The 57671-nt window shown below is 71.9% G+C and carries 46 protein-coding genes (1 of these 46 running past the window's edge); 28 read left to right on the plus strand and 18 right to left on the minus strand.

Annotated elements, in window-relative coordinates; all coding sequences use genetic code 11:
* Positions 1–128 precede the first annotated feature (128 nt).
* The 3 genes from AC5L38_RS37965 to AC5L38_RS37975 all read right to left on the minus strand — a co-directional run bounded on the left by AC5L38_RS37965 (position 129) and on the right by AC5L38_RS37975 (position 2506).
* Positions 129–548: a VOC family protein gene (locus AC5L38_RS37965; protein WP_495247643.1), complete on the minus strand. Its 420-nt coding sequence runs from the start codon at positions 546–548 to the stop codon at positions 129–131.
* The gene (locus AC5L38_RS37970; protein ID WP_495247644.1) at positions 545–1306 is read right to left on the minus strand and encodes an arsenate reductase/protein-tyrosine-phosphatase family protein; all 762 of its coding nucleotides are present in this window, start codon (positions 1304–1306) and stop codon (positions 545–547) included. Before AC5L38_RS37970 ends, AC5L38_RS37965 begins: the two co-directional genes overlap by 4 nt.
* A gap of 474 nt (positions 1307–1780) precedes the next feature.
* Positions 1781–2506: an alcohol dehydrogenase catalytic domain-containing protein gene (locus AC5L38_RS37975; protein WP_495247645.1), complete on the minus strand. Its 726-nt coding sequence runs from the start codon at positions 2504–2506 to the stop codon at positions 1781–1783.
* Between the two features lie 309 nt (positions 2507–2815).
* Here AC5L38_RS37975 and AC5L38_RS37980 point away from each other — a divergent pair, with 309 nt between their 5' ends.
* Both AC5L38_RS37980 and AC5L38_RS37985 read left to right on the plus strand, forming a co-directional pair.
* The gene (locus AC5L38_RS37980; RefSeq protein ID WP_495247646.1) at positions 2816–3352 is read left to right on the plus strand and encodes a flavodoxin family protein; all 537 of its coding nucleotides are present in this window, start codon (positions 2816–2818) and stop codon (positions 3350–3352) included.
* A 285-nt stretch (positions 3353–3637) separates the two neighbouring features.
* Positions 3638–4504: a universal stress protein gene (locus AC5L38_RS37985; protein WP_495247647.1), complete on the plus strand. Its 867-nt coding sequence runs from the start codon at positions 3638–3640 to the stop codon at positions 4502–4504.
* An 83-nt stretch (positions 4505–4587) separates the two neighbouring features.
* On the opposite strand, the gene AC5L38_RS37990 is transcribed toward AC5L38_RS37985, so the two are convergent.
* Positions 4588–5457, minus strand: coding sequence for a universal stress protein (locus AC5L38_RS37990; protein WP_495247648.1), 870 nt, complete (start codon positions 5455–5457; stop codon positions 4588–4590).
* Between the two features lie 350 nt (positions 5458–5807).
* Between AC5L38_RS37990 and AC5L38_RS37995 the strand changes: the two genes are divergently transcribed.
* The 3 genes from AC5L38_RS37995 (at position 5808) to AC5L38_RS38005 (ending at position 9461) form a co-directional block, all read left to right on the plus strand.
* Positions 5808–6725 (plus strand): universal stress protein, encoded by a 918-nt coding sequence (locus AC5L38_RS37995; protein ID WP_495247649.1) that lies wholly within the window; start codon positions 5808–5810, stop codon positions 6723–6725.
* Between the two features lie 13 nt (positions 6726–6738).
* Entirely contained in the window at positions 6739–7395 is a 657-nt protein-coding gene (locus AC5L38_RS38000; protein ID WP_495247650.1) for a CBS domain-containing protein, read from the plus strand.
* Positions 7396–7724: 329 nt separating this feature from the next.
* Positions 7725–9461 carry a sensor histidine kinase gene (locus tag AC5L38_RS38005; RefSeq protein ID WP_495247651.1) on the plus strand — a complete coding sequence of 579 codons (1737 nt, stop codon included), beginning with the start codon at positions 7725–7727 and terminating at the stop codon, positions 9459–9461.
* Between the two features lie 28 nt (positions 9462–9489).
* On the opposite strand, the gene AC5L38_RS38010 is transcribed toward AC5L38_RS38005, so the two are convergent.
* The 4 genes from AC5L38_RS38010 to AC5L38_RS38025 form a co-directional block, all read right to left on the minus strand.
* The gene (locus AC5L38_RS38010; RefSeq protein WP_495247652.1) at positions 9490–10170 is read right to left on the minus strand and encodes a CBS domain-containing protein; all 681 of its coding nucleotides are present in this window, start codon (positions 10168–10170) and stop codon (positions 9490–9492) included.
* A gap of 262 nt (positions 10171–10432) precedes the next feature.
* Positions 10433–11134: an HAD family hydrolase gene (locus AC5L38_RS38015; RefSeq protein ID WP_495247737.1), complete on the minus strand. Its 702-nt coding sequence runs from the start codon at positions 11132–11134 to the stop codon at positions 10433–10435.
* A 172-nt stretch (positions 11135–11306) separates the two neighbouring features.
* Positions 11307–11981 carry a helix-turn-helix domain-containing protein gene (locus tag AC5L38_RS38020; RefSeq protein ID WP_495247653.1) on the minus strand — a complete coding sequence of 225 codons (675 nt, stop codon included), beginning with the start codon at positions 11979–11981 and terminating at the stop codon, positions 11307–11309.
* A gap of 310 nt (positions 11982–12291) precedes the next feature.
* The gene (locus AC5L38_RS38025) at positions 12292–14940 is read right to left on the minus strand and encodes a bifunctional acetate--CoA ligase family protein/GNAT family N-acetyltransferase (RefSeq protein WP_495247654.1); all 2649 of its coding nucleotides are present in this window, start codon (positions 14938–14940) and stop codon (positions 12292–12294) included.
* A 431-nt stretch (positions 14941–15371) separates the two neighbouring features.
* On the opposite strand from AC5L38_RS38025, the gene AC5L38_RS38030 reads away from it, so the two are divergent.
* The 11 genes from AC5L38_RS38030 (at position 15372) to AC5L38_RS38080 (ending at position 31096) form a co-directional block, all read left to right on the plus strand.
* Entirely contained in the window at positions 15372–18128 is a 2757-nt protein-coding gene (locus AC5L38_RS38030) for a phosphoribosyltransferase family protein (RefSeq protein ID WP_495247655.1), read from the plus strand.
* Between the two features lie 19 nt (positions 18129–18147).
* Positions 18148–18864, plus strand: coding sequence for a universal stress protein (locus AC5L38_RS38035; protein ID WP_495247656.1), 717 nt, complete (start codon positions 18148–18150; stop codon positions 18862–18864).
* A gap of 296 nt (positions 18865–19160) precedes the next feature.
* On the plus strand, positions 19161–20837 hold the full coding sequence (locus AC5L38_RS38040) for an NAD(P)H-dependent oxidoreductase subunit E (protein ID WP_495247657.1): 1677 nt from the start codon (positions 19161–19163) through the stop codon (positions 20835–20837).
* Complete coding sequence (fdhF, locus tag AC5L38_RS38045; RefSeq protein WP_495247658.1) at positions 20834–23533, plus strand: formate dehydrogenase subunit alpha; 2700 nt, start codon at positions 20834–20836, stop codon at positions 23531–23533. The genes AC5L38_RS38040 and fdhF overlap by 4 nt, the downstream gene beginning before the upstream one ends.
* 159 nt (positions 23534–23692) lie before the next feature.
* On the plus strand, positions 23693–24589 hold the full coding sequence (locus AC5L38_RS38050) for a universal stress protein (protein ID WP_495247659.1): 897 nt from the start codon (positions 23693–23695) through the stop codon (positions 24587–24589).
* A 333-nt stretch (positions 24590–24922) separates the two neighbouring features.
* Entirely contained in the window at positions 24923–25789 is an 867-nt protein-coding gene (locus AC5L38_RS38055) for a universal stress protein (protein ID WP_495247660.1), read from the plus strand.
* Entirely contained in the window at positions 25789–26283 is a 495-nt protein-coding gene (locus tag AC5L38_RS38060) for a CBS domain-containing protein (protein WP_495247661.1), read from the plus strand. Before AC5L38_RS38055 ends, AC5L38_RS38060 begins: the two co-directional genes overlap by 1 nt.
* 54 nt (positions 26284–26337) lie before the next feature.
* Entirely contained in the window at positions 26338–26859 is a 522-nt protein-coding gene (locus tag AC5L38_RS38065; protein ID WP_495247662.1) for a universal stress protein, read from the plus strand.
* A 152-nt stretch (positions 26860–27011) separates the two neighbouring features.
* Positions 27012–29294 (plus strand): heavy metal translocating P-type ATPase, encoded by a 2283-nt coding sequence (locus AC5L38_RS38070; RefSeq protein WP_495247663.1) that lies wholly within the window; start codon positions 27012–27014, stop codon positions 29292–29294.
* A gap of 132 nt (positions 29295–29426) precedes the next feature.
* The gene (locus AC5L38_RS38075; protein WP_495247664.1) at positions 29427–30089 is read left to right on the plus strand and encodes a CBS domain-containing protein; all 663 of its coding nucleotides are present in this window, start codon (positions 29427–29429) and stop codon (positions 30087–30089) included.
* Between the two features lie 14 nt (positions 30090–30103).
* A complete protein-coding gene (locus AC5L38_RS38080; protein WP_495247665.1) occupies positions 30104–31096 on the plus strand; it encodes an Acg family FMN-binding oxidoreductase in 993 nt (330 codons plus the stop codon).
* Positions 31097–31513: 417 nt separating this feature from the next.
* On the opposite strand, the gene AC5L38_RS38085 is transcribed toward AC5L38_RS38080, so the two are convergent.
* Positions 31514–32476, minus strand: coding sequence for an Acg family FMN-binding oxidoreductase (locus tag AC5L38_RS38085; RefSeq protein ID WP_495247666.1), 963 nt, complete (start codon positions 32474–32476; stop codon positions 31514–31516).
* A 218-nt stretch (positions 32477–32694) separates the two neighbouring features.
* On the opposite strand from AC5L38_RS38085, the gene AC5L38_RS38090 reads away from it, so the two are divergent.
* The 7 genes from AC5L38_RS38090 to AC5L38_RS38120 all read left to right on the plus strand — a co-directional run bounded on the left by AC5L38_RS38090 (position 32695) and on the right by AC5L38_RS38120 (position 43063).
* Entirely contained in the window at positions 32695–33696 is a 1002-nt protein-coding gene (locus tag AC5L38_RS38090; RefSeq protein WP_495247667.1) for an ABC transporter ATP-binding protein, read from the plus strand.
* Positions 33693–35291, plus strand: a complete 1599-nt coding sequence (locus AC5L38_RS38095) for an ABC transporter permease (protein ID WP_495247668.1) — start codon at positions 33693–33695, stop codon at positions 35289–35291. Before AC5L38_RS38090 ends, AC5L38_RS38095 begins: the two co-directional genes overlap by 4 nt.
* Before the next feature lie 431 nt (positions 35292–35722).
* Positions 35723–37096, plus strand: a complete 1374-nt coding sequence (locus AC5L38_RS38100; RefSeq protein WP_495247669.1) for a cytochrome ubiquinol oxidase subunit I — start codon at positions 35723–35725, stop codon at positions 37094–37096.
* Positions 37097–37108: 12 nt separating this feature from the next.
* Positions 37109–38080 carry a cytochrome d ubiquinol oxidase subunit II gene (cydB, locus tag AC5L38_RS38105; protein WP_495247670.1) on the plus strand — a complete coding sequence of 324 codons (972 nt, stop codon included), beginning with the start codon at positions 37109–37111 and terminating at the stop codon, positions 38078–38080.
* Between the two features lie 483 nt (positions 38081–38563).
* Entirely contained in the window at positions 38564–39424 is an 861-nt protein-coding gene (locus AC5L38_RS38110) for a universal stress protein (RefSeq protein WP_495247671.1), read from the plus strand.
* A gap of 181 nt (positions 39425–39605) precedes the next feature.
* On the plus strand, positions 39606–42062 hold the full coding sequence (locus AC5L38_RS38115; RefSeq protein ID WP_495247672.1) for a cation-translocating P-type ATPase: 2457 nt from the start codon (positions 39606–39608) through the stop codon (positions 42060–42062).
* A 770-nt stretch (positions 42063–42832) separates the two neighbouring features.
* Complete coding sequence (locus tag AC5L38_RS38120; RefSeq protein ID WP_495247673.1) at positions 42833–43063, plus strand: hypothetical protein; 231 nt, start codon at positions 42833–42835, stop codon at positions 43061–43063.
* Here the strand turns inward: AC5L38_RS38120 and AC5L38_RS38125 are convergent.
* On the minus strand, positions 43027–44115 hold the full coding sequence (locus AC5L38_RS38125) for a zinc-dependent alcohol dehydrogenase family protein (protein ID WP_495247674.1): 1089 nt from the start codon (positions 44113–44115) through the stop codon (positions 43027–43029). The two genes, AC5L38_RS38120 and AC5L38_RS38125, sit on opposite strands and share 37 nt — an antisense overlap.
* An 820-nt stretch (positions 44116–44935) precedes the next feature.
* On the opposite strand from AC5L38_RS38125, the gene AC5L38_RS38130 reads away from it, so the two are divergent.
* The 3 genes from AC5L38_RS38130 to AC5L38_RS38140 all read left to right on the plus strand — a co-directional run bounded on the left by AC5L38_RS38130 (position 44936) and on the right by AC5L38_RS38140 (position 48049).
* The gene (locus AC5L38_RS38130) at positions 44936–45787 is read left to right on the plus strand and encodes a hypothetical protein (protein ID WP_495247675.1); all 852 of its coding nucleotides are present in this window, start codon (positions 44936–44938) and stop codon (positions 45785–45787) included.
* Between the two features lie 100 nt (positions 45788–45887).
* Positions 45888–46349, plus strand: a complete 462-nt coding sequence (locus tag AC5L38_RS38135; RefSeq protein WP_495247676.1) for a hypothetical protein — start codon at positions 45888–45890, stop codon at positions 46347–46349.
* 650 nt (positions 46350–46999) lie between these two features.
* Positions 47000–48049, plus strand: coding sequence for a tyrosine-type recombinase/integrase (locus AC5L38_RS38140; protein ID WP_495247677.1), 1050 nt, complete (start codon positions 47000–47002; stop codon positions 48047–48049).
* 55 nt (positions 48050–48104) lie between these two features.
* Here the strand turns inward: AC5L38_RS38140 and AC5L38_RS38145 are convergent, their stop codons facing one another.
* The 3 genes from AC5L38_RS38145 to AC5L38_RS38155 all read right to left on the minus strand — a co-directional run bounded on the left by AC5L38_RS38145 (position 48105) and on the right by AC5L38_RS38155 (position 49307).
* Positions 48105–48359, minus strand: coding sequence for a helix-turn-helix domain-containing protein (locus tag AC5L38_RS38145; RefSeq protein ID WP_495247678.1), 255 nt, complete (start codon positions 48357–48359; stop codon positions 48105–48107).
* A gap of 94 nt (positions 48360–48453) precedes the next feature.
* Entirely contained in the window at positions 48454–49008 is a 555-nt protein-coding gene (locus AC5L38_RS38150; protein ID WP_495247679.1) for a TetR/AcrR family transcriptional regulator, read from the minus strand.
* A 164-nt stretch (positions 49009–49172) separates the two neighbouring features.
* Positions 49173–49307 carry a hypothetical protein gene (locus AC5L38_RS38155; RefSeq protein ID WP_495247680.1) on the minus strand — a complete coding sequence of 45 codons (135 nt, stop codon included), beginning with the start codon at positions 49305–49307 and terminating at the stop codon, positions 49173–49175.
* Between the two features lie 171 nt (positions 49308–49478).
* Between AC5L38_RS38155 and AC5L38_RS38160 the strand changes: the two genes are divergently transcribed.
* Positions 49479–50303 (plus strand): MerR family transcriptional regulator, encoded by an 825-nt coding sequence (locus AC5L38_RS38160; RefSeq protein WP_495247681.1) that lies wholly within the window; start codon positions 49479–49481, stop codon positions 50301–50303.
* Between the two features lie 60 nt (positions 50304–50363).
* Here AC5L38_RS38160 and AC5L38_RS38165 read toward each other — a convergent pair whose 3' ends face one another.
* Complete coding sequence (locus AC5L38_RS38165) at positions 50364–52373, minus strand: ABC transporter ATP-binding protein (RefSeq protein ID WP_495247682.1); 2010 nt, start codon at positions 52371–52373, stop codon at positions 50364–50366.
* Between the two features lie 415 nt (positions 52374–52788).
* Between AC5L38_RS38165 and AC5L38_RS38170 the strand changes: the two genes are divergently transcribed.
* Positions 52789–53094 carry a DUF3817 domain-containing protein gene (locus AC5L38_RS38170; protein WP_495247683.1) on the plus strand — a complete coding sequence of 102 codons (306 nt, stop codon included), beginning with the start codon at positions 52789–52791 and terminating at the stop codon, positions 53092–53094.
* Between the two features lie 59 nt (positions 53095–53153).
* Here AC5L38_RS38170 and AC5L38_RS38175 read toward each other — a convergent pair whose 3' ends face one another.
* The 4 genes from AC5L38_RS38175 to AC5L38_RS38190 form a co-directional block, all read right to left on the minus strand.
* Complete coding sequence (locus AC5L38_RS38175; protein WP_495247684.1) at positions 53154–54176, minus strand: DUF4037 domain-containing protein; 1023 nt, start codon at positions 54174–54176, stop codon at positions 53154–53156.
* Positions 54177–54253: 77 nt separating this feature from the next.
* The gene (locus AC5L38_RS38180; RefSeq protein WP_495247685.1) at positions 54254–55039 is read right to left on the minus strand and encodes a GNAT family N-acetyltransferase; all 786 of its coding nucleotides are present in this window, start codon (positions 55037–55039) and stop codon (positions 54254–54256) included.
* 22 nt (positions 55040–55061) lie between these two features.
* Positions 55062–56492, minus strand: coding sequence for an adenylosuccinate lyase (gene purB, locus AC5L38_RS38185; RefSeq protein ID WP_495247686.1), 1431 nt, complete (start codon positions 56490–56492; stop codon positions 55062–55064).
* Between the two features lie 127 nt (positions 56493–56619).
* A protein-coding gene (locus AC5L38_RS38190; RefSeq protein ID WP_495247687.1) for an efflux RND transporter permease subunit crosses the window boundary here: on the minus strand, positions 56620–57671 show its 3' portion. Its footprint extends 2278 nt past the window's final position; only the last 1052 of its 3330 coding nucleotides appear in the window; its start codon lies off the right edge, out of view — the gene reads right to left on this strand; its stop codon occupies positions 56620–56622.

The raw sequence follows: 57671 nt of genomic DNA on the forward strand, positions 1-57671 counted from the left end.
TCGACTCCCGGCTGCGGGCCCGCGCCCACACCCGCGAGCACGGCGAGGACCCGGCCGAGATCCGCGACTGGACCTGGCCACAGTAAGGAGGTCAGGGGTGGGGAGCGGGTGGACACACTCGGCGTCGGTCAGGTTCGGGCCGGCGGGGTGGCGGCTGGAGCGTGGGCGGGCTCGAAGAGTTCGACGAGGTTGCCGGCGGGGTCGGTGAGCAGGATCTGGCGGCCGCCGGGGCCGGCGACCACGTCGCCGCGGAAGGACAGGCCGGCGTCGCGGAGCCGGTCGATCTCGGTGTCGAGGTCGTCGACGATGAGGTGAATGCGGTTGCGTCCGGCGGGGGTGCCGGGGGATGTGGCCCGAGCGCCGGAGCTGGCCGGTCCCGACAGCAGCAGCCGCAGCGGTCCGCGCACCACGTCGGCGAAGGCGGGCGACGCGTCGAGTCGCAGGGTGAAGCCGAGGTGGGTGGTGTAGAAGCCGACGGCCGCGGTCACGTCGTCGACGAGGTAGCGGACGGCGGCGAGCTGGTCAGAGGTGGTCTCAGAGGTGGTCATGGCTGGGCCTCTCGCGATGTGAGAACGGGGAGCAGGTGGCGGACGCGGGTGTCGATCTCCGCCACGGCATGGGCGAAGGCGGGGTATCCGGCCTGCTCGGCGGCGGGGTCGGGGATGCTCCAGTGGATGCGCCGGGACCGGTCGCCGAAGTCGGGGCAGACCTCGCGGACCTTGTCGCACAGGGTGACGACGTGGTCGAAGTGGCGGCCGGTCAGGGTCTCCAGGTGGCGTGGGCGCTGATCGGCGAGGTCGATGCCGTGCTCCTCGCGCAAGGCCCGGACGGCGTCGGGGTGCAGGCGCGGCCGGGGGTGGCTGCCCGCGCTGGTGACCTCGAGGTGGCCTCCGCCGCGGTGGCGCAGCAGGGCCTCGGCGATCGGCGAGCGGGCGCTGTTGCCGGTGCAGGTGAACAGCACGGCGGGCCGACGCGCCGATGCCGGGAGCGGCTGAGGTGCGGCCGGGGCGAGGCGGAGCGCGGGGTGCAGCACGAGGCCGGTGGCGGCCAGGGCCTCGGCGCAGCGGTCCAGGTCCAGGTGGTGGTAACTGTCGCGGGCGTCGGCGCTGCTACGCCTCATGGTGACCAGGCCCCCGTCGCGCAGCAGCCGCAGGTGGTAGGAGACCAGGTTCTGCGGGTGGCCCACCAGCTCCACCAGTTCGCGTACCCGGTAGTCGCCGGTGGCCAGCTCGGACAGCAGCCGCCATCGCAGCGGATGGCCGGCCAGCCGCATGAAGGCCGGGGCGGGTTGAGCCGGGGTCACCACGCCGCGATAATACATCAAACCAGTTTGATGTATTTGGTTGTAGCGGGATGGCCGTCCGCCTGGGCCCTCGCCGCCCTGGCCGCTTACCTGCCAACGCCTGGTACATCGCCGCCGGCGCCGCCGTCGGTCTGGCCCACACCCTGCTGACCTGAAGGACTCCCCGATGACCGGCACCACCTCCGGCTGCCCGTACTGCCCGCTGAGTACCGCTGCCGCCGAACCGCCCGGCGGCTGGGTCTACCGCGACGGCCTCTGGCTCGTGCACCACGGCCCCGCCGAATCCTCCAGGCCGGGAACCATGAAGATCGTCTCCGTGCGCCACTACACCGACTTCGCCGAGATGACGCTGGAGGAGGCGGCGTCCTTCGGCAGCCTGTTGCGCGCGCTCGATGCCGCCATGCGGGCCGGCACCGACGCCGAGCGCGTCCACCTGGTCTCCACCCGGGACCGGGTCCAGCACTTCCACGCCTGGCTCTACCCCCGCCCGGCCTCCCATGCTCTGCGCGGGACGGATTTCCTGAACGCGCCCCAGCGCAGCGAAGCCGCCGACGTCGACCTGGCAGCCGAGGCCGTGCGCCGGCACCTGTCTGGGCCGACACGGGTTTCGGGATAACCTTCGTCACTCGGTACGATCGCGATCCCGTACCGGTCGTGACCTGGGCGCAGGCCGGAAACCTTGACGGCCTTGTAGGTGGTCACGCCCGCGCAGGTCAGCGGGGCGGCCTCGGCGGGGGAGACGCCTTCGGGGACCGGGACGACGTGGGCGGCGTGGGCGACGGCGTACTCGGCGTACTCGGCGTACTCGGCGTACTCGGCGTACTCGGCGTACTCGGCGTGGCCGCCGTCGACGGTGCAGCCGGTGTTCTGCTGGGACGCGCGCAGGGTCTCGCGGCCGCTGACGCAGTACTCGCAGGTTCCGCAGGCGTAACCCAGCCACGGGACGGCCACGCGCTCGCCGACGGTCCGGCCGGTCACCGCCGAGCCGGTCTTCTCGATGACACCGACGCCCTCGTGCCCCGGGGTGAAGGGCGGTGCCGGTTTGACCGGCCAGTCGCCGCGGGCGGCGTGGATGTCGGTGTGGCACAGGCCGCTGGCCTCGATGCGGACCAGGACCTGGTGGGCCGCGGGCTCGGGAACGGGGATCTCTCGAATCTCCAGGGGCCTGTCGAACGCGGTGACGACGGCAGCGCGCATGTTCATGGTCTTGTCTCCCCTTCGCTTTCACCTCCGAGTCTTCCGCGGGGTGGCCGGGCGGGGCAGACCCGAAGGTCCCGGACGGTACGGTCGTCGGTCACGGCCGCGCGGAAGGCCACCGAGCCCAGGTCCTGCGGCGCGTCGACGTCCTCGCCGAGGGCTTTCCCGCCGGGTCTTTCGTCCTCGCCGCGCGAGCCGTCGGCCTCTTCACCCGCGAACCGGCGGGCGAAATCCTGAAGGCAACCGGCGGAAAGGTGGGGATCGACCTCCGATCCCCACCTTCCGCGGAGCGTAATGGAGAAGGGGACGATTCCGATGCGTGCGCTCGTGGTCTTCGAATCGATGTTCGGCAACACCCAGGCGATCGCCGAGGCCGTCGCCGACGGTCTGGCCACCCGGATGGAGGTGGACCTGGTCGAGGTCGGCGACGCCCCGGTGCCGGTTCCCGATGAGGTGGACCTCCTCGTCGTCGGCGGGCCCACCCACGCCTTCGGCATGAGCCGGCCCAGCACCAGGCAGTCGGCCGCCGAGCAGGCCGAGCAGGCCGCCACCGAGCTGGTGTCCAAGGGGCGGGGACTGCGCGAATGGCTCGCCACCCTCGGCGGCCACTCCCGGGACCTGGCGGCCGCGGCGTTCGACACGCGGATCAAGAACCCCTGGCTTCCGGGATCGGCCCGGCGCGGCGTCGAGAAAAACCTGCGCGGGCACGGCTTCGCGATCTTGTCCAGCTCGCAGAGCTTCTACGTCTCCGGCACCCCCGGTCCGCTCCTGGAGGGGGAGACCGGCCGAGCCCGCCAGTGGGGAACGACGCTGGCCGCGGCCCGGCAGGCCGGCACTCGCAGGATCACGTGACGGTCGGCCCGGCGTCACGCCCGCGAGAGGGGTGTGCAGGCCGGGACGACGAAACCCGCGCAGGCCGGGCCGGACGCCAGGACACCTGCGCGTGTGCGCCGCACCTGTACGGCATCTGCGGGGACCGGCTCCCGGACGGCCTCACTTCTCGCCGGCTCACCAAGCCCGCGTGGTTTTCGGGGAGACGTTGGTCCTTGTGGCCGGTGACGTTCGGCCGGTGCCGAACCTCTCTCGCGGGTGTGCGATGGAGGTGAAGGTACGGAGGCTCTCTAAGAGGAGGCGGCCATGACCGGACTGATCGTCGTCGGTACCGACGGATCCGCACCCGCGACGGCGGCGGTGCGGTGGGCGGCCGAGGACGCCGCGCGCGGCGGTGCGGCCTTGAAGATCGTGCATGTGCGCGAACCGTGGAGCGCCCTCGTTCTCCTTTCCGGCACAGGAGAGGAAAGCGACTCGGCCGAGCACGGTTACCGCGTGCTGGCCGCGGCCGCACAGCGGGCCCGGGATCACACGCCCGACATCAAGATCACCACTGCTCTGGCGACCGGAGCGGTGGTCGAACGGCTGAAGAGTGAATCCGAGCGGGCCGACGCGCTCGTGATCGGCGGCAGGGGCGTCGGCGGGTTCGCCGGGCTGGCACTCGGATCGGTCGGGCTCGCTCTGGCGGGCCACGCGGCCGGTCCCGTCGTCATCGTCCGCGCGCCGGTCCGGACCGCGCACGACGTGATCGTCGTGGGGTTCGACGGGTCGGAGCACTCGCAGGCCGCGCTGGAATACGCCTTCGCCCGGGCCCAGCAGCGCGGATCGCGGCTGCGGGCGGTCTACGCCTGGCAGATGCCGATGCTCTCGGCGTACGCCCTGGGCTACAGCCCGGTGCTGAAAGGTGTCTTCGCCGACGAGGCCGAGGCCGCCCGGCGGTTGCTGGCGCCCTACCGGGAGAAGTGTCCAGATGTCGCGGTGGAGGAATCGATCGTCTGTGATCATCCGGTCCGCGTACTGTCCGAGGCCTCGCGCCAGGCGGACCTGGTCGTGGTCGGCTCACGAGGGCTGGGCGGATTCGGCTCGGCCGTGCTGGGCTCGGTCAGCCACGGCGTGCTGCACCGGGCGCACTGCCCTGTCGCCGTCGTCCGCCCCCGCCTGAACGAACGATGACGCCGAATCCCTGACCGTGCCGTTGGAACCGTTGGTTCATCGGTATGGCGGGTGATGCCGCGACGGTTTCGTGCCGGGAGGGCTCAGCCGCGGCGGACGTGCGAGGCGCGGTGGACGGCGACGGGCGCCTGGGCGTGGTGGAGCAGGGAGCGTACGGTCGAGGTGAGGAACATCGTCCGGCCGGGGGCGCCCACGATGACCAGCTCGGCGCTCTCGGAGGCGTCGATGAGCGCTTTGGCCGGATGTTCGTGCACGACGTGCTCGATGAGGGTCACGTCGGGGAATCTCTCCCGCCAGCCGCCGAGCGACTCGGCCAGCAGGCGGGCCTCTTCGTCGCCGACCTCTTCGACGTCGTAGACGAGTGGCTGCATGTCGCCGGGTGCTCTGGTGGCCGGGTGGGTCCAGGCGTGCACCGCTCGTAGCGGGCGCCGGCGCAGAGCCGCCTCGTTGAAGGCGAATTCCAGGAGGGGGTCCTGGCCGGTGCGTCCGGTGAGGCCGACGGCGATCTCGGTGTCTTGGGCGGTGGGCGGCTGGTTGACGATCACTACCGGGCGTGGGGATCGGGCGGCCAGGTCGTAGCTGACCGAGCCCAGGAGCAGTCCGGTGAATCCGCCCAGGCCGCGGCGGCCGACGACGATCAGCTGTGCGGTCTCGGCCGCGGCGGCGATCGCTTCGGCGGCGCTTCCGTCGAGGATCTCGGTGGTGACCGTCAGGGTGGGGGCGTCGGAGCGGGCCTGCTCGGCGGCTTGCCGGAGCAGTTCCTCGCAGGCGGCCTCCTCGGCGGGTCCCCAGTGGGCGGGCTGCGGGACGAGGGGGACGTCGTAGGCCCAGCGCAGGGCGGCGTGCACGACGTGCAGCGGCGCTTTTCTCAGCGTGGCCTCCTGCGCGGCCCAGGTCACGGCCTGCAGTGAGGACGTCGAGCCGTCGACGCCGACGACGATGGGGTCTGTCATGGTCATCACCTTCGGTTCGTCGCCAGGGACAGGTGCTCTGATCTCGGCCGTCGGGCCTGTTCGATCCGAGGCCGACCGAGATCATCTGTTCGCGCTTTTCGTGTTCCCGGTTCCTCCCATTCTTGGTGGCCCCGTCAGCTGTCTGGTAGGGACGAAGGTCCCCTGGGGTGCCGTCGGATGCCGCGTCGTCGCCCGATTGGGAACGGCCGGCGAAAGATCATGGTGTCCGCCCTGTTTCCGCAGGTCGGCGCTGTGACGGGAGGAGGGCGGAAGGTCCCGCCAGAGTGGGACCTTCCGCCCTCCTCTGTGGAGCCTGTTCCGGCGAGCATGGAGAGAGGGAGGTGAGGGCAATGACCGATATCCGGGAGGTCGTCGTCGGTTACGACGGTTCCGACTTCTCCATGCAGGCCCTGGAGTGGGCGATGGACGAGGCCGAGCTCGGGAAGATACCGCTGAGGGTGGTCCACGCGTGGCGGTGGCCGTACGGGGAGGCCGACGAGGAGGCCAGACTTCATCTGCGCAAGGCCGCCGAGCATGTGCTGTACCACGGGGCCGACTGTGCCCGCGCGTGCAGCACGCTGACCGATGTCGCCGCGGATCTGTACGAGGGGGCGGCCGCTGAACGGCTGGTCGAGCTGTCGGAGCGGGCGGCACTGATCGTGGTGGGTTCTCGTGGCCTGGGCACCCTGGCCAGGACCGTTCTGGGGTCGGTCGCCGGCTATGTGGCGGCGCACGCGCGCTGCCCGGTGATCGTCGTACGCGGGCCCGGCCCGATTCCCGTGCCGAGGGAGCGCGGTGCCGTGGTCCTGGGGATGAGCGGCGACACCCCTGACGGGGTGATCGAGTTCGCTTTCCGTGAGGCCCGCATCAGGCAACTGGATCTGGCGGCGGTGCATGCCGGGCGGCTGCAGCCGCTGGCGCACGACACGCGGGTCGCGACGAAGGCGGCGGAGGACGGCATGCTCGAGCGCCTGGGACCATGGCGGACCGCCTACCCCCAGGTGGCCGTTCGTGCTTGTTTCGCCGCCACGTCCGCGAAGGATCTCCTGGTGGACGCGTCGAAGGCGGCGAGCCTGGTGGTGGTCGGCGGAGCACGTGAGCACGGCAGGCTCGGCTCGACCTCCAGGTCGGTTCTTCAGCACGGACTTTGCCCCATCGCGGTGGTTCCCGCCGGCTGGGAAAGCTGGCGGCGGGACGAGCCCGCGTTGTCGGACTCCGGCGTCCTCGGTGACGCCCAAATCTTCGAAAGCCGGCCGAGGTACGGCTGAGAGGAGGCGGATCATGACGCTTCGGGTAAAGGACGTCATGGGCACGGTGGCCATCGCGGTCCGTCCGGAGGCGGCGTTCTCAGAGCTGGTGAGGACCATGCGCCGCTTCAAGGTGGGCGCGGTCGCCGTGATCGACGGCGAGGGGCGTCCCATCGGGCTGGTGTCGGAGGACGACCTGTTGCTGAAGGAGGTCGACGCCTCGCGCGGCGAGGTGGTCCTCGCGGGTCACAGGCGATGCCGGGAGCACGAGAAGGCCGCTGGGATGACCGCGCGGGACATCATGACCAGTCCTGCGCTGACGGTCATCGAGCAGACCGAGGTGCGAGAGGCGGCCCGTCTGATGCACGCCAACCGGATCAAGCAGCTACCGGTGGTCGACGTCGCCAGCGGGAAGATCGTCGGCACCGTGCACCAGGGCGACCTGCTGAAGGTCTTCTCCCGGCGGGCCTGCGACGTCCTGGTGGACGTGGCGGCGGCCATCGCGGGCCTGCGCCTGGATCCGAAAGCGCTGACGATCACGGTGGAGGCGGGGGTGGTCCGTGTCGCGGGGAAGCTCGCCAGGCGCTCGCAGATCGCCGACATCGTCGAGGCCGGGCGCGGGGTGGATGGGGTCGTCGACCTGGACGTCGACGCCACGTATGACGAGGATGACGTGCGAACGGGCCGGTAGCAGGACGCGAGCGGTGGGCTTGTGTCCTTGGGGTGGCCGTTCGGGCCTGCGGGCCGGCCCTTGACGCTGACGCTCACCGGGGGCTTGGTGAGCGCCTGGCGGCTTGTGATGTCACGGAGCGGTGTCCTCACCGTTTCGTCCCGGGCCGGAGTGCCGTCGACGTCCCGCTTCGAAGAGCCCCGGGCCGACATCTTTTCCGCGCGGGTATCCGGTGGGGTCGTGTACGGCTGGTCAGGTGATTGTCATCGTGGAGTAAACGATGGTGGGGCGGATGGATGTCGGCTCCTCGGCAGGACGGGTGCCGTGTGCCCCGGTGCGAGACTTGGGGTATGGCGAAGGCCGAGCCGGGCACGTTGATCGCGCACATGCGCCTGGATGAGCTCTTGGCGGAGTTGCAGGTGCGCCTGGAGGCGGTGCTGGCGACCCGTGACCGGGTGCACGCGCTGTTGAACGCGGTGGTCGCGGTGGGCAGCGACCTTGATCTGGAGACCGTGCTGCGCCGGATCGTGGAGGCCGCCACCGCGCTGGTGGACGCCACCTACGGGGCGTTGGGGGTAGCCGGGGACCACAGCACACTTATCGAGTTCGTCCCGGTGGGGCTGAGCGAGGAGGAGATCGCCAGGATCGAGCACTGGCCGCACGGGCTGGGCCTGCTGGGGTTGTTGATCAAGGAGCCGCAGACGCTGCGATTGGCTCACATCTCCGATCATCCGGCGTCCTACGGTTTTCCGCCGGGCCACCCGCCGATGGGGTCGTTCCTGGGGGTGCCGGTCCGGGTGCGCGAGGAGGTGTTCGGCAACCTCTACCTCACCGAGAAGCGCGGGGGAGGGGAGTTCGACGCCGAGGACGAGGCGATGGTGACGGCGCTGGCGAGTGCGGCCGGGGTGGCCATCGAGAACGCGCGGTTGTACGAGGAGACCCGGCGCAGGGAGATGTGGCTGCAGGCCTCGGCGGAGGTCACCACGAGCCTGCTGTCGGGCGCCGAGCCCCACGAGGTGCTCGTGCTGATCGCGCGGCGGGCGCGGCAGATGGCCGGGGCCGATGTCGTGGCGGTTTTGCTGCCCGATGAGGATGGGCGGGTCCTGCGGACGTTGATCGCCGATGGGGAGGCCTGTGATCAGGTGGCCCATGCCGAGGCGTTGATCGCCGACTCTTTGGCCGGGCAGGCTTTCATCAGTGGTGAGCCGCTCATGGTCACCGATGCGTGCGAGGCGACGGTGCCGATCGTGATCGCCGAGTACGTCTCGCTCGGTCCGGTGGCGGCGGTGCCGATCGGCGCGTCGGGAGGTGTGCGGGGGGTGTTGTCGCTGGGCAAGCGTTCGGGGCGCATCCCGTTCAGCCGGGACGAGCTGCGCACTTTGCACTCTTTTGCCGGGCAGGCCGCGATTGCCCTGGAGCTGGCCGAGAGCCGGATGGACACCGAGCGGCTGAGCCTGCTGGAGGATCGCGACCGGATCGCCAAGGACCTGCACGACGTGGTGATCCAGCGGTTGTTCGCCGTGGCCATGACGTTGATGAGCACGGTGCGGCTGATCGAACGGCCAGAGGTCTCCTCGCGGGTGCGCAACTCCATCGATGAGCTGGACGGCACGATCCGGCAGATCCGCTCCACCATCTTCGCCTTGCAAGCCTTCCCCCAGCAGGGTGATTTCGGGTTGCGCGCGCAGATCGTCACCTTGGTGGAGGGGGCGCGCGGTCATCTGGGTTTCATGCCGGGCCTGGAGATGGAGGGCCGGTTGGACAGCGAGGTGTCACCGCGAGTGGCCGAGCACCTGCTCGCCGCGTTGCGTGAGGCGTTGTCCAATGTGGTACGTCATGCCCAGGCTTCGAAGGTCGATGTGTCGGTGGATGCCGGCCGGGAGCGGCTTGTCCTGACCGTGGCCGACAACGGCATCGGGCTGTCCGCCGATGGCAGGCGCAGCGGGCTGCGTAATCTTCGGGAGCGGGCCGAGCGGCTCGGCGGGTCCTTCACCGCAGGCTGCCCGTCAGAGGGAGGCACCCGGCTGGTGTGGAACGTTCCCCTGGGTGAGAGGGAATCGCGACAGGCCGCCTCTCAGGCGCGCTGAGGGCCCGGCCGGCATGGCGAGCTCCTCGTCATCGTTCCCCGGTGGGGGTGTTGTCCCGGTCCCAGGTGAGTTCGTCGATCACGTCGACGACTCCGTTGATCTGCCGGGTCATCCACAGCGCGATCCGCGTGTCCGCGCGCAGGGTCATCCGCCCGCTCAGCGTCACCACGCCGTCCTTGACGGTGACCTGGACACGGGAGGTGTCCATCCACAACGATCGCGTCAAGACGTCCACGCGGACCTCGTGTTCGATGTCGTGGTCGGAGCGGACGAACACCTTCAGCAGGTCGCAGCGGCTGACGATGCCCGTCAGGCGATCGTGCTCGTCGAGCACCGGGAGCCGTTTGACGCCTTTCTCGTGCATCAGACGGCCGGCGGCCACCACCGGGGCGTCCTTCGATATCGTGACCGCGGGGGCGCTCATCAGGTCCCGGGCCACCTCGCCTCCGGTCTTGTCCGCGCACGGCTTCCGCCGTGGCGGTGTGGGTGAGTCGGGGAACCGCTCCCGGAGTTCCTGTCCGCGCAGCAGGTCGGCCTCGGAGACGACACCCACCACATGGCCGTCGTCGTTCACCACCGGCAGGGCGCTCACCGCGTGGGTGAGGAGCGTCTCGGCGATGTCCTTGAAACAGGTGTTCTCACCCGTTGAGATCACCTGACAGGTCATCACGTCCTTGACGGTGACATGGCGCATCTCTGCCTCCGGCACGCGGTGACAATCGAAGCCGCCGGTTGAAGGTGCGGCGGTCGAACCGGCCGTTTGACGGCCCGGCCGATCGGTTCGTTCGGCCGCGTGGCCGTCCGAGGCCGGCGAACGAGGTCGGGCGATGCGACCTGGCCCCGATGGGGCGCCGCGTTCATCGGCCGCGATTGGTCCATACGGGCAGCATCGGTCATGATCAGGGCATTCTGTAGGGTCCAAGTACTCTTTTGGCGGGGACTGTCGGCTCTAAGGGATGCGGTCGAACCGCTCAGTGGCCGCGTCTTCCTCCCTTCAGCCGCAGTTCGGCCAGATCGGTGACGACAAGATCGGCTCCAGCGGTCCGCAGGGCCTGTCCCTGGTCGTGCCGGTCGACCCCGATGACAAGTTTGAATCGGCCTCGCCTGCCCGCCCGCACGCCGGCCAGGGCGTCCTCCACGACGGCCGCCCGGTCTGGGCTCACGCCCAGTCGCCGGGCCGCGTACAGGAACAGTGCGGGATCGGGTTTACTCGCCAGTCCCAGCCGGGCGGCGGCCACGCCGTCGACCCGGATGTCGAACAGGTCGGTGGCGTTCGCCGCGTCAAGTACTCGCGCGCAGTTGCGGCTCGCCGAGACGGCGGCCGTGAGCACGTCGCGGCGCCGTAGTTCGCGCACCAGATCAAGGGTCGAGGGGAACGGGGTCACGCCGTGTGCGCTGATCTCGGCCCGGAAGGACGCGTCCTTCGCGGCGGCGAGGCTCGCTGCCGTGTCCGGATCGACCGCGATGTTTCGGGAGCGAAGAAAGTCGTTCACCCCGTCCAGCCGGGATTTGCCGTCGACGTGGCGCAGATAGTCCTCGCCGACGTCGAAGGGCGGGAATCGCTCACCGGAATGTTTTGCGTACTGGTCCAGGAAGGTGTCGAACACCTGTTTCCACGCGGCGGCGTGCACCCTGGCCGTATCGGTGATGACCCCGTCGGTGTCGAAGATCATCGCGGTGATCTCTGCGAGGTCCACCACTGCGGGAGCCGTCACGAAGCGGCCCCTTCCTACGAGGTACGGCGTTGCTCGGTCTCACCGTCAGGGCTGATTCGTCGGAAGACCGCGCGGGAGGAGGGGAGCGCCCCGAGGTGGGTGATCGTTCGAACGGCCGCCCCGGCGTGGATCACCGGCCGTGCCGGATGCGGCGGCCGGTGATCTCGGAGGGAGTGATCTTGACGTAGAGCTCGCGGTCGCCACCGGCCCAGGGCCGGACGCTCAGCGCCATCACGGCCGCCTGCTCCTCGGCGGTGGAGACGTGGTGGACGCCGCCGCGGATGAGCACGCTCCAGCCCTCGCGGTTGGCGTCGTCGATGCGATCGACCTCGAAGGCGATTTTGAACTCGACGCCCTTCACCCCGGTGCTCAGGTTCGCGTCGAACGGTCCGCCGAAGGCGGTGCGGAAGATCACGCAGTTCTCGTGCAGGACGTAGTTGACCGGCAGGATCGTCGGGCCGCCGAGGTCGTCGAAGGCCAGCCGGCCGATCCCGCCGGGTGAGATGAGCCGCAGACACTCCTGCGTGTCCAGGCGCTCCAGCTCGGGATGCAGGGCGGCTCGCCCCTGCCCGGGTGGTTGGTCGACGGTCGCCCCGAGGAGTTCGGCGGCGCTGGTGTCCAGCGCCAGGGCCAGGCGCTCTATGGTCTCGATGGCGGGCGCGGCCGCTCTCTGCTCCACGTAGGCGAGGTAGGAGGGGTCGATTCCCGCCCGGTGCGCCAGTTCCTCCCGGTCCAGGCCGAGGCTTTCACGTCGTCTGGTGATCCGGCGGCCGAGGTCACCGGCGGCGGCGAGGCGTTCAGCCATGGGATTCTCCCCTCAAAGGATGGACATCGTCAGCGGAGGCCGGCTTCGTGCGGCATGCGGCGGAGCCGCGTCGGACACGGCGCCGGGCCCTGGTGGGCGGCCTCTGGGGACGTCTTCTCACTGGGAACGCTACGGTGGGGGAGGGGAGGGAAACAGGGCCGAAAGTCCTGCTCATCGTGGCCGGGTGACCTTGTCTCCTGCGGCCCCCGATCCGGGCGCGCACCGTGGCCGGCAGGCCGCACCGGCTCACCGTGGCGGCCAGGTACTCATCCCCTGCGACAGGCCGGTACGGCGTCGGGGTGCCGGTTCGTCAACGGAGCTGACGGCGCAGGGGAGAGGGGCCGGGCGGGGCCGGGGCCAGCCGGATGCGCAGGTCCACCGCGACGGCGCCGCAGGGACCGGCGACAATCGGGTTCAGATCCAGTTCGGCGATCTGAGGAAGGTCGTCCACGAGTTGCGCCACGCGGACGATGTGGTCTTTCACCGCGGCGGTGTCGGCCACCGGGCGGCCCCTGTAGCCGAACAGCAGCGGCGCGCAGTGCAGCTCCTGGATCATCTCCGCGGCGTCCTGACCGGCCAGCGGAGGGCTGCGGAAGGCGCGGTCGGTGAGCAGCTCGGCGCTCACGCCTCCCATGCCGACCATGACCAGCGGGCCGAAGGAGGGGTGGCGGACCGCGCCGACGATGATCTCCACGCCGTCGGGGGCCATCGGCTGGACGGTCGCGCCGGTCATCTGCGGGCCGATCGTGTCCTTCATCGCACGGTAGGCGCCGCGGACCTCTTTGAGGGTGCGGAGCCCGAGCCGGACGCCGCCGACATCACTCTTGTGCACCGGGCCCGTCGCCTTCAGCGCGACGGGAAACCCGAGACGGGCGGCGGCCCGGGCGGCCTCCTCAGCGCTGTCCACGGTGGCGAACTCCACCACGGCGAGGCCGTAGCAGGCGAGCAGCCGGGCCGCCGTCGCCGGGTCGAGCCAGCGGCCCGCAGGGTGTCGCGACAGGTCTTCCTCGACGAGCTCGCGTGCCGCCCGGAGGTCCGTCCCTTCCGGGGGGACGCAGGGGAGGTCCGGACGTGAGCGCCACCGCGCGTAGCCGGCGACCCGGCTCACCGCCTGCACGGCCTGCTCGGGAAAGGCATAGGCCGGAACCGGGCCGATCGTCTCGTCATGGCCGACCACGCAGGCGACCACGGTCTTGCCCGCCGAGCCCGCCACCCGCGCGATCGCCTCACGGGTCCGCTCGAGCCCCGACCCGAACGGCGGGGTGTAGACGATCAGGACCACGTCGACCTCCGGGTCCTCCAAGGCGGTCAAGGCGGCGAACTCCAGTTCCTCGGCCTGCCCGTCGGCCGTCAGGTCGACCGGGTTGGCCACGGCGGCGGCCGCCCGCAACCGCGAACGCATCCGCTGCTGGGTGGCCGGTGACAGTTCCGGGACGGCCAGGCCGTGGCGCTCGCAGGCGTCGGCGGCCAGCGCCTGTGGCCCGCCGGAGTTGCCGACGATCGCCATCCGGCTTCCGGCGGGCAGTGGCTGGGTGGCCAGAAGCCGCGCGGTGTCCAGCAACTCCCGCATGCCGTCGACGCGGATGACCCCGGCGGCGCGCAGCAGGGCCTCGACGGCGATGTCCGGGGTCGCGGCGGCGGCGGTGTGCGAACGCACCGCCCGATCCCCAGAGGTGCTGCGGCCGCTCTTGATCGCGACGATCGGCTTGTGCCGTCCCACGCGGCGGGCGATCCTGCCGAACTTGCGCGGGTTGCCGAAGGACTCCAGATACAGGGCGATGACCTCGGTGCGCGGGTCGTCCTCCCAGTACTCCAGCAGGTCGTTGCCGCTGACGTCGGCCTTGTCGCCGACCGAGACGAAGGAGGAGAGCCCGACCTTGAGTTCGGTGGCGCGGGCGACGAGCCCGGCGGCCACCGCTCCGGACTGCGACATCAGCGCCACGGTGCCCGGCGGCGGAGGATGCGGCAGGAAGCTGGCGTTGAGCGCGGCACCGGTGTTGACGATTCCGAGGCAGTTGGGGCCGATCAGCCGCATCCCGCCGGTACGGCAGATGCGCAGCAGTTCGGCCTGGCGCGCCGCTCCCCGCGAGCCGGTCTCGGCGAAGCCGGCGCTGACCACGACGAGGCCGGCCACACCGTGACCGGCGCACTCACGCGCGACGTCCAGGACGGCGCTCGCCGGAGTGGCCACGACGACCAGGTCGACCGCCTCGCCGATCGAGGACAGGTCCGGATAGGCGGTGACGCCGAGGATCTGGTCCGCCTTCGGATTCACCGGATAGACCGGTCCGGGAAAGGCGCCGTCGAGCAGGCTGCCCAGCAGCCGGTGCCCCACCCGGTCCGGATCACGGCTCGCACCCACGACGGCGACCGACCGGGGCGACAACACCCGCGCCAGCGAGGCGCGCTCAGCCTCGTGGTCGCGCCGCTCGATCGCGGCCCTCAGCGTGTCCGTGGGGCGCAGGTCGATCCGGACGCGCACCTCCGCGCCGTCGAACTCGCGGGTCGCCGCCAGGCCGAGGTCGGCGAGGACCTTCAGCATCGCCCCGTTGCCGGTGAGCACGTCGGCCACCAGTTCGCCCACGCCGTGGGCCGCGGCGTCGAGCGCCAGATGTTCAAGCAGGAGGGTGCCCAGGCCGCGCCCGTGTACGTGGTCGTCGATGAGGACGGCCACGTCGGCGCTGTGGTGGTCCTCGCCGGGAATGTACTCCGCGACCGCGACGATGCTCCCGGCCAGGAGGGCGACCTGGGCGTGCCCGCGGTAGTCGGGGCCGGTCAACCGGTCCATGTACCGGTGGGCCGTGGCCCGGCCGGCGGTGAAGAACCGCAGGTAGGCCGATCTGGCGGAGGTGCGGTCCACCAGGGCGTGCAGGGCCGCGCGGTCCGTGCCGCACAGCGGCCGGACGTGGGCGATCTCCCCGTTTCGCAGCAGCGCGTCACATTCGTCAAAGCTCGCCATGAGGCCAGCCTTTCCCGGCGCCCGATGTCGCGTCAGGGGTCCTTCGGCCTCATCGCCCGGCTGAAGGTCACCGGCCGGGGTCCGGTGACGGGTCCGGGCCAGATACCGATCACGGTTCCCCCGCCGGCGGACCTCGAAGTGATCGCGGGCGGATGGGCAGGCTCCCCCATACCTCAATCCTTCCCCTGGTCACGGTCGGCGACTTCGCTGCCGGCGATCGACTACCGTCCCTCGGGCGGGTTCGGATGCCTCGGCCGTGATCGACGTGAGAGCGACGCGGCTTTCTCTGCGGAACGCTCTTGCTCGGGACCGGTGGGCCGGTTTCCGCCCACGGGGTCGCTGATCAGGACCTTCGGCCCTGTCGGCGGCGTGGTTTTCCCGTCGATGGTGGTGAGGGGGGTCTCTTTGTCGCAGGTCGCGAGGTGAACGAGATGTTCGGCAATCGCCATGACGCCGGAGTGCGGCTGGCCGGGCGGCTGCGCGGGTTCGCCGGTGCTGGGAACGTGGTCGTCGTGGGGCTGCCCAGAGGTGGCGTGCCGGTGGCGTTCGAAGTGGCCAGGGCCCTTCACGCTCCGCTGGACGTGATCGTCGTCCGCAAGCTCGGGGTGCCGTTCCAGCCGGAGATCGGGTTCGGCGCCCTGGGGGAGGGCGGGGTGCGCGTGGTCGACCGCGACATCGTGCGGCGCGCGAATCTCACCCAGGAGGAGGTGACCATGGTGGAGGAGCGGGAGCAGGCCGAACTCCTGCGCCGCGGGCGCCGCCTGCGTGGTGAGCGTGCTCCGGTGGATCTGGCGGGCCGTACGGTGATCGTGGTGGATGACGGCATCGCCACCGGCGGGACGGCTCGTGCCGCCTGCCAGGTGGTTCGCGCACGTGGTGCCTCACGGGTGGTGCTGGCGGTTCCGGTGGGAGCGCCGGAGACGATCGAGAGCCTGCGTGAGGTGGCAGACGAGGTGGTCTGCCTGCGGGCGCCGGAGTCCTTCTACGCGATCGGCGCCTGGTACCGCGATTTCTCCCAGACCACCGATGATCAAGTGATCGAGCTGCTGAGCCGGGCCGCGGCCTCGGCGGACGGGGGCGGAGGGCCGGCCACGCAGCTCCACCTGCTCGACCGCCAGGTGCGGCACAGACGGCACCGGCGGGTTCCCGCGCTGGACGACGATCCGGCATGGACGATCCGCGAAACGGGCACCGACCCGTCGCGGCACCGGGTGACCGAGACGCTGTTCACCCTCGGCGCCGGGGGTTTCGCCACCCGCGGGTCGGTGGAGGAGTCCACCCCGGGGTCGGTTCCGCTGGTGCTCGCCGCCGGGATCTACACCGGGACCGGCTCCGAGCAGCACCTGCTGCCGGGACCCCAGTGGACCGGGCTCATCCTGCGGCCACCTCCTGAGGAGGACCTGCGCGTGCTCGATCTGCGCGCCGGCGTGCTGGTCCGGGAGGAGATCGGCCACGCCCCTCCCGTACGGACACTGCGACTGGCGTGCGTGAGCCGGCCGGGGGTGGTGGCGATGCGCGCCGAGGCGGGCGTCGGGCGGCTGCGGGCGGGGTCCCCCCTGAGCTCTCCCCCGGAGGGCGAGGTCACCGAGGGCCGGCTCGACGGCCACGCCTGGTCGCGGGTCACCTCCGGCCACGCGGGCGTGGCCGCCGTGGCGACGCAGCGCACGGGCCGTGACGGGGAGGTACGCACCCTGGAACGGATCGTCGCCTACACGGCCGACCCCGCCCGCCGACCGGTGCCGCGCGATGCCGTCGCGGCACTGGAGGCGGCCGGAGAGCTCGGCTTCGACCGGCTGCTCGCCGAGCAGCGGGCGGCGTGGGCCGCGCGCTGGGAGGCCGTGGACGTCCGCATCCCCGATGATCCCGAAACGCAGCTCGCCGTACGATTCGCACTGTTTCACCTCTGGGGCAATGCCGGCCGTGGCGAGGAGGCGGCGGTCGGCGCGCGAGGGCTGTCAGGTGAGGCCTACGCCGGTCATGTCTTCTGGGACGCCGACGTGTTCGTCCTACCGGCCCTGGTGAGCATGGATCCCGCCGCCGCCAGGGCCATGGTCGTCTACCGGCTCCGCCGCCTGGCGGCGGCACGGGCCCGCGCCGCCGCCCTGGGCTTCTCCGGTGCGCGTTTCCCCTGGGAGTCCGCCGCCACGGGCGAGGAGGTGACCCCCGCCCGCGGGCATCTGGGCGGCGAGGCCGTCGCCATCCTCACCGGGCGGATGGAGGAGCACATCACCGCCGACGTCGCCTGGGCCGCCGCCCACTACGCGCGCTGGAGCGGCGACGACGGATTCCTGGCCGGGCCCGCACGCCCTCTCATGATCGAGACCGCCCGCTACTGGGCGTCGCGCTGCCGGGTGGACGATGACGGACGGGCCCACATCGGTGAGGTGATCGGGCCGGACGAGTACCACGAGGCGGTGACGGACAACGCGTTCACCAACGTGATGGCCCGGTGGAACCTGCGCCAAGCGGCCGATCTCGTCACCGCCGGCTGCGAGGAGGGCCGCCGGTGGCGCGTGCTCGCGGACCGCCTGGTGGACGGCTACGACCCCGCCTCGGGCAGGTACGAGCAGTTCGCCGGGTACTTCCGCTTGGAGCCGCTGACGATGGCGCGGGTCGCGGTCCCGCCGGTGGCCGCCGACCTGCTGCTCGGCCGCGAACGGCTGGCCGGCATGCAGATCGTCAAACAGCCCGACGTCCTCATGCTTCACCACCTGGTCCCCGAGGAGACCGAAGCGGGCTCGCTGGAGGCCGACCTCGACTTCTACGGCCCCCGTACCGCTCATGGCTCGTCACTCTCACCGGCGATCACCGCTTGCCTGCTGGCCCGGGCGGGCCGCCCGGACGAGGCGCTGGGCCTGCTGCGCATCGCGCTGACCCTGGATCTGGAGGACCTGACCGGGACCACCGCCACCGGCCTGCACATGGCCACGTTCGGGGGCGTGTGGCAGGCGCTGCTCACCGGCTTCGCGGGAGCACGGGTACGCGGCGGGATCTTGTGCCTGGATCCCCGGCTTCCCGCGGCGTGGGGAAGCCTCGGCGTGCGATTTCACTGCCTGGGCCGTCGGGTGCGGCTGGACGTCACCCGGGAGGCGGTCGAGGTGCGAACCGATGGAGCGCTGCGGCTACGGCTGGGCACCGGCGAACCGCAGGACGTGGCCGGCTTCGTCCGCCTGCCGCGGGACCGCTGACACACGGAGAGGAGGGGACATGAAAGACGTGCTGGCCGTTGTCGACGACGCGGGCGCGGGCGCGGCCGTGACCGGTGTCGCCCGGGCGATAGCCGAGGTTCTACGCACGGGTGTTCGAGAGATTCACCTCGCCGCCGGCTCCCGGGCGCGGGACGCCACCACGACGGTGCTTCGCGAGCTGGAGCGGACGAACACGGTTCTCGGCGTCCTCGCCGGCGACGCCTCGTCCCCGGCCTCGTCCCCGGCCTCGTCCTGGTGGATCGTGCGCCGCTCCACCAAACCGGTCGTCCTGCTGCCTTCCTCGCCGGCGGCCTCCGGCCATGTCATCTCCCGGGTGCTCCTGCCGCTGGACGGCTCCTTCGAGGCCGCTGCCGCCGTCACCGGGACCGCGGAGCTGTTCACCCGTACCGGCGTCGATCTGGTGATCTTGCACGTCTTCGACGAGGCGACCGTTCCCCGCTTCTGGGATCAGGCCGCACACGCCCGGCAGGCGTGGCAGCAGGAGTTCCTGGCCCGTCACTGCGCCTACCCCGGGGTGCGCATGGAGCTTCGCAGCGGAGTGGCGGGAGAGCAGGTGGTGAACGTGGCGGCGGCCGAGCGTGTGGATCTCATCGCGCTGGGATGGTCACAGCACCTCGACGCGGGAAGAGCCCGAACCGTGCGCGAAACCCTGGCCGGCGCCCGCGTCCCGGTCATGCTGATCCCGGTGGCGCGGCATGAGGGGGCCTCACCATGAGGTGGGGGCCGGTGACCTGGTACCGGCCCGCAGGGCCGAGGGTTCCGCCCTCCTGCGACGATCTCCTCCACGACGGTGAACCCTCCGGTTGGAAGTGAAGCAGGCCGGCCCGACCGGCCCGACCGGCTCGACCGGCTCGACCGGCTCAAGGCGCGGCGGCCTCTTCGCCGCCAGGGCACGCCGAGAGGTGAAGCATGTCATCAAAGGTCGAGGAAGGGTAGTCAAGGGCTAAAAGTCCCTCCCCGGTGGATCCATGGGATCTGATGGGTCGCGGGCAGCGGGTCCATGATGAAGGTATGAGTTCGGCCGACCGTTTCGACGCCTTCCGCGCGCTGGCCGACCGGCGTGGACGTCCCGGTGCCCGGCTGACAGAGGCCCTGGCCGAAGCCGCCACTGATTCGCCGGACGGCCCGCAGGCGTGGGCACCCGAGGTGGCGAGGCGGTTCGGGCTGCCGGCGGCCGCCGGGCTGGGCCCGGCCACCTTCTACGCCGATCTCGCCGCCCGGCACGGTCGCCGTCACGTGCGGGTCTGCACCGCCGCGGCCTGCTTCGCCGCCCGCGCCGGCCGCCACCTGAGCGAGGTCGAGAACGCGCTCGGCGCCACCGCCGACAGCGCCGGCCCCGATCCTCAGGTGTCGCTGCAGACGGTCCGCTGCCTGGGCTACTGCTACGCGGGCCCCGCCGCTCTCGACGGCGACACCCCCTGCACCGGCCCGGACCTCGCCGGCCAGCTCTCCGGCCGCGTACCGCCACGGGCCCCCTCGATCCCGGCGGCCGACGCCACCGGTGATCCGGTGGTGCTCGCCGGCGTCGTCGCCCGGGAAGCCGCCTGGCAGGTGTGGCCGGAAACGGTGGGGGCGCGCACCCCTGAGCAGATCCTGGCCGAGGTGGCGGCGTCCGGGCTGCGAGGGCGCGGCGGAGCCGGATTTCCGGTGGCCGCCAAGTGGGCGGCCACCGGCGGCTCACCCGAGACCGTGGTGGTCGCCAACGGCGACGAGGGCGATCCCGGCTCCTACGCCGACCGGCTGCTGATGGAGGCCGACCCGGCGCGGGTGCTGGAGGGGCTGGCCCTGGCCTGCCTGGCCTGCCGGGCCCGCCGCGCCGTGGTGCTGGTGCGCTCGGAGTACCCGCGGGCGCCGGCCCGGATGCGGGCCGCGGTGCGAAAGGCCTACCAGGACGGGCACCTGGGACGAGGGATCCACGGCAGTGACCTGGAGCTCGACGTCGAGGTGGCCGAGGGCGCCGGCTCCTACGTGGCCGGCGAGGAGACCGCCCTGATCGCCGGGCTGGAAGGGGGACGCGGATGCGCCCGGCCACGGCCGCCCTACCCGACGCGGCAGGGCCTGTGGGACGTCCCCACCGTGGTCAACAACGTCGAGACGCTGGCCGCCCTCCCCTGGATCGTGCGACGGGGCGGCGACGCGTACGCCCGGCGCGGCACGCGGGCCGAGACCGGCACGAAGCTGGTCTGCCTGTCCGAGCGGTTCGCCCGGCCCGGCTGCTACGAGGTCGAACTCGGCACCTCGGTGCTCGGCATCGTCACCGAGCTGGGCGGCGGCCTGCGCGAGGGGGCGCGGCTGGGCGTTTTGCAGGTGGGCGGGCCGCTGGGCGGCTTCCTGGCCCCCGACCGGCTGGACGTACCGCTGACCGACGCCGATCTGACGAGCCGCGGCGCGGCGCTCGGACACGCCGGCCTCGTCGCCTTCGACCGGCGCGTGGAACCGCGGGAGGTGCTGCGGCACGTGTGGGAGTTCGCCGCCGCCGAGAGCTGCGGGGCCTGCTCGCCGTGCCGGGTCGGCTCTGGCCGCGGCCTGGAGATCGCCGCCTCCGGTACGCCCGCCGGCGAGGAGTACGCGCGGCTGCTGCGGGTGATGGGCCAGGCCAGCCTGTGCGCCTTCGGGCGGCGGGTTCCCGCCGCCGTGCGCAGCCTCGCCCGCGCCTACGGGGACCGGCTGAAGGGGTGGGACCCGTGAGAGTCACCGTCGACGGCATCACCGTCCGGCCGGCCCAGGGCTCCTCACTGCTCGCCGCGGTACGCCTGGCCGGCGCCGAGCTGCCCACGCTGTGCCATGACGACCGGTTGACCCCGGCGGGCTCCTGCCGAACCTGCCTGGTGAGATCGGGCGGGAACGTGGTGGCCGCGTGCGTGACCCCGGCCGTCGACGGCGCGGCGGTCGAGGTCGCCGACGACGCGTTGCGGGTACTGCGCCGCGAGGCCGTGGAGGTGATCGTCACGGCCCTGCCGCCCTACGCGCTGGACGGCGGTGCGGACGACCGCGAACTGGCCCGCGTCTGCCACGCGATGGGGATCGCGCCGCAGACCGCCCAGGGGCGCGGCGGCCGGGGCCGCGACGACAGCCACCCCTACATCCACCTGGACCGGGATCTGTGCATCGCCTGCGGCCGGTGCGTGCGCGTGTGCGCCGAGGTCCAGGGCACCTTCGCCCTCACCCTGACCGGCCGGGGCGCCGACACGATGGTCGCCCCCGGCACGGGCGGGCCGTGGGCGCAGTCCGACTGCGTCGCCTGCGGCGGCTGCGTCGACACCTGCCCCACCGGGGCGCTCACCGAACCCGGCCTGCCCCTCGGCGGCGGGACGGCGGCCCTGAGGCGGACGACGACCACGTGCGGCTACTGCGGCGTCGGCTGTTCCCTGGAGGCCCTCACCCGTGACGGTCAGGTCGTGGCCGTCCTGCCGGACCGCGAAGGCCCGGTCAACCGCGGGCACGCCTGCGTCAAGGGCCGCTTCGCCCACGGCTTCCTGCGTTCCCCCGAACGCCTCACCCGGCCGCTGCTGCGCCGTGACGGCCGCCTGGAGCCGGTGACCTGGGACGAGGCCTTGGAGCACGTCGCCCGCGGCCTGCGGGCCGCCGTCGCCGCCGGCGGTCCCGACGCGGTGGCGGTGATCTCCTCGGCGAGGGCCACCAACGAGGAGAACTATCTGATCCAGAAATTCATGCGAGTCGCCGTCGGCACCAACAACATCGACAACTGCTCCCGGCTCTGCCACGCCCCCTCGGCCGCCGGGCTGACCGCCTCGTTCGGCCTGTCCGGCGGCACCGACACCTTCGACGACGTCGAGAGGGCCGACTGCCTGCTGCTGGTGGGCGCCAACCCGGTCGAGGCCCACCCGGTGGTCGGCGCCCGGCTGCTGCAGCGGGTCCTGCGCGGGGCGCGGCTGGTCGTCGCCGACCCCAGGGCCGTCGGGCTGGCCCGCCACGCCGACGTGCACCTGCGGCCCCGCCCCGGAACCAATGTCGCCCTGTTCCACGGGCTGGCGCACACGCTCTGGGCCGAAGGCCTGGCCGACGAGGATTTCCTGCGCCGCCGCGCCGGTGGCCTGCCCGAGCTCCTCGCGCTGCTCGCCGACTACCCGCCGGACCGGGTGGCCGCCCTGACCGGCGTTCCCGCCGAGGACCTGGTCGCCGCGGCCCGGCTCTACGGGCGGGCCGAGCGGCCGGCGATCATCTACGGGCTGGGGGTCACCGAGCACCTGCACGGCACCGACGGAGTGCGCGCCCTGGCCAATCTGGCGATCCTGCGCGGTGCGGTCGGCACGGAGCGCGGCTTCGGGGTGAACCCGCTACGCGGCCAGAACAACGTCCAGGGCGCCTCCGACATGGGGGCGCTGCCCGACGTCCTGCCCGGATACGGCAAGGTGACCGATCCGCTCGCCCGGGCCAGGGCCGAGGACGTGTGGGGAGCTTCGGTGCCGGACCGGCCCGGGATGCGCATCCCGCAGATGTTCGCGGCCGCCCGCTCGGGAGCGCTTGGGGCGCTGTGGATCGTGGGGGAGGACGTGTGCGCCACCGACCCGGACGCCACCCGGGTCGCCGGGGCACTGGAGGCCTGCCCGCTCGTCGTCTGCCAGGAGCTGTTCCTGTCGCAGACCGCTCGCCGCGCCGACGTCGTGCTGCCGGTCGCGTCCTGGCTGGAGAAGGACGGCACCTTCGTCAACTTCGACCGCCGCTTCCAGCGGGTGCGTCCCGCCCTGGCCCCGCCGGGAGAGGCCAGGACCGACTTCGCGGTCGTGCACGCCCTGGCCTCGGCGCTGGGGGTGGATCTGGGCTGCCGGACGCCGGCCGAGGCGCTGGCCGAATGCGGCCGGGTGGCGCCCCTGTTCGCGGGACTGTCCCACGAACGTCTGGACCGGGAGGGCGCCATCGCGTGGCCGTGCCCCGACCCCGGCGGCCCCGGGGAGGCCAGACTCTACCGGGAGCGGTTCGCCACCCCCGACGGGCGGGCGCACCTGGCCGCCCGCCCCTATCTCCCGCCGGGCGAGAACCCCGACGACCACTACCCGCTGATCCTGGTGACCGGACGGCGCTGGGCCCACTACAACTCCGGCGGGATGACCCGCCGAACGGGCAACCTCCTGCTGGATCACACCGACCGGCTCGACCTGCATCCCGCCGACGCCGCCCGGTACGGGCTTCGCGACGGCCGTCCGGTCACGGTGGAGAGCCGTCACGGCCGCGCGACGCTGACCGCCAGGCTGAGCGACGACCTGGTGCCCGGCCAGGTCTTCTGCGCCTTCCACTTCCCCTCCAGCGGGGTCAACACCCTGACCTCCGACCACGCGGACACCGTCACCTCATGCCCGGAGTACAAGGTGACCGCGGTGCGGCTGATCCCCGGGCCCGGCACCGTGGCGCAACGGGGTGAATGACCCGCCCCTCGCCTGGATCACCCCGCGGCTCATCCCGAGCCGGTGGGGGCCTGACAGACCAGACCGTGTCGAAAGGCAGAAGGTCCCTGCGATGAAGGGACCTTTCGCCCTGCTGATGAAGCTCGGCATCGCCTAACGATGGAATCAGAGGTGAGGACCATGACGAGACAACACGGGATCGTCGCCGGCTACGACGGTTCGGACTTCTCCCTGCGGGCCCTGGAATGGGCGACGCAGGAGGCGGAATCCAGAAGGCTCCCGCTCACCATCACCTACGCGTGGCGGTGGCCGTACGGCGAGGCCGACGGTGAGGCCCGGCTTCATCTGAGCAAGGCGGCCGAGCACGTGCTGCTCCACGGCGTCAAATGCGCCCACGCGCACTCCGCGACCGTCGAGGTGGTCACCGACCTTCACGAGGGCTCGGCCGGGCAGCGGCTCGTCGAGCTGTCCGCCGACGCGGAGCTCCTCGTGGTCGGCGCCCACGACCGGGGGATGACCGCCCGGTTCGTGATCGGCTCTGTCGCGGCGTTCGTGGCGGCCCGCGCCCGATCTCCGGTGATCGTCGTGCGTGAAGCGGGCGAGGCGCCCCTGCTCCCGCCACCGAGGCCCGTCGTCGTGGGTGTCAAGGACACCACGCCCGACGCGGTGCTGGACTTCGCGTTCCAGGAGGCGGCCCTGCGGCGTCTGCCCCTGTGGGTGGTCCACGCCGGCCACCCGCGCCCGCTGGCATGGGGCATCGCCATGGCCCACGCGCCCGATCTCGAAGACTCGGCCCGGGCCTGCCGTGAGCGGGTGGAGGAGCGCCTCACACCGTGGCGGCAGAAGTACGCGGACGTCCACCTCCAGGTGCGGTCGGCCACGACCGCGCCCAGGGACGCCCTGCTGGCCGCCTCAGCCGAGGCCGCCCTCGTCGTCGTCGGTGGGGGCCGGACGGCAACCCGCACCGGCCACCTCGGCGCGATCACCGGATCCCTGGTCAGGCACGCGTCCTGCCCCGTGGCCGTCGTGCCCTCCTGTGGGGAGCACGGCTCCTCGCCCACGCCGCCCACCGGGTAGCCGGGACGGCGCCGCACGCCTGGCCGGTGATCGCCCCTTCCGGATCGGTCACCCCGTTCGCCCGAGCGCGGGACCCGAACCGGCGCGGGGGACCGGCACCTACGCCCCGGATCAGCCGGCGCCACCTCCGGACGGCTCCCGGGACAGGAGACTCGGTGCCGCCGGCAGGCCGGATGACCGTCGTTCACGCTCCCCGGGACCTCGGAGGGCTGGTGACGGGGCCGGAAGTCCCTGAGGAACAGGCCTTTGGGCCGCTGTGAAAAGCCCCGCCGGACGGTCGAATGGAAGAAGAAACCCAGGAGCCCAGGAGCTCGGAAATCCAGGGAGGTCGCCATGACAGCGCATGTGGTGGTGGGCGCGGACGGTTCGTCTCCCGCGGACGGCGCGGTCGAATGGGCCGCCGACGACGCGGTGCGGCGCGGATGCGCTTTGAAGATCGTTCATGTGTGCGAGCCGTGGCCCGGTGACATCCCGCTGCAGACCCCGCCGGGCTTTCGCGACTCCGTCACCGAGTACGGCCGGGAGGTGCTGGAACGCGCCGCCGCGCTGGCGCGCGGGCGCGCCCCGCACCTGGAGGTGGAGACCCTCATGGAGGCGGGCCGGGTGAGCGAGGTCCTGCGGCGCGAGGCCGAGGACGCCGAACAGGTCGTGCTGGGCAGCCGCGGGCTGGGCGGGTTCACCGGGTTGCTGCTCGGCTCGGTCTCCCTGGCGATGGCCGGGCACGTGGCCACTCCCGTCGTGGTCGTCAGGGGCACACCGGAACGCACGCACGACCGGATCGTGGTGGGCTTCGACGGCTCCGACCACTCGGCGGTGGCGCTGGAGTACGCCTTCGAGGAGGCCGCCCGCCGCGGCGCCAGGCTGCGGGCGATCCACACCTGGCAGATGCCCCTCGTGGGACCGGGCGCCCTGATCTACACCCCGCTGGTCGAGGACGTCCTGGCCGCCGAACGGCAGGTCTGCGCCGGCACGCTCACCCCGTGGCGGGAGAAGTACCCGCGGGTCGAGGTCGAGCAGACGCTGGTCTGCGGGCATCCGGTCGGCGTCTTGTGCGAGGCCTCGGCGGCGGCGGACCTGGTCGTCGTCGGCTCCCGGGGACTGGGCAGGTTCGGCTCGGCCGTGCTGGGCTCGATCGGCCACGGAGTCCTGCACCACGCCCGCTGCCCCGTCGCCGTGGTCCGCGCCCGAGGGGAGGCGTGATGGACACCGGCCCCCTCCTTGGCACCCTCACCGTGGCGCAGGTGATGAGCCGGACGCTGGTCGCCGTCGACCTCGAGGAGTCCCCGCTGCTGGCCTGGGAGATCATGCGCCGCGCGAGGGTCCACCACCTGCCGGTCGTCGACCGGCACGGCTGCCTGCGCGGGATCCTGACCCGCGAGGACCTCACCGCCCGCTGGTCCGGCGGCCCGGCCGAACAGTCACACATGCGCGTCCGCGCGCTGCTGGCCGATCGCCGCCGCCCGCACACCACACCCGGCACGCCCCTGGCCGACGCCGTCGCCGCGATGCTCGACGCCGGGGTCGACGCGATCGGCGTCATCGGAGAAGATCACCGGCTGGCGGGGATGATGACCGCCACCGACGTGCTGCGGGCCGTGGCCGGCCGCGTCGCCGAACATCAGGAGCCGCCCGAGCTGATGACGGGAATGTTCCGCCTGGTCCCGGTCCTGCCGTCCCACGTCCCCGCCGGATGAGGCGGGGAGTCCGCCTTTGACACGACGTCACCGTCATGGCCGGAGGGTGTTCCCATGAGGCGAGAGATCATCGTCGCGTTCGACGGGTCGCCACACAGCCGTCACGCGGCCGAATGGGCGGCGCTGGAGTGCGGGACGCAACGGGCGAGGCTGACCGTCTGCCATGTCTGGGACGGCCCCCACGCCGAGCGCGAGGCGGCGATCACCGAGCAGCGACGCCGGCACGCGAGCCGTGTCCTGTTCGAAGGGGTGCGGCTGGCCGAGCGGCTGCTACCGGGCCAGGACGTGCGCTCGATCCTGGTCCGGGGAGCCCCGGGCCCCGAGCTGGTCTCGCTCAGCCGGACGGCGAGGATCCTGGTGATCGGATCCCGAGGCCACGGCGGCCTCACCGGGCTGCTGCTCGGCTCGGTGAGCGCTCATGTCGCCGCCCACGCGTTCTGCCCCGTACTGGTCATCCCCCCGCACGCCACCCCACAGGTGTCACACATCACCGCCGTCCACCCGATCCCGAAGATCAGACCGTGGCCGGGCCCAGACCTTGGGATCGGCGAGCCGAAGACCGCCCCCAGCGAGTAGGCGACCGGCTCGCCACCCGGGTCCGGACCGGTAAAGACGACCCCGGGCGTGCCGGTGCGGGCCGCCGCCGCGCTCGTCGCAGGGCCCAAGGTCCTGACCGGGACAGACTTCCGTCTCTGGGCCGAGACGGCTACCCGCAGGAGGCTTGGACGATGAGACGTTGTGGCACTACCGCCTTCCTCGCGGTGACCACGTGCGGGCTACTGGCCGGAGGCGCACTTCACCTGGCCGGCACCGGTAGCGTCGCCGATCTTCTGTGGGCGGCGGTCACCGCCCTCGCCCTGGTGCCCGCGACCGGATGGGTGATCTCGGCGCTGCGAAGCGGCCGGCTGGGCGTGGACGCCATCGCCGTCCTCGCCCTGGCGGGAGCACTCGCCGTACAGGAGTATCTCGCCGGCGCCCTGATCGGTGTGATGCTGGCCACCGGCCGGGCACTGGAGGAGCACACCCTGCGCCGAGCCCGCCGGGACCTGACCGCCCTGTACGAACGCGCGCCGCACTCGGCCCGGCGCTACCAGGACGGGACACCCGCCCTTGTGGGGGCCGAACAGGTGCGACCCGGTGACCTGCTGCTGATTCCCCACGGCGAGCCGGTTCCCGTCGACGGGGTGATCGCGAAAGAACCGGCGCTGCTGGACGAGTCGGCCCTGACGGGAGAATCGGTCCCGGTGAAACGCGCCATGGGGGAGAGCGCGCGCAGCGGCGTCGTCAACGCCGGCTCCGCCTTCGACCTGCGGGCCACCCGTACCGCGGCCGAGAGCACCTACGCCGCGGTGGTACGGCTGGCGCGGCAGGCCGAGACCGACAGCGCCCCCGTCGTGCGGCTCGCCGACCGGTTCGCCGCCTGGTTCCTGCCCCTCACCCTCCTGCTGGCGGGAGCCGCCTGGCTGCTGTCGGGTCAGCCGGTACGGGCCGTCGCCGTGCTGGTCGTGGCCACCCCCTGCCCCCTGCTGCTCGCCGCACCCGCTGCCATCGCCTCCGGGCTGTCTCGTACGGCACGCCACGGCGTGGTGGTCAAGGGCGGGGGAGCGCTGGAAAGGCTGGGGCAGGCCCGCACGCTCATCCTGGACAAGACCGGAACGCTGACCGCCGGACGCCCCCGGGTCGTCGACGTCGTGGCCGCACCCGGCGCCCGCGCCGACGACGTGCTGCGCTGGGCCGCCGCGGTGGATCAGATCTCCTCTCACGTCCTCGCCGCCGCGATCGTCGAGACCGCCCGCACCCGCCGGGTCGAGCTGCCGCGACCGACCGCGGTCCAGGAGAAGCCGGGCATCGGCACCGCGGGGACGGTGGAGTGCCACCGGATAGAGGTTGGTAAGGCGACAACCTCCTCAGCCTCCTCCTCGCAGTGGGAACGAGCCCAGCGGGCGCGGGCCGCACTGGACGGCGCCATGACCGTCTGGGTGAGCGTGGACGGCGAAACCGCGGGCGTGATCATGCTCCGCGACGCCGTACGGGCGGACGCGGCACGAACCCTGCGGCGGCTGCGCGCCGCCGGGATCGAGCGGGTGATCATGCTCACCGGGGACCGGGCCGAGGTCGCCGAGAGCGTGGGCACGGTGCTCGGTGTCGACCAAGTGCTGGCCGAACAGAGCCCCGCCGCCAAGGTGCGGGCAGTACGACAGGAGGCGGCCGAGGCCGTGAGCGTGATGGTCGGCGACGGGATCAACGACGCCCCGGCCCTGGCCGCCGCCGACGTCGGGGTCGCCATGGGCGCCCGCGGTTCGGCCGCCTCCACCCAGGCGGCCGACGTGGTACTCACCGCCGATCGCCTGGATCGGCTCGCCGACGCCATGGACGTCGCCCGCCGCTCCCGCCGCATCGCCGTACAGAGCGCGAGCGCGGGGATGGCCCTGTCCCTGCTGGCCATGATCGTGGCGGCGGCCGGAGCGCTACCGCCCGCGGCCGGCGCCCTGCTGCAGGAGGCCATCGACGTGGCGGTGATCCTCAACGCGCTGCGGGCCCTGCGGCCCGTCCGCGGAACCCGCACGGTGGTCGACGCCGCCACCGAGTCCCTGCTGCGCCGCTTCACGAAGGAACACTCCTCGTTGCGACCGCCCCTGGAACTGATCCGAAAGATCGCCGACGAGCTGGCAGGCGATCCCACGGCGCAGGCCCTTGACCGCCTGAGAGAGGTTCACGCCTTCCTCACCGAACGCCTGCTCCCGCACGAACGGGCCGAGGAACAGCGGCTCTACCCGGCGATGGGACGCGTTCTCGGCGGTCCCGAGGTCACGATGACCATGAGCAGGGCACACGCGGAGATCGAACGGCTCGTACACCGCCTGGGGCGCCACCTGGCTCTCGCCGAGGACGGCGGGGTGCGCCCGGAACAACTCGACGACCTGTGTGCCTGCCTCTACGGCCTGCACGCGGTCCTCCTCCTGCATTTCGATCAGGAGGAGGAGGCCTACTTTTCCCTGGCCTCCTTGTGATCACCGGTTCACGGGCGGGACGAAGGCCGGCCCTCCTGGAAGGAAACAGACCATAAGTCCCTCCGATCAGGGGACTTTCGCCGCTGACGCCTTCCGGGCCGCTTTGCGATCGTTGAGGTGAGGAGGTGCGTCATGAAGGTCAAGGAAGTCATGGGCGGCGCGGCGATCGCGGTGCGGCCGGAGGCGACGTTCACCGAGATGGTCAACGCCATGCGGCGCTTCAAGGTCGGCGCGCTCACCGTCATCGACGCCGACGATCACCCGATCGGGGTGGTCGCCGACGATGATCTCCTGCTCAAGGAGACCGAGGCCGGCGCGCACGCCGGCAGCGTCTTCGACAGCCGCAAAAGACGTCAGGAGCACCGCAAGGCCGCGGGTGGTACGGCCAGGCAGGTCATGACCACCCCCGCGATCACCATCACGAAGGACGCCACCGTCCGGGACGCGGCACGGCTGATGCACCGGTACCGGATCAAGCAGCTGCCGGTGATCGACGCGGTCACCGGGCGCATCACCGGCACCGTCCACCAGAGCGATCTGCTCAAGGTCTTCGTCCGCCCGGCCCAGGAGATCGAACACGAGGTCACCATGATCTGTGACCGGCTCGCCGTCGACCCGGAGACGATAGGCGCCCGCGTCGAGGCGGGGGTGCTCACGCTGACGGGCCGGCTCGCCTTCCGGTCGCAGATCGCCCCTCTGGTCGCCGCGGCCCGCGAGATCGACGGCGTCCTCGACGTCGAGAACGCCCTCACCTACCGATCCGACGACCTGGCCGTCGTCCCGCCGTTCCTGTGACAGGGGTGAAAGCCATGAACACCCGTACCAGCGAGGAGATCACCTCGGTGATCCGTACGGCGATCCAGGCCGCCACGTGGGCGCCGTCGGTGCACAACACCCAGCCCTGGTCCTTCGCCGTCGACGGCGACGAGATCGCGCTGCGCGCCGACAGCGACAGGAAACTGCGCATCGGCGACCCCACCGGCCGGGAGATGCTCATCAGCTGCGGCGCGGCCCTGATGACCATGCGTCTCGCGCTGCGCGCGCTCGGCTACGAGCCGCGGGTGCGCGTGCTGCCCGACCCCGACCGCCCGGCCCTGCTGGCCACGGTACGGCCGGGAGCGGCCGTGGCCGCCGACGAGCACACCCGGCTGCTGTACGCCGAGGTCGAGCGCCGCCGCACCCACCGGGCCGGTTTCACGCAACTGCCCGTCCCAGAACCTTTCGTCGAGGCGCTGGTGGCCGAGGCGGGCTGCGAGGGGGCGCGGCTGACACCGGTCCGCTCCGAAGCGGCGATCCGGGTCCTGGCCGCGCTCACCTGCGCCGCCCAGGACGTACAGGCCCAGGACCGGCCGCTGTCGCTGGAGCTGATCCGCTGGGGGCGGCCGCCGGGCAGCACCCGCCAGGACGGGGTGCCGGCCGAGGGCTACCCGCGCGAGCCCCGGCGGACCCGTCCGCACTTCGCCCAGCGCGACTACACCCACGGCCACCCCTGGGGCAGCGACGCCGACCAGTTCTTCTCCGTCTCCACCGGCGCCGTGGCCATCCTGACCACCAGGGGCGACACCCGCCAGGACTGGATCACGGCCGGTCAGGCCCTGCAGCGGGTCCTGTTGTACGCCTGCGCCCGTGGCCTCGGCGCGGCCTTCCACACCCAGGCGCTGGAGATGCCCCACCTGCGGGAGTTCCTGCGCCAGGAGCTGTGCTCGGACGAGTACCCCCAGATGATCATGCGGCTGGGCGTCACCTTCGACGACACCAGGGGAGTGCGCCGTCCGGTCACCGAGGTGCTGGAGGAACGCTGAGGGACCTGGACGCACCGAGCCGTACCGGTTTCGAGGCGATGGTGGGTGACCTCATGGTGCGCGGCGGCATCGACACCCGACATGTCGGCCGCCGAGGAGACAGGCCGGCTTCCGGATCGACCTGTTCGGTCGCGAGGAACTTCGTCGGCGGGCCACCGAAGGCGTCTCCCCGCGGCGACCGCTGAAGCTCACCACCCCTCTACGGCACCTACGACGCCCGCGGCACCGCCGCGCAGGCCATCGCCGCCGGCCTCGAAGCGGGGGGTGATTGCGTCGTCGACGGCGAGGCGCTTCCTCCTTCGAACGCGGGCAGGGGGCGGAACACGTGAGCCCGCACGACCCCGTATCCGAGCATGCGAGGTCACGGCTCCGCGGAGTACGGTGTCGCAGGGGCAGGACGTGCGGGGGCGCCGCGGGTCACGCCACCCGGAGCAGCTCCAGGGCCGGTCGGCGCGGGGCGCGTGGCACGGCGGGGCCGTACCCGAGACGAATGATCATCTGAGGGTGGCCGCCGGGGTGCCGGGGGTCGGCATGACGGCGCATGTCGCGCAGGTCCAGCGGCTGGTTGAGAAACGACGCGGACACCCCGTGCAAGGTGGCGACGAGTAGCACCCGCTGCAGCGCCTGCCCGGCTCGCAGCCAGTCCGCCGGGCCGTCGCCCGGCGTGGTCACAACGGCGAGCCGCAGGTGCGTCTCGAACCGGGCCCGCTCCCCGCTCACCCGGGCGAAGTCACGCACGGGCGCGAGGTCGCCGATCGGCCGGGGGCCCTGGACGTAGGGCGGCATGCCGTCGGAGTGCGACTGCCCGCAGGTCCACCGCGCCAGCTCGGTGCGGTAGTCACGGTCGCCCATGAGCACCTCCTCGGCCGCGACGACCTCCCCCAGGAGCACCGCGCTCGCCGCCGCGCCGAGGAGGACCAGGTCGGCCCCCTCCATCCGGGCCGCCATGCTCAGCTCGTCCATGACCGCCCGGGGGACGGGCTCGCCGGTGAACGGCTGCCGGTTGGTGCGCCGCGCCCTCATCGCTTCGTACAGGTCGTGCTCGGCCGCCGAGGCGGGCGCGGCGGATGCGGGTCGCACGGCGGCCAGCAGGGTGGGCGAGCCGTCTGCGGCGGGTGGGACGGACCAGGTGACCGGCCGGTGCCCGCTCACGCGCAGGGCGAGCCGGAGGTTGAGCAGGGCCGCGCCGCAGCTGATGTGCAAAGAGCGGCCGCGCGGGTCGGCCACCTTCAGCCGGCGGTCCGGGTCGGCGTGGAGCTCGAGGTACTCCCGGTGACGGACGACGAAACGCCACGGCTGGGTGTTGTGCACCGAGGGCGCGGTGCCGGCCGCGGTGATGAGACGGCGTGCCCCGGCGTGCGTGGCGAGTGGGTTGAGCATGGCGAACCTCCTTGATTGGACTTCCAGCATGTCCGTCCGCCATCTCGGGGACCGCGGACCAAAGCCCCGCCGGTGGCCGGCGTTGGTCCCCACCGTCGTCGGACAGGTCAACCGGGGCCTGCCGGTAAGGCCCAAAGGCCCTGCGCTCACGCGTCCTACGACTCTGCCCGATCCCGGTGCGGCGGCGGATCGTCGAGATCCCCGAGGGAGGAGCCGACATGACCGCGGTGATCGTCGATGGGCTGCGCAAGCACTACGGGCCGGTACGCGCGCTCGACGCAGTGAGCTTCACCGTCGCCGAAGGCGAGGTGTTCGCCCTGCTGGGACCCAACGGTGCCGGCAAGACCACCGCGGTGGAGATCCTGGAGGGCCATCGCGACCGTGACGGCGGCACGGTCTCGGTGCTGGGGTTCGACCCGGCCACCGGCGGGCGCGCCTACCGCGAACGCATCGGGATCGTGCTGCAGGAGGCCGGGTTCGAGGAGGAGTTCACCGTCGCCGAACTGGTCCGGCTGTACGCGGGCCTCTACCCGCACCCGCGCCGCCCGGACGAGGTGATCGAGCAGGTCGGGCTGGCGGACAAGAAGGACGCCCGGGTCCGTACCCTGTCCGGCGGGCAAAGACGCCGCCTGGATCTGGCGCTGGGACTGGTGGGCCGGCCCGACCTGCTGTTCCTGGACGAGCCGACCACCGGGTTCGACCCCTCGGCCCGGCACCGCGCGTGGGAGCTGATCGAGGGTCTGCGCGCCCTGGGTACCACCATCCTGCTCACCACCCACTACATGGACGAGGCCCAGCACCTGGCCGACCGGGTCGCGGTGCTGCGCGCGGGACGGCTCGTGGCCGTCGGCGCGCCGGACACCCTCGGCGGCAGCGCCCGGGGCAGCGTGTTGTCCTTCCAGCTGCCCGAAGGCACGGCCCCGGCCGACCTGCCCGTCCTCACGGGGGTGATCGAGCCGCGCGGCGCGGCGGTGGCCGTACGGACCACCGAGCCTGCCCGTGACATGCACGCCCTGACCGGGTGGGCCCTGGAGCGGGGAGCGGAGCTGACCTCGCTGACACTGTCGCGGCCGAGCCTGGAGGAGGTCTACCTCGACCTCGTCGAGGAGGCCGGTGAACGCTCCGGCGGCCCACCGCCCACCCCCGGGGCGGCTCTTGGGCCCGCGACGAGGAAGGGCCCGGTCACCGAGGAGGAGCCCGCACCCGGGAGGCGGTCATGAACGTCCACCTGGTCGCCCGCCTGGCCTGGCACGAGACGCTCTCGTTCCTGCGCACACCGGTCGCGGCGTTCTTCACCGTCGCGATGCCGCTGCTGATGACGGTGATCGTCGGCGCGGCGGTGGGCAACGAGACCGTCGATCCCGGCTCCGGTGTGCGCGTGATGCAGTTCGTCGTCCCGGTCATGACCGTGTTCGGCATCGCCCAGGGCTGCTTCGGCGCCCTGGCCATCCACCTGGCGGACCTGCGCGACCGCGGCTGGCTCAAGCGCATGCGCGGCACCCCGGTACCGGCCTGGGCGCTGATGGCCGGACTGGCCGGCGCGTCCCTGGCGATCGCGCCGGCGACGGTCGTCGTGCTGCTCGGAGCGGGGCTGGTCTTCTACGACGTGCACCTGGTGTGGCGCACGATGCCGGCGTTGTTGCTCACCCTGCTGCTGGGCGCACTGTGCTTCACCGCGCTCGGCTTCGCCATCGTCGCGCTGGTGCGCAACGCGGCGGCGGTGCAGCTGATCGGCACCGGTCTGCTGCTGGCGCTGGCGTTCATCTCCGACATCATCCTGGTCGGCGCCCGGATGCCGGCCTGGCTGGAGAGCGTCGGCCGGCTCTTCCCGCTACGCCATTTCGCCGAGGCCGTACGCGATGACTTCAACCCCTTCCTGCACGGAGCGGGCTTCCACGGTGATCACCTGGCCGTCCTGGCGGCCTGGGGACTGGGTGCGGGGGCGGTGGCGGTGTGGCGCTTTCGCTGGGAACGGCCGCCGGCGAGAGGGAAGGCGAGAACGGCGCGGACGGGGTCCGGTCACCTGCCGCGTCCCGAGGGCCGCCCTGCGGCCTGGCGGCTGATCGGTGACCAGGCCGCGCACGCCACGCTCCGGCTCCGCCGGGACCCGTCCACGGCGTTCTTCACCGTGCTGCTGCCGGTGCTGCTGCTGGTGCTCATCTCGCTGGTCTTCGGCGAGGTGCGGGTGCAGGGGGTACGGCTGCCGCTGTTCATGCTGGCCGCGATGATCACCTACACGGTCGGGGTGTCGGCCTATGTCAACCTCGCCGAGGCCGTCACCGGCGACCGGGACCGGGGCGTGCTCAAGCGGCTGGCCGGCACACCACTGCCGGACTGGGCCTACTACGCGGGCTGGATCACCTGCGCGCTGTGGGTCACGCTGGCCACCACCGTCGTGCTGGCGCTGGTCGCGACATTCGGCTACGGCGTCCGGATCGGCCCCTTGGCGATCCCCGCGATTTTGGTGACGGTACTGCTCGGGGTGGCGTGCTTCGCCGCTTTGGGAGCGCTGGTGGCGACACTGGTGCCCCGTGCCCCGGCGGCGAACGCGATCACCCTGGGCACCTTCCTGCCGCTGGCCTTCGTCTCGGACGTGTTCATCGTCGGCGGCGGGCCGCTGCCCGATGTGCTGGAGCGGGCCGGGGACGTGCTCCCGCTCAAGCACGTCTCACACGCGCTACTGGCCGCGCTGGACCCGGCGGGCCGCCCCTGGCCGTGGGCGGACCTGGCGGTCGTGGCCGCCTGGACGCTGGCAGGGGTTCTGGCCGTCGCCGTCGTGAACGGCCGGCGGATGAGAGGTGGTGCGCCCTCATGACAGGAACCGGCCGCACGAGAAGAACGCGGAGACGGGGAAGCGGTGGTCGTGCGCGACCAGGCCGCCGGCGCCACCGCGATCGTGGTCGGCGGCAGGGGCCCGCGCGCTGCGCGGCGCCACACCGCGGGCCCTTTACCTCCGGCAGGCGCCGGTGCACGCCCACGCCCATGCCCATGCCCCGGAGATCGTCTACGACATGGACGAGATCCGCCGCGCCCAGCACCAGGGGCGCAGCCGACAGGCAACCTCGTGGCGGCAGACCTACCCGCAGGTGAAAGTCGTTCTGGCGCGCGACGCCCAGATCCGAGCCGTCGAAACCGGCGGGAGGCGCGGTGGCCGGGAACGCCGGTGGCGGGCGCGGGACCAAGGTCCCTCGGGGCAGGGGCCGCTCGGCTCTACGCGGCCAAGCGGCCGTCCTCCAGCCTGGCGGCATGGATGTGCTCGACCTTTCGCGCTGGCAGTTCGGTATCACGACCGTCTACCACTTCTTGTTCGTGCCGCTCACGATCGGCTTGTCAATCATCGTGGCCGGGCTGCAGACGGCCTGGTACCGGACGAGGAAGCCGGAGTACCTGCGGCTCACCCGGTTCTGGGGGCGCCTGTTTCTGATCAACTTCGCGATGGGCGTGGTGACGGGAATCGTGCAGGAATTCCAGTTCGGGATGAACTGGAGTGACTACTCACGCTTCGTCGGGGACGTGTTCGGAGCACCGCTGGCCATGGAAGGGCTGATGGCCTTCTTCCTGGAGTCCACGTTCCTCGGACTGTGGATCTTCGGGTGGGACAAACTGCCGCCCCGGCTGCACCTGGCCACCATCTGGCTCGCCGCGATCGGCACCAACATCTCGGCCTACTTCATCCTGGCGGCCAACTCCTGGATGCAGCACCCCGTCGGCTACCGCGTCAACAACGGCCGCGCCGAACTGACCGACATCTGGGCGGTACTCACCAACTCGACCACCCTGGTCACCTTCCCGCACGTCATCTTCGGCGCGTTCCTGACGGCCGGCGCTTTCGTCCTGGGCATCAGCGCCTGGTTCCTGCTGCGCACGCGAGAGGTTCCGCTGTTTCGCACGTCGGCGCGGCTGGCGCTGGCCATCAGCGCGGTCGCGGCGATCGGCGTGTCGATGTCCGGCCACTGGCAGGCGCAGATCATGACCGAGCAGCAGCCGATGAAGATGGCCGCCGCCGAGGCCCTGTGGGAGGACGAGAGCGCGGCCGGCTTCTCGCTGTTCGCCGTCGGCGACGTCGAGAACGGCCGCAACCACATCAACGTGCAGATCCCCTACGGGCTGAGCCTGCTGTCCACCAACACCCTGGACGGGAAGGTCGAGGGCGTCAACGACATCCAGGCCCGCTACCAGGCACTCTACGGCCCGGGCGACTACCGGCCGGTGGTCGGGCTGGCGTACTGGTCGTTCCGGCTGATGATCGGCTTCGGGGCGTTGTCGGCGCTGTCGGCACTGGCCGGCCTGTGGCTGACCCGGCGCGGCCGGCTGCCGTCGAGCCGCTGGGCCTACCGGCTGGCCATCGCCGGGATCGGGCTGCCGTTCCTGGCCAACAGCCTGGGATGGATCTTCACCGAGATGGGCCGCCAGCCGTGGACCGTCTTCGGCCTGATGCGCACCGCCGCGGCCGTCTCGCCGAGCGTCGACGTCGCCTCGGCGGCGATCACGCTGACCGGCTTCACCCTCGTCTACGCCGTACTGGCGGTGATCGAGGTGCGGCTGCTGATCAAGTTCATCCGCATCGGGCCCCACGAGGAGTCCGCCCCGGAAACCCCCGCGCCCGCGCTGAGCTACTGAGGAATCCCCGCCATGGAACTCACCACCGTCTGGTTCGTACTGATCGCCGTGCTGTGGACCGGCTACTTCGTTCTCGAGGGCTTCGACTTCGGCGTCGGCATCCTGCTGCCCTTCCTCGGCAGGGGAGAGGAGGACCGGCGCACCATCGTCAAGACGATCGGCCCGGTGTGGGACGGCAACGAGGTGTGGCTCCTGGTGGCCGGCGGCGCAACGTTCGCCGCGTTCCCCGAGTGGTACGCCACCTTGTTCAGCGGCTTCTACCTGCCGCTGTTCCTCATCCTGCTGGCCCTGATCGCACGCGGGGTGGCGCTGGAGTACCGCGGCAAATCCGACAGCACACGCGGCTGGGACCGAGCCTTCTTCTGGGGCTCACTCGGCCCGGCCTTCCTGTGGGGCGTCGCCTTCGCCAACATCCTGCGCGGCGTCCCCTTGGACGCCGACCACGAATACACCGGCACCCTGCTGACCCTGCTCAACCCGTTCGCGCTGCTCGGCGGGCTGGCCACGCTACTGCTGTTCACCCTGCACGGCGCGATCTTCCTGACCCTGCGCACCACGGGCGAGCTGCGCCAGGGCGCCTGCCGCATGACCAAGAGCCTGGCCCCGGCGGCGATCGCGGTGGTGATGGCGTTCCTGCTGTTCGCAGGCGGTGGCAGGCCGATGATCTGGTGGGCCGCGGTGACACTGGTCGCGCTCGGCCTGACCGGCGCCGTGGCCGCGACGTCACGTGGCCGCGACGGGTGGGCGTTCACGGCCAGCGCGCTCGCCGTGATCGCGCTCGTCACTGCCCTGTTCGGCGGTCTGTGGCCGAACGTGCTGCCCGCCCTGGACCCGGCCCACAGCCTCACCGTGACCAACGCCGCCTCCTCGCCGTACACGCTGACGGTGATGACCTGGGTCGCGGCCATCTTCACACCCGTGGTGCTGGCCTACCAGGCGTGGACGTACTGGGTGTTTCGCCGCCGCCTCACCGGCGCGACCTGACGATCTCGACCACGGCCTCATGGCCTCCCTCTCGGGCGGTCGTCACCAGGGGCAAAGCAGAACGCCCGCCCCACCACAGTGGCAAGGCCATCCTGGCCCAAGCCTGGCGGTCGGCCGCTTTCTGCCTGGCCGACAGCCGATGCTTCTACCGCGCCTTCGACCGGCTTCACCAGATGGCTGGACCCGGCCCGGCACGACCGCCGCACCCGCCTGCCCCAGAACGAGGCCGACCTGCTCGCCGCTCACGGGCCGGAGCAGGCCACCACCCGGCCTCATAACCATCATCTTCAGTCCAGCCGTTTCAAGAACGGCCCGCCCGTGGCGACCATCACGGACCAATCGTCCATGCCCTCGGCGTCCGCACCGGCCCGGCCGCAAACTACGGCCGATAGACCCGCGGTCATAGGCCGACCGGCCCTGGTACGTCCTCGCGGAGAAACGTTGAGATGGGAGAAAGACAAAGAAACACGAAGGAGAACGACCATGTCCGATCCCGTGATCGTGGGCACCGACGGTTCGGCCGCCGCTTCCGCCGCCGTGGAATGGGCCGCCGACGACGCGGCGCGCATGCGTGCTCCGCTGCGCATCGTCTTCGCCCTGAACCTCCTGCCGTACGACATCCCGAAGTTCTCCACCCCCCAGTGGGAGGATCCCCTGACCCGCAACGCGGAGCGGGTCCTGGCCGAAGCCGAGGCCCTCGTCCGCGAACGCCGGCCCGAGATCGAGGTCACCACCCAGACGATCCAGGGCGCACCCCCGGTGGTCCTGCGCGACCAGGCCGCCGCCGCCACCGAGATCGTGGTCGGCAGCAGAGGCCTGGGCGGCTTCGCCGCAGCCGTACTCGGCTCGGTGAGCATGCACGTGGCCGGGCACGCCCGCGGACCGGTGGTCGTCGTCCACCCCGGACCCCAGGTCGTTCACGGGGAGATCGTCGTCGGCATCGACGACTCCCCGCAGTGCGATCCCGCACTGGCCTACGCCTTCGAACAGGCCGCGCTGCGCGACGCCACACTGCGGGCCCTGTACGCCTGGCAGGCGCCGGTGCACGCCTACGCCCCGGAGATCGTCTACGACATGGACGAGATCCGCCGCGCCCAGCACCAGGTAGCGGCCGACAAGCTCACCTCGTGGCGGCAGACCTACCCGCAGGTGAAAGTCATCGAGGACGTCCGGTGCGGGCATCCGGTCGAGGTCTTGACCGCGGCGTCGAAAGAAGCGGACCTGGTCGTCGTGGGCTCCCACGGCCGGGGAGCCCTGGGGTCACTGGCCCTGGGCTCTGTCAGCCGGGGCGTCTTGCACCACGCCCGCGGCACCGTGGCCGTGGTCCGCTCACCCCTCCCCTGAGACCACGAGCTCCGCGGGTCCCCTCGACGAGCGGACCCGCAGCAGTTCCTCAGCGCCGCAGCCGCCGAACTCGGCGAATCCGGAGCACCCCCATCGCAGGCGGGGCATCAGGACAAAGGTCCCCGGGAACGAGGGCGCACTGCTCTACGCAACCCGCCCGGTCCGGACGAACGTAACAGGCATGACCAGCGTTTCCTCCACCAGCTCAGGGCTCACCTCTGCCGAGGCCGCGGCGCGGCTGGCCGCCGACGGCCCCAACATCCTGCCGCCGCCCCGCCGCGCGCCTGCCGTGATGCTGCTGCTGCGGGAGATGACGCACTTCTTCGCGCTGCTGCTGTGGGGCGCGGCCGTACTCGCCCTGCTGGCGGGGATGCCACAACTGGCCGTGGCGATCGTCGTGGTGGTCCTGCTCAACGGAGCTTTCGCGTTCGCACAGGAGTACCGGGCCGACCGGGCCGGGCAACGGCTGCGGGAGCTGATCCCCGCCGCCGCCACGGTCCGCAGAAACGGCCGCGTCACCCAGATCGAGGCCACCTGCCTGGTCACCGGGGACGTGGTCCTGCTGGAGGCGGGCGACCGGATCTCCGCGGACTTGGAGGCGGTCGAGACCCATGGGCTGGCGGTCAACGAGTCCATGCTCACCGGGGAGAGCGTGCCGGCGCGTCCCGAGGCCGGAAAGCGGCTGTCGGCCGGGACCTTCGTGGTGGAGGGCCAGGCCGAGGCCGTCGTGGCCGCCACCGGAGCACGAACCCGGCTGGCCCAGATCGCGGCCCTCACCCAGGAAGCCGCACGCCCGCCCAGCCCACTCACCCTCCAGCTCAACAAGGTGGTCAGAACCGTCGCCCTGATCGCCCTCGGCATCGGCGCCACCTTCTTCGGCCTGGCCGTGCTGCTGGGCATGCAACCCGCCCAGGGCTTCCTGTTCGCGCTGGGCGTCACCGTCGCCCTGGTCCCCGAAGGACTGCTGCCGACGGTGACACTCTCGCTGGCCCGGGCCGCGCAGCGAATGGCCGCCCGCAACGCCCTGGTCCGCCACCTGGAGGCGGTCGAGACCCTGGGGTCGGCCACCTTCATCTGCACCGACAAGACCGGCACACTGACCCGCAACGAGATGACGGTGACCGAGATCTGGACGCCCGCTCACCCGGCGGCCGAGGTCCTGCGCTCGGCCGTGCTGAGCTCCACCGGCCGCATGGGCGCCGACGGAAAAGCGATCGGCGACCCGATGGAGGTCGCCCTGCACGTAGCCGCGGTGCAGGCCGAAGCCGACATAGACGCCGTCGTCACCCAGCGCCTGCCGTTCGACGCGGTCCGCCGCCGCACTTCCGTCGTGGCCGGCGGCGAGCTGCACCTCAAAGGGGCGCCCGACAGCGTGCTCCCTCTGTGCGCGGCCGTAGCGGGCGCGCAGGAGAAGCTGACCGAGATGAGCGAGCGAGGGTTGCGCGTCCTGGCGATCGCCCGGGGCACCGGGGAGGAGGAGCGGGACCTGACGCTGCTCGGGCTGGTGGCACTGAAGGACCCGCCGCGCGACGACGTGGCCGAGGCGATCGCCGTCTGCCGCCGCGCCGGAATCAAACTGGCCATGATCACCGGTGACCATCCCGGGACGGCCCGAGCGGTCGCGGCCGAGGTCGGCCTGCTGGGGCCGGACGCGCTCGTGCTCACCGGCGCCCAGCTGCCCACCGGAGACGAGGCGCTGGGCGAGCTGCTCGACCGCGACGGCGTCGTGGTGGCCCGGGTGACGCCGGAGGACAAGCTGCGCATCGCCCGCGCGCTGCGCGGACGCGGCCACGTCGTGGCGATGACCGGCGACGGTGTCAACGACGGACCCGCGCTGCGCGAGGCCGACATCGGCATCGCCATGGGAGCTTCGGGCACCGACGTCGCCCGCGAAGCCGCCGACCTGGTCCTGCTGGACGACCACTTCGCCACCATCGTCACCGCGGTCGAGCTGGGCCGGGCCACCTACGCCAACATCCGCCGCTTCCTCACCTACCACCTGACCGACAACGTCGCCGAACTCACCCCGTTCGCCGTCTGGGCACTGTCGGGCGGCACGATCCCTCTTGCCCTCACCGTGCTGCAGGTCCTCGCCCTGGACATCGGCACCGACCTGCTGCCCGCCCTCGCCCTCGGCGCCGAACCGGCCAACCCACGAACCATGAACGGTCCCGCCCGCGCCGGGAACCTGATCGACCGGCGGTTGTTGCGCCGCGTCTTCGGCGTGCTCGGTCCCGTGCAGGCACTGGCCGAGATGGCCGCCTTCACCGGCGTGCTGCTGCTGGGCGGCTGGACGCTCGGCGCCGAGCCCGGGTCCGCGCTGCTCGCCACGGCCTCCGGCACGGCGTTCGCCGCCGTGGTGCTGGGCCAGCTCGCCAACGCCTTCGCCTGCCGCAGCGAGTCCCGCTGGATCGGCCGGACGCACTGGCGCGCCAACCCCCTGCTACTCGGGGCGATCACCTTCGAGGTGGTGGTGCTCGCGGCCTTTCTGAGCCTGCCCGTGCTGACAGACCTGCTCGGCGGGACCTTCCCAGACGCCGCGGGCTGGGCGCTGGCGGCCCTGGCGATCCCCGCCGTGATCCTGGCCGACGCCGCACACAAGGCCTGGCAGGCCAGGAATCGGCTGCGGACCAGGTGAAGGCCACCGGGTCGACAGCAGAGGCGAGGTCTCGATCACCGGTTACCGGCAGCAGGCGAGGTGCCCGGCGAGATCCACGACTGACGACCGTCGGGGAGGTGGAGGGAAGGGGCGGGAGCGAGACCGCGGCCAAGCGGACGCCCAGCGTGATCAGCCCACCGCCGGCCAGGAACAGGGCGGCCGCGGCGACGAATGACCCTGCGCTCAGAGTCCCCGTCCAAGCCAGGAGAGCGCCCAGCCGGATATCGGCGGACACTTGCGCGAAGGCGTCGGCGTTCGTGACGACCAGGGCCCACTCGCCCGTCCGGATGTCCCAGGTGAGGGTCTGGCGGCCTACACCCTCGGCCTGCGCGGTCCAGAACGGCTGCGTGCCGGGGCCGGTGACGGGCGCCCGGCCCGGAACACGAACGGGACGGGCGCCGTCATCCGGGCCGGGGGAGACGACCAGGCGCGTCACCTGGTCATGGGCGACGCCGTCCAGGTAAGTGGCGACCGGCGGCCCTGTGACCACGGAAACCTCACGATGACGAGGCGTTACCCGATGTCGAACGGAGGTCGGCCGGCGCGGTGGCCCAGGACGATGGTCCTTGCGGCAGATGACGTCCGGCCGATACCGCGACTCTCGCGCCGGTGTGTGATGGAGACGAAGGAAGACGGATCTTTCAAAGGAGACGGCTGTGACAGGCCGCACCGTCGTCACCGGAGAGCCAGAAGCGCCGGTCGCTTCGTTCCGCGTCGAACCAATGCCACCCACTACCGAGGAGCCACTCATGAAACGTTCGCACAAGCGCTGGAGTGACCTTTCCGCCCGGCAGCAGGCGGCGATCCTGACGCTGGCCTCCGTAGAGCTGTCGCTCACCGCCACGGCGGCCGCCGACCTGTGGTGCAGACCCGCCGGCCAGATCCGAGGTTCCAAGGCACTGTGGTGGCCGCTGTTGCTCGTCCAGCCGATCGGCCCGATCGTCTATCTCACGCTGGGTCGTGCCCCCTCCACCGGCTGACCCGCCGGCCGGACACCGCGATCCACGGCAGGCGATCGATCACCGATACGGAGGACGGCGGCGCCGGTGACACGATCGGCGGCCAGGTCCGCCAATGCCTGGTCGGCCCGCTCGAAGTCGTAGGCGGTGGTGGTGACGCGAAGTGGACGGCGGGCGGCGTGCTCCAGCAGAGCCTGGCCGTCGGCACGGGTGTTGGCGGTGACGCTGCGCAGCGTACGCTCCTGGAACAGGTGGCCGGAGTAATTCAGCGACGGGATGTCACTGAGATGGATTCCGGCCACGGCCAGGGTGGCGCCGCGGTCCAGGGCGGCCAGCGCCACCGGGACCAGGTCGCCGACCGGGGCGAACAGGATGGCGGCGTCCAGTGGTTCGGGAGGAGCGTCGTAGGCGTCGCCCGCCGAGGCGGCACCCAGCTCCAGGGCGAGCCCGCGGGCGGACGCGGAACGGGTCAGCACGTGCACCGTGGCGCCCCGGGCGAGCGCGACCTGGGCGGTGAGATGAGCCGAGGCGCCGAACCCGTAGACGCCCAGCCGCCCGCCCGGCGGCAACTCGGCGCGCAGCAACGCCCGGTAGCCGATGATGCCCGCGCACAGCAGCGGAGCCAGCTTCTCGGCGGCCTGATCCTCGGGCAGCAGATAGACGAAGTCCTGCGGCACGGTCAGGTACTCGGCGTAACCGCCGTCGGCGTCCCAGCCGGTGTAGCGCGAGTACGGGCAGAGGTTCTCACGGCCTCGGACGCAGTAACGGCACTCACCGCAGGTGGAGCGGAGCCAGGCCACGCCGACCCGGGTGCCGACGGAGAACCGGTCGGCTCCGGGGCCGCGATCCGCGACGCGCCCGACCACCTCGTGCCCGGGCACCGTACCGGGCCGCCGGGGGAGCAGGTCACCCTCGGCCAGGTGCAGGTCGGTGCGGCAGACGGCGCACACCTCGACCCGGACGAGCACCTCACCCAGGGCCGGCTCGGGCACCGGCAGCCGCACCCGCTCCAGCGGGTGAGTGGCCATGGGGCCGGGCCGGCGGACCACCCAGGCGGTCATCGTCTGCGTCACCCTCCCATCGTCACACGTACCGCCGCCTGCACCCCACAGGCCTGGAACGAAACGCCTGATCGCGACCCGGAGCGATCGAAGGTCATACGCCTGCTTGATTCATCGCTGTCTGCCGTCGCCGACCGGTTGCCGCCGGAAAGGGAGACGCCGCGGCCAAGGGCGGCTTTGGCGAGGGTCTTGATCAAGATGATGATTGGCCCGGCTTAGGGCCAGGCGGGATCGACCAAACCGTCACTTTCGCGCCCTGCTCGCCGGGTGACTCGTACTGTGCGGTCGCGACGCCATGACCGGAGTCGAGGGGCAAGAGGTCCCCCGGTCACAGGACGTTCCGCCCTGTCCTGGAATGAATTTCGCGACGGATGATGAGACAGAAGCGAGCGTCGCCAAGGTGGCCCGCACTGGACACAACCACAGGTGGTTCGCGCCAAGAGCGACTGACCCAGCGCTGTGACCGGGAAACGTTTGCCAGGTTGGGTGATCATGCGCCAACCGGGATCACCGTCAGCCGACGGGACACCGTCGCTCCTGTCGCCTCGTCCGTTACCGGCACGGGCAGGCGAACCAGCTGACGGCGTGGATCGGTGCCTTGACGCGCAACTAGGACGTGATCGTGATGAGAGCAGGAAGAGACCGGACGCGCCCACGGGCATGGACAAGGGAGCGTGGTCGGCGGAGCTCGGCCCGAGGAGCCTCGACGAGGTGGTGTCTTCCGAAGCGGGGTCGGAGGCGATACGCACGAGGCGGTTTCACCCCGCGCCCAATCCGCGGCCGGCACCGGGCATGGGCTTTCGTCGCCGGGGGAGCGGTCGGCGTCCTCGTCGTGATCCTCATACTGCTGTGGGGCCCGGGAGCGGTTCTGCTGATCGGTTTCCAGCTGAACCTGTTGTCGCCGGAGCAGCAGGTCATCGCGATCGACGCGGCGCGCTCACAGGTATTGCAGCTGGCGACAGGCCTGTTCGCTGCGGGTGCGTTGCTCTTCACCGGCCGTGGGGTCGTCCTGCAACGTGAGACCCAGCTCACCGACCGCTACATCCGTGCGCTGGGGCTGCTGGGGGACGACCGGCTGGAAGTACGTGTGGGGGCGATCTACGCGCTGGAACGGATCATGATGGACTCCGCCCGCGACCACGGATCCATCGTGGAGACCTTGGCGGCCTTCACCCGGCAGCGCGCCCCGGCTGAGTCGAATTCCTGGAAGAACGCCCCAGCCTGTCCTCACCTGGAAGAGAAACCACCCACCCCCTACCCAACGGCCGACGTCCGGTCCGCCGTGACAGTGCTCGGCCGCCGCCCGAGGGGCCTGGGGCGCCACGGTGCACCCGGGAGGGAACCGCGCCGCCCTCGCCGCCCCCTGCTCTCCTGCGGCACGGAGCACCCGGCGGGCGGAAACCCGCACGGCACACCGAACAGCCCCTATCGGCACAAAACACCTTTAACCATACAGAAGCTCAATTCTGTTTGGTTAAAGGTATACCGTCCCAAGCCCAAAAAAAGCAGCTCTTCGCCCTGTCGTAACCGAACCGGACCGGCACCCATCCGCACTCATCCGTTCCGTCTCACCGAACCCGATCCACAAGGATCCACCGGGGTCCACGCGGAGCCCCCGGCGGGCACCCAGCGCAGCCGGGCAACTCCGGAACGCTCCCGCCCAAGTCGCCTTGATCCGTCGTGATCCGTCGTGATCCGGGAAGGTCGCGTCGCACTATGCTCCACGAGGCGACCGATCCCGCACCGGCTCGGCGCCGGCACCCGACCGCCCTGGAGAAGTCGTCATGACCACGCCCGAGCACATCGCGACCTGGCGCGACGCTCGCTACGACATGCCCGTCAGCCAGCAGCTGGAGCGCTACAACGAGCTGGCCGCCAAGAACGCCTCGGCTCGCGCCCGAAGTGAGCTGGTGGCCCGAGGGGTCTACGATCCGGCGCGGCACGGGGCCGATGACCGGCCTGCGCTCACCGTGGCCGAGCACATCGAGCTGCTGGCGCTGGCGGAGTGCGTCGCGCGTACCGTGCGTCATCCCTCCAACCTGCATCATGCTCTGCTTGCCGGGGTCACTTGGGCGGATATCGCCCATATTGTCGATTCTGATGAGCTCACCGTCCGGCGGGAGTACCAGCGGTGGGCCGACGATCAGCATGACCTCAACCAGCACTACCCCGACCGCGGCATGACCGCCGCCGAGTACGCCGCCGCGACCGCCAGGGTCGCGGAGGGCGCGCAGGACACCCGTTGAGTGGTTTCCCGCCTGGTGGCGTTGACGGCATCGACGAGACGGCGGGCCGCGCGAAGACTCCACGGATTCACTGAGGGGTCTCCCCTGCCGTGGCGCCTCCCGGTGTACGGATGTGCGGGGCGCGGGTCAGGGGAACGGCCGGTTGCCGCCGGTCAGCGGTTCGTGCCGTGTCCGCCCGCCGCGGCGAGGGCGAGGGCGAGGAGGACACCGAGGGGGTGCCGCAGTCGCCCCTCTCCCCCGCATGTGAGGCCCCGAATCCCCCCGTACGTGGCACACCGGGCATGTCTCTCCCCTATGCGGTGCTCCTGGGCAGGTCGGTGGAACTTTTCGCGTGGGCCCTGTGGAGGGCGGGGGGTCGTCTACCGTGGGGGGATGTGCATGATCGGTGATCTGCCGGAGCGTGGCGGGGGTGGCGAGGACGCCGCTCTCCCCGGTGGGCCACTCCCCCGTGGTCATGGGCGGTGGTGGCGTGCGGGCCGTCGCCGGTGACGTCGCCGGTGACAGTGGCGGTGGCGCGGCTGACCCAGGTGGTGGTGTTTCGGCGGGTGGGGATGTGGCACTGGTGCGAGGTGGGTGGCCGTTGACGACGGCCCGGATGTGAAAGGGGTGTCGCCGGGATCATGCGGCCAGCTGATCTGAATCGTCTCAGCGTGGGCGAGTCGGCCGATCGTTACGTGGAACTGGTGCGGGCCAAGACCCTGACCGGTGCGCTGTCGGCGTCGACGGCGGAGGTGTACGCGCGTGATGTGGCCACCTTCGTGGACCTGGCGGGCGAGGAGGTGGTGCTGGACGACCTGACCGGTGAGGACGTCGACGCCGTCCTGCTGGCCTTCGCCCGTAAGCCTGACGGGCGGCGGCGCTCGCAGCCCGACGAGCGGGCGGGTGAGCGGGCGGGCGCGTCGCAGTCGGCCTCCTCGCAGGCGCGGTTTCGGCGGTCGATCTCGGCGTTGTTCAAGCACGCGGTGCTGGCGGGGTGGGTGCAGGTCAATCCGATGGCGATGGCGACGGTGACGGCCAGGGAGCGCGGAGGGCTACGGCCGGAGCGGCGGGCGCTGACCCGTGAGCAGGCGCGGGGGCTGATCGGTGCGGCGCGTGAGCTGGGTGGCGGGCCCGATGGTGGTGCGGTGGTGGCCGAGGCGCCCGTGGCGGGTACGGGGCGGGTGCGGCGGCGTGACCAGCACACCGAGTTGCGTGACGGGCTGATCGTGTTGATGTTGTCGACGATGGGTCCGCGGGTGTCGGAGCTGGTACGGGCGAATGTGGAGGATTTTTACACCAACGACGGGGTGCGTTACTGGCGGATCTTCGGTAAGGGCGGCAAGACGCGGGATGTGCCGTTGCCCGCCGATGTCGCGCTGGTGCTGGAGGCGTATCTGCTGCACGGGCGGATGGCCTCGGCCGAGAAGGCGTTGCTGTTGTCGTGGCGGGGGCGGCGCCTGGCGCGCGGGGACGTGCAGGCGGTGATCGACCGGGTGCAGCGCGGGGTGGATCCCGATCGGCGTCGTTCGGTGACGCCGCACGGGTTGCGGCACACCACGGCCACTCACCTGCTGGCCGACGCGGTGGACATGGACGCGGTGCGGCGGGTTCTGGGGCACAGTGATCTGGCGACGCTGGGGCGTTACCGCGATGAGCTGCCCGGGGAGCTTGAGGTGGCGATGCGGTCGCATCCGTTGTTGCGTGGTCCGGCGTCGGGCTGATCGGCGGCCGGGTGGCGGGCCCGCCGGGTCCGGCGGGTTCTCGCTTCGGGGGTGTTCAGGCGGCGTGTTCTTCGGCGCACACCTCGGCCAGGACGTCGAGGGAGACGTTGAGGGCGTGGGCCAGGGCGGCGACGGTGAAGAAGGCCGGGGTGGGGATGCGGCCCGTCTCTATCTTGCGGAGGGTCTCGGCGGACAGTCCGGCGGCGGCGGCCACTTCGGTCATGCTGCGCGTGCCGCGTGCCTGGCGCAGGATCGTGCCCAGGCGGTGGCCGCGTTCGCGGTCGAGTTCGGTCAGCGGGGGTCGCACCATGTGCCAGATCCTAGCAAGTGCGATAAGAATACCGGCGCATGCCGAGCCCGGCGTGATCGCGCGCCCCGCCCCTGCGGTACGGCGTGGGGCCGGTTCAGGCCAGCAGCTCCCCCACCAGCTGGCGCAGTGAGCGGGCGAACCTGCCGGGGTCGCCCTCCTGGGTGAGGCGGCGCACCATGTCGGCGTCGAACATGCCCAGCAGGGCGTGGGCGACGAAGGTGGCGTCCAGGTCGGGGCGGGTTTGGGTGATCAGGGTCTCCAGGTGGGCGTGCCAGCGTACGTAGGTGGGGTCGGCGTGGCGGTCGGTGGTGCAGGAGCGTTCGTGGGCGGCCAGGAGGGCGAGGTTGCCGGCGGCCAGCTGGGAGAGGGCGTCGAGGAAGGCGACGATGCGCTCGGCGGGTGGGGCGCCCGGTCCCAGTGGTGCCGGGCCTGATTCCAGTGCCTCGCGCAGTTGCACGGCCCGTTCCTGCAGCAGGGCCTGCATCAGGCCGGTGCGGTTGCCGAAGCGCCGGAAGACGGTGCCCTTGCCGACCCGGGCGTGTGCGGCGACCTGGTCAAGGGAGATGTGGGGGCCGTGGGTGGCCAGCAGGTCTTCGGCGGCGGTGAGGATGGCGCGGCGGTTGCGGGCGGCGTCGGCGCGTTCGCTCATCGCTGTCCCCTCTTTGTTTTTCTTTGCGTAACCGGACCGTTAGTCCGTATGTTAGCCCACATCTAATCGGACCATTGGTCCGTTTGGTTGGTGTGCGGGGGGTTTCCGTGCGTCGTCCTTCACGGTCAGGAGCATCCGCCATGCGCGCTCTCGTCGTCGATCCCTCACTCCCCTGCGGCCTGCGCCTGGGCCAGGCCCCAGACCCCGAGCCCGGACCAGGCCAGGTGCTCCTCCAGGTGCGCCACGCCTCCCTCAACCCCGGCGAGCTGGGCATGCTCGCCCAGCTGCCCGCCGGCCACGTGGGCGGCTACGACGCCGCCGGAGTCGTCGTCCGCCCGCCGCCGACGGCACCGGCCCCGCCGCGGGCACCCGCGTGCTGGCCTTCGGTATCACCCCGACCAGGGGTTCGGAGGATTTGACCCTGCCGTAACGTGAGGATGCAGGCTGGCACGGTGAAACCGGGGAACGTCATGAGGCACACGGCACGCGAGGAGCCCGACCGCGTGCCCGGCGGCGCTCGGGACTACGCCGTCGGGCAGGTGGCGCGCATCGCCGCGGTCAGCGTGCGCACGCTGCACCACTACGACGAGATCGGGCTGGTCTCGCCGGGACGGCGCACCGCGGCCGGATACCGCCGCTACACCGAGGCCGATCTGCAGCGCCTGCAGCACGTGCTGTTCTATCGCGAGCTCGGCTTCGCGCTGGAGGAGATCACCGCCATCCTCGACGACCCCGCCACCGACACCCTGACGCATCTGCGGCGCCAGCACGAGCTCCTCACCCGGCGCATCGACCGGCTGCGGGCGATGGCGGCCGCGGTCGAGCACGCCATGGAGGCGAACATCTTGAGCATCCCGCTGACCCCCCAGGAGCGTTTCGAGGTCTTCGGCGACTTCGTTCCCGAGGAGCACGAGGAGGAGGCGCGCCGGCGCTGGGGGCACACCGGCACCTGGCGGCAGTCGCGCGCCAAGGCGGCCGCGATGACCGCCGCCGACTGGGCGCGCTTCACCGAGGAGGCCGCCCGGACGGTGCGTGACTTCACCGAGGCCTATCTGGCGGGGCTGCCCGCCGACGGCCCGCGGGCGATGGAGCTGGCCGAACACCACCGGGCCCACCTCACCCGCTGGTGCTACGACTGCTCCTACGACATCCATCGCGGCCTGGGTGACATGTACGTCGCCGATCCGCGTTTCGCCGCCGGCTACGAGGCCTCGGCCACGGGCCTGACCTCCTACATCCGCGACGCCATCCACGCCAACGCCGATCGCGCCGACCGCGCCGGGCATCCGGCCTGAGCCCGCTTGCCCCCGCCCCTCTCCCCCGGCTCCCGAAAAGGGCGAGGGAGGCAGGGGTGTTCAGCGGGCGGCCACGGCGCCTCCGGCGACCCCTTCCCCGCCGAGTTCCCCGCCGAGTTCCCCGCCGAGCATCCTGCCGTCGAGGTCGGTGTCCTCAAGCTCACCCCTGTCGAGCTCGCCTCGGCCGGGGTCACCGCCGGGGGTGGTGGCCCGCCGGTCGAACTGGGTGCGATACAGCTGCGCGTAGCGGCCTCCGGCGGCCAGCAGCGTGGCGTGGGTGCCCCGCTCGGCGATCCGCCCGTCCTCCACCACCAGGATCAGGTCCGCGGCGCGGATCGTCGACAGCCGGTGGGCGATGACCAGCGCGGTCCGTCCGGCCAGTGCCTCGGCCAGGGCTTCTTGGACCGCGGCCTCGGAGGTGGAGTCCAGGTGGGCGGTGGCCTCGTCCAGCACCACCACGCTGGGGCGGGCCAGCAGCAGCCGGGCGATGGTCAGCCGCTGGCGTTCCCCGCCCGAGAGGCGGTAGCCGCGTTCGCCGACCACGGTGTCCAGCCCGTCGGGCAGCGAGGCGACCAGGTCGGCCAGCCGTGCGCGTCGCAGCACCTGCCACAGCTCCTCGGTGCCGGCCTCGGGGCGGGCCAGCAGCAGGTTGGCGCGGATCGAGTCGTGGAACAGGTGCCCGTCCTGGGTCACCACGCCCAGTGTCCGGCGGATCGAGGCCGCCGACAGCTCGCGCACGTCCACCCCCGACAGCCGTACCGCGCCGCTGTCGACGTCGTACAGGCGTGCCAGCAGTTGCGCGATCGTGGACTTGCCCGCTCCCGAGGAGCCCACCAGCGCGATCATCTGCCCTGCCTCGGCGCGGAAGGACACCTCGTGCAGCACCGTCGCGCCGCCGCGCGCGTCCAGCGTGGCGACCTCCTCCAGGGAGGCGAGCGAGACCTTGTCGGCCGAGGGGTAGGCGAAGCCGACGTTGTCGAACTCCACGGTCACCGGCCCGTCGGGCACCGCGCGGGCGTCGGTCCTGTCGGTGATCAGCGGTCGCAGGTCGAGGATCTCGAAGACCCGCTCGAAGCTGACCAGGGCGCTCATCACCTCCACCCGCGCCCCGGCCAGTGCGGTCAGCGGCGCGTACAGGCGGGTCAACAGCAGTGCCAGCGCCACCAGGGCGCCCGGCTCCAGGCTCCCGCTCAGCGCGTAGAAGCCGCCGACCCCGTAGACCAGGGCCAGGGCCAGCGCCGAGACCAGGGTGAGGGCGGTGACGAACACCGACTGCACCATCGCGGTGCGCACCCCGATGTCGCGCACCCGCTGGGCCCGTGCCAGGAACTCGGCCGACTCCTGGGCGGGGCGGCCGAACAGCTTGACGAGGGTGGCGCCGGGGGCGGAGAAGCGTTCGGTCATCTGGGTGCTCATCGCCGCGTTGTGGTCGGCGGCCTCGCGTTCCATCCGGGCCAGCCTGGCGCCGACGCGCCGGGCGGGCAGGACGAACAGCGGCAGCAGGACCAGTGCCAGCGCGGTCAGCTGCCAGGAGATGCCGACCATCACCACCAGCGTCAAGGTGAGCGTCACCAGGTTGCCCGCCACCCCTGAGAGGGTGTCGCTGAAGGCGCGCTGGGCGCCGATGACGTCGTTGTTCAACCGGCTGACCAGCGCGCCGGTACGGGTGCGGGTGAAGAAGGCGATCGGCATGCGCTGCACGTGGTCGAAGACGGCGCCGCGCAACCGCAGGATCAGCCCCTCGCCGATGCCGGCCGACATCCACCGGGTCAGCAGGCCCAGCGCCGCCTCGGCCAGCGCGATCACCGCGATCAGGGCGGCCAGCCGGAACACGACGCCCGCCTCGGCGCGGCCGATGATCGCGTCGACCACCTGCCCGGCGAGCACCGGTGTGGCCACCGCCAGCACCGCCGACACCACGCTCAGCAGCAGAAACCACACCAGCGGGGTGCGGTGCGGGCGGGCGAAGGCCGCGATGCGCCGCAGGGTGGCCTTCGAGAAGGGCCGCCGGTCCTGTTGGGCGTGCACCGCGCTGTAGAGCGAGTGCCAGGCCGCCATTTCCATGCTCATCACAGGTCACCGTGTTTTCTGTGCTCGTCGTTCGGGGGGATCGCCGGCGGCCGTGCACGGCTCGCGTTCCGTGTCCTGTCGCATCCTGTCGCGTCCTGCTCGTGTCCGGCCGTCCTGCGGGGCAGCGGCCGGCGCCCGGTGGGGGCGCGCGGGCGGTGCCGACACCATGACCCTAGAAGCTGAAGTTAACTTCAGGTCAAGGGCGTCTCCCCCGCCGTGCCGCCCACCTTGCGCAGCCCGCCCGTTCGAGAGCCTGCCCCGGGCTTCTCGCCCGCCGCGTGCCCGGCCCTTCGCGGCTCCCGGTGCCGGTGGGGCCCGGCGGGGTGGGCGGCCCCCCGCCCCCCTAGGCTGGAGGCCGTTCACCCCAGCTCGTCCTCGTCTTTCGATGTCTCCCCTTTGGAGAGGTGTACTCGCCGTGCCGACCGCACTCCGCCTGTTCCGTTACGTGGCGATCGCCGAAGCGTGCTCGTGGGCGGGACTGCTCATCGGCATGTACTTCAAGTACGTCGCCGCCACCGGGGACCTCGGTGTGAAGATCTTCGGCCCGGTGCACGGCGCCCTGTTCGTGCTCTACCTGGCCGCGGTGCTGTACGCGGCCCGCCAGGCCCGCTGGAGCCTGGGCACGGTCGTCGTCGGCCTGGTGTGCTCGGTCCCGCCGCTGGCCACCTTGTGGTTCGAGCGGCGCATGCTCGCCCGCCATCGGGAGCCGGTCACCGCCTGACCTGCGCCCCGCCATCCCCGCCGTCCCCGCCGTCTCACGGGTTTCACGGCCTCGCGGTCTCACAGGTCCAGGACGGCGCGGGTGGCCGCCCGGCAGCGGCGCGGGTCGGTCAGCAGGTCGACGCTGTCGCCGAACTGGTCGATCGAGCCCACCGGCGGCAGTGCGCGCACGCGGGGGTCGGTGACGGCGCCGCTGAGGGCGTCGGCGAACCGGCCGGCGTCGATGACCTGGAAGGGGCGGCGGTGGTAGGGCCGCAGGCTCGCCTCCAGCGCCGGGGCCGCTCCCATCCGGTTGTGCAGGGCCGCCACCCGCCGGTACACCACCCCCAGGTGGTGTTCGCGTTCGCGCCAGGCGGTGGCCGCCATCGCCGCCGACAGCGCGTCCCCCAGCTCCGCCGTGCCCGACAGGCGGGCAAAAGCGCTGCCCAGCCATTTGGCGTACGGCGGGTAGCGGCGGCGTGTCAGCATCACCAGCCGCATCAGGTCGCGGCCCAGGCTCGCGGTGACCAGTGCCGAGCCCAGGTCGTCGCCGACCTCCCCGCACCGGCCGGGGAAGGCCTCCTGCTGGGCCAGGCGCCGCCACTGCCCGGCCAGCACGTAGCGCTCCAGGTCGGGGGGGTACCAGCGCAGCGCGGCGCGGGAGCGCTCCAGGATCTGCAGGCCGTCGTGGAAGACCTCGCCGCTGGTGACCTCGGCCAGCCGTTGCCAGGGGGTCGACAGCCAGTCCAGGACGCTCACCCCCCGCAGCGGGTCGAAGCCGAGCCGTTCGGTGAACCAGGTCGCCGCGTCGCTCACCTGCACGCCGTGGCGCGCGCCGGTCACGGTGGTGCGGTAGCCGCGGAAGTCGGCGGGCAGGTGCTCGTCGACGGCGCACCGGACCGGCTCGGTCCGGTGCGCCGCGACGAACACCACCACTCTGGGTCCCCAGTCGTGGTCGGTGGAGCGTTCGGTGTCGAAGGCCAGCACCTCCGACCCGGCGCCGATCAGCGCGGCGCTGTGCGGCACGTCGGCCATGATCGGCTGTACGACCTGGGTGTAGAAAGCACGCGAAAGCTCCAGGCCAGGTATGAAACTGGACATCATTTCGTCCACTCTGCCTGCCGCGACCGCGCCTCGCACCAGGTTTTCCCCCGGGCCTCTCGCCGGGCAGGCGGCGGAGGTCAGGTGCCCTCCACGGCGGCGGCCGACAGCGGGCGGGCGCGCAGTCCCAGCCGCTCGTACAGGGTGATGGCGGCGTGGTTGTCGGTGTCGACCATCAGCGCGACCCGGTCGTGGGCGGCGGCCAGTTCGGCGAACACGAACCGGCACACCCGCTCGCCGTATCCGCGGCCGCGCAGGGCCGGGGCGGTGGCCACCCCGGCGGCGAATCCCACCGCGGGGCAGGACCAGGCGTCGGCGGCCACCGCGGCCAGGTGCCCGTCGTCGCCGCGTATCCCGGCCCAGCGCCGCACTCCCGCCACGCCGGGCACCGCCCACGCCGTGGGGGACGCCTGTGCGAGCAGGTCGCTGACCTCCCCCTCCTGGGTGCCCGGCAGCCAGTGTGCCCGTCCGAAAGTCCGCTCCTGCCGCGGTGGGCGGGTGAAGGTGGCGCCGGGCGGGGCGTCCATCCATTCGAAGGAGCCGTGCACCCGCATCCGCAGCCGGGCGGCCACCTCCTGGACGAGTGCCTGCTCCCCCACCACCCGGTAGGCCGGGCCCACCCGCGCCAGGGCGTGCTCCACCAGGGTGCTCACCGGACCGGCCGGGCCGCCCACCGTCAGGCGGTCGCGGCGGTTGAGGTCGGGGCAGGCCACCGCGACCGCCTCCCCCAGCGCCCACGCCCGTACCCCGGGGCCCATTCCCTGGGCTCCCCACAGCAGGAGCGCGTCGCCGGCGCAGGCCTCGGCCACCTCGGCGGCGTCCTTCAGCGGCACCGGCGTGCCGTTCACGGTGTTCACAGCGTTCATGGCGTCACGGTGTGCGTGGTGTTCAGAGGATCGCCCCGGGCCGGTAGGCGGCGGCCTGCGGGTGGCGGGCCACGACCTGTGCCACGCGGGCCACGACCGCCTCCACCTGGGCCGAGGCCGCGCCGGTGAAGGAGATCGGCTCACCCAGCAGGGCCGCCAGCCGCGCGGCGTCCAGGGGGAAGCGCTCGTCGGCTCCCAGGCGGGCGATCAGCTCGTTGCCGCCCGAGCCCTGGCGCATCGCCAGCGCCGAGGCCACCGCGTGCTCCTTGATCAGCTCATGGGCGCTCTCGCGGCCCACCCCGGCGCGCACCGCGGCCATCAGCATCTTCGTCGTGGCCAGGAACGGCAGGTAGCGGTCCAGCTCGGCGGCGATCACCGCGGGGAAGGCGCCGAACTCCTCCAGCACCGTCAGCATGGTCTCCACCAGCCCGTCGAAGGCGAAGAAGGCGTCCGGCAGCGCCACCCGGCGCACCACCGAGCACGAGACGTCGCCCTCGTTCCACTGGTCGCCGGCCAGCTCCCCGGTCATGGAGGCGTACCCGCGCAGGATGACCGCCAGGCCGTTGACGCGCTCGCACGAGCGGGTGTTCATCTTGTGCGGCATCGCCGAGGAGCCGACCTGGCCCTCGGCGAAGCCCTCGGTGACCAGCTCGTGCCCGGCCATCAGCCGGATCGTCTTGGCCAGCGAGGAGGGGGCCGCGGCCAGCTGCACCAGCGCGGTGACGGCCTCGTAGTCCAGCGAGCGGGGGTAGACCTGCCCCACGCTGGTCAGCCGGTGGGCGAACCCCAGGTGCGCGGCCACCTCGTCCTCCAGGGCCGCCAGCTTGGCGGCGTCGCCGCCCAAAAGGTCCAGCATGTCCTGGGCGGTGCCGACCGGCCCCTTGACGCCGCGCAGCGGGTAGCGGGCGATGAGCTCCTCCAGCCGGGCGAACGCCACCAGCAGCTCGTCGGCCGCCGAGGCGAACCGCTTGCCCAGCGTCGTCGACTGCGCGGCCACGTTGTGCGAGCGCCCGGCCATCACCAGCTGCGAGTGCGTGGTGGCCAGGTGCGCCAGGGCGGCCAGCAGCGCCACGCACCGGTCGCGGACGACCACCAGGCTGTCGCGGATCTGCAGCTGCTCGACGTTCTCGGTCAGGTCGCGTGAGGTCATGCCCTTGTGCACCTGCTCGTGGCCGGCCAGCGCGTTGAACTCCTCGATGCGGGCCTTGACGTCGTGGCGGGTGACGCGCTCGCGGGCGGCGATCGACTCCAGGTCGACGTGGTCGATGACCTTCTCGTAGTCCGCCCGCGCCTGGGGGGGCACCTCCACCCCCAGGCGGGCCTGCGCGGCCAGCACGGCCAGCCACAGGCGCCGCTCGGCCACCACCTTGTACTCAGAGGACCACAGGTGGGCCAGCTGCGCGGAGGCGTAGCGGGCGGCAAGGACATTGGGGATACGCGGCTTGGCAGTCACGTTGCGTCAGTATATTCCGCCGTCGCCGCCCGCCCCGACCAGGGTCACCGCGTCCCCCCGGGGAAAGGCGGGAGCCGGCCGCCCTTTCCGGGCGACCGGCTCCCCTGCCCATGACCTCTACCGGCTTCTACCGGGTGGTCGGCGCCAGCTCGTCCTTGTCGTAGACCTTCAGCTGCGGCCGCTCAGCGCCGTCCCCGCCGTCCTTGCCGGTGTTCTTGGGCTTGCGGCCCAGCCGCTCCTTGAGCCGCTCCACCATCACGTACAGGGTCGGCACCAGCACCAGCGTCAGCAGCGTCGACGACAGCAGGCCGCCGATCACCACGATCGCCAGCGGCTGGGAGATGAACCCGCCCGAGCCGGTCAGCCCCAGCGCCATCGGGATCAGCGCGAAGATCGTCGCCACGGCGGTCATCAGGATCGGCCGCAGCCTGCGCCGGCCGCCTTCGATCACCGCCTCCACGATGCCCATGCCCTGCTCGCGGTACTGGTTGATCAGGTCGATCAGCACGATCGCGTTGGTCACCACGATGCCGATCAGCATCAGCATGCCGATCAGTGCCGGAACGCCCATCGGGGTGCCCGTGGCCAGCAGCAGCCCGATCGCGCCGGTCGCCGCGAACGGCACCGACACCAGCAGGATCAGCGGCTGCACGAAGCTCCGGAACGCCGCCACCATGATCATGAAGACGATCGCGATCGCCGCCAGCATCGCCAGGCCCAGCTGCCCGAAGGCCTCGGCCTGGTCGGCGCTGACCCCGCCCATGGTGTAGCTCGCCCCGGCCGGCAGCGCCAGCGCGTCCAGCTTGGTGGTCAGCTGCGTCGTCGTGGCGCCCAGGTCGCTGCCGGTGGCCGTACCCGACACCGTGGCGCTGCGCTCGCCGTCGATCCGCGTCACCTGCGTGGGACCGGCCACCGTGGACACCTTCGCCACCTGCGACAGCTTCACCACACCCGTGGCGGTCTGCAGCTTCAGCGCCTCGACGGCCTTGACGTCCTGGGGGGCGTCCGCGGTCCGCAGCACCACCGCGCCCGAGCGGCCGTCCAGCGTCAGCTCGCCCAGCGGCGCCCCGCGGAACCGCTGGGCCACCAGCTGCCCGATCTGCGTCTCCGTCAGCCCCCTGGCCGCGGCCTTCTCCCGGTCGACCCGCACCTCGACGCGCTCGGCGCCGGCCGCCAGGT

This window comes from Streptosporangium nanhuense (assembly GCF_059358815.1).

Coding starts and splice junctions, on each gene's coding strand:
- AC5L38_RS37965 (WP_495247643.1), bottom strand. CDS start 548: ATGACCACCTCTGAGACCACCTCTGACCAGCTCGCCGCCGTCCGCTAC.
- AC5L38_RS37975 (WP_495247645.1), bottom strand. CDS start 2,506: ATGAACATGCGCGCTGCCGTCGTCACCGCGTTCGACAGGCCCCTGGAG.
- AC5L38_RS37980 (WP_495247646.1), top strand. CDS start 2,816: ATGCGTGCGCTCGTGGTCTTCGAATCGATGTTCGGCAACACCCAGGCG.
- AC5L38_RS37985 (WP_495247647.1), top strand. CDS start 3,638: ATGACCGGACTGATCGTCGTCGGTACCGACGGATCCGCACCCGCGACG.
- AC5L38_RS37990 (WP_495247648.1), bottom strand. CDS start 5,457: ATGACAGACCCCATCGTCGTCGGCGTCGACGGCTCGACGTCCTCACTG.
- AC5L38_RS37995 (WP_495247649.1), top strand. CDS start 5,808: ATGACCGATATCCGGGAGGTCGTCGTCGGTTACGACGGTTCCGACTTC.
- AC5L38_RS38000 (WP_495247650.1), top strand. CDS start 6,739: ATGACGCTTCGGGTAAAGGACGTCATGGGCACGGTGGCCATCGCGGTC.
- AC5L38_RS38005 (WP_495247651.1), top strand. CDS start 7,725: ATGGCGAAGGCCGAGCCGGGCACGTTGATCGCGCACATGCGCCTGGAT.
- AC5L38_RS38015 (WP_495247737.1), bottom strand. CDS start 11,134: ATGATCTTCGACACCGACGGGGTCATCACCGATACGGCCAGGGTGCAC.
- AC5L38_RS38020 (WP_495247653.1), bottom strand. CDS start 11,981: ATGGCTGAACGCCTCGCCGCCGCCGGTGACCTCGGCCGCCGGATCACC.
- AC5L38_RS38025 (WP_495247654.1), bottom strand. CDS start 14,940: ATGGCGAGCTTTGACGAATGTGACGCGCTGCTGCGAAACGGGGAGATC.
- AC5L38_RS38030 (WP_495247655.1), top strand. CDS start 15,372: ATGTTCGGCAATCGCCATGACGCCGGAGTGCGGCTGGCCGGGCGGCTG.
- AC5L38_RS38035 (WP_495247656.1), top strand. CDS start 18,148: ATGAAAGACGTGCTGGCCGTTGTCGACGACGCGGGCGCGGGCGCGGCC.
- AC5L38_RS38040 (WP_495247657.1), top strand. CDS start 19,161: ATGAGTTCGGCCGACCGTTTCGACGCCTTCCGCGCGCTGGCCGACCGG.
- AC5L38_RS38050 (WP_495247659.1), top strand. CDS start 23,693: ATGACGAGACAACACGGGATCGTCGCCGGCTACGACGGTTCGGACTTC.
- AC5L38_RS38055 (WP_495247660.1), top strand. CDS start 24,923: ATGACAGCGCATGTGGTGGTGGGCGCGGACGGTTCGTCTCCCGCGGAC.
- AC5L38_RS38060 (WP_495247661.1), top strand. CDS start 25,789: ATGGACACCGGCCCCCTCCTTGGCACCCTCACCGTGGCGCAGGTGATG.
- AC5L38_RS38065 (WP_495247662.1), top strand. CDS start 26,338: ATGAGGCGAGAGATCATCGTCGCGTTCGACGGGTCGCCACACAGCCGT.
- AC5L38_RS38070 (WP_495247663.1), top strand. CDS start 27,012: ATGAGACGTTGTGGCACTACCGCCTTCCTCGCGGTGACCACGTGCGGG.
- AC5L38_RS38075 (WP_495247664.1), top strand. CDS start 29,427: ATGAAGGTCAAGGAAGTCATGGGCGGCGCGGCGATCGCGGTGCGGCCG.
- AC5L38_RS38080 (WP_495247665.1), top strand. CDS start 30,104: ATGAACACCCGTACCAGCGAGGAGATCACCTCGGTGATCCGTACGGCG.
- AC5L38_RS38085 (WP_495247666.1), bottom strand. CDS start 32,476: ATGCTCAACCCACTCGCCACGCACGCCGGGGCACGCCGTCTCATCACC.
- AC5L38_RS38090 (WP_495247667.1), top strand. CDS start 32,695: ATGACCGCGGTGATCGTCGATGGGCTGCGCAAGCACTACGGGCCGGTA.
- AC5L38_RS38095 (WP_495247668.1), top strand. CDS start 33,693: ATGAACGTCCACCTGGTCGCCCGCCTGGCCTGGCACGAGACGCTCTCG.
- AC5L38_RS38100 (WP_495247669.1), top strand. CDS start 35,723: ATGGATGTGCTCGACCTTTCGCGCTGGCAGTTCGGTATCACGACCGTC.
- cydB (WP_495247670.1), top strand. CDS start 37,109: ATGGAACTCACCACCGTCTGGTTCGTACTGATCGCCGTGCTGTGGACC.
- AC5L38_RS38110 (WP_495247671.1), top strand. CDS start 38,564: ATGTCCGATCCCGTGATCGTGGGCACCGACGGTTCGGCCGCCGCTTCC.
- AC5L38_RS38115 (WP_495247672.1), top strand. CDS start 39,606: ATGACCAGCGTTTCCTCCACCAGCTCAGGGCTCACCTCTGCCGAGGCC.
- AC5L38_RS38120 (WP_495247673.1), top strand. CDS start 42,833: ATGAAACGTTCGCACAAGCGCTGGAGTGACCTTTCCGCCCGGCAGCAG.
- AC5L38_RS38135 (WP_495247676.1), top strand. CDS start 45,888: ATGACCACGCCCGAGCACATCGCGACCTGGCGCGACGCTCGCTACGAC.
- AC5L38_RS38145 (WP_495247678.1), bottom strand. CDS start 48,359: ATGGTGCGACCCCCGCTGACCGAACTCGACCGCGAACGCGGCCACCGC.
- AC5L38_RS38150 (WP_495247679.1), bottom strand. CDS start 49,008: ATGAGCGAACGCGCCGACGCCGCCCGCAACCGCCGCGCCATCCTCACC.
- AC5L38_RS38160 (WP_495247681.1), top strand. CDS start 49,479: ATGAGGCACACGGCACGCGAGGAGCCCGACCGCGTGCCCGGCGGCGCT.
- AC5L38_RS38165 (WP_495247682.1), bottom strand. CDS start 52,373: ATGAGCATGGAAATGGCGGCCTGGCACTCGCTCTACAGCGCGGTGCAC.
- AC5L38_RS38175 (WP_495247684.1), bottom strand. CDS start 54,176: ATGATGTCCAGTTTCATACCTGGCCTGGAGCTTTCGCGTGCTTTCTAC.
- AC5L38_RS38180 (WP_495247685.1), bottom strand. CDS start 55,039: ATGAACGCTGTGAACACCGTGAACGGCACGCCGGTGCCGCTGAAGGAC.